Origin of the sequence: Nocardioides marmorisolisilvae, assembly GCF_003725775.1 — a bacterium.
Lineage (GTDB): Bacteria > Actinomycetota > Actinomycetes > Propionibacteriales > Nocardioidaceae > Marmoricola > Marmoricola marmorisolisilvae.
The window spans coordinates 1291566-1345061 of sequence record NZ_RJSG01000002.1 but is presented as its reverse complement, the minus strand read 5'-3'; the positions used below and the strand labels follow the sequence as shown (position 1 = coordinate 1345061).

General features: G+C 69.6%; 63 protein-coding genes and 1 tRNA gene (1 of these 64 cut by a window edge). 38 read left to right on the top strand and 26 right to left on the bottom strand.

Going from position 1 to position 53496, the window contains the following annotated elements:
• The 3 genes in view from EFL95_RS10595 to EFL95_RS10585 are tightly spaced (at most 9 nt apart) and all read right to left on the bottom strand, a layout consistent with a single transcriptional unit that may run on beyond the window.
• Positions 1-273: the start of an ABC transporter permease gene (locus tag EFL95_RS10595; protein WP_246004897.1), read on the bottom strand. Its footprint begins 507 nt before the window's first position; the window shows 273 of its 780 coding nt (coding positions 1-273); it begins with the start codon at positions 271-273; the stop codon falls past the left edge of the window.
• Positions 270-1202, bottom strand: a complete 933-nt coding sequence (locus EFL95_RS10590; protein ID WP_123233928.1) for an ABC transporter ATP-binding protein — start codon at positions 1200-1202, stop codon at positions 270-272. The genes EFL95_RS10595 and EFL95_RS10590 overlap by 4 nt, the downstream gene beginning before the upstream one ends.
• A gap of 9 nt (positions 1203-1211) precedes the next feature.
• Positions 1212-2099 carry a lysylphosphatidylglycerol synthase domain-containing protein gene (locus tag EFL95_RS10585; RefSeq protein WP_123233927.1) on the bottom strand — a complete coding sequence of 296 codons (888 nt, stop codon included), beginning with the start codon at positions 2097-2099 and terminating at the stop codon, positions 1212-1214.
• Between the two features lie 283 nt (positions 2100-2382).
• Between EFL95_RS10585 and EFL95_RS10580 the strand changes: the two genes are divergently transcribed.
• Genes EFL95_RS10580 through EFL95_RS10535 form a run of 10 tightly spaced genes read left to right on the top strand, consistent with a single transcriptional unit; the run spans position 2383 to position 10224 of the window.
• Positions 2383-3000 (top strand): helix-turn-helix transcriptional regulator, encoded by a 618-nt coding sequence (locus tag EFL95_RS10580; RefSeq protein ID WP_246004896.1) that lies wholly within the window; start codon positions 2383-2385, stop codon positions 2998-3000.
• Positions 2997-4415 (top strand): Fe-S cluster assembly protein SufB, encoded by a 1419-nt coding sequence (gene sufB, locus EFL95_RS10575; RefSeq protein ID WP_123233926.1) that lies wholly within the window; start codon positions 2997-2999, stop codon positions 4413-4415. Before EFL95_RS10580 ends, sufB begins: the two co-directional genes overlap by 4 nt.
• The gene (gene sufD / locus EFL95_RS10570; RefSeq protein WP_123233925.1) at positions 4415-5548 is read left to right on the top strand and encodes a Fe-S cluster assembly protein SufD; all 1134 of its coding nucleotides are present in this window, start codon (positions 4415-4417) and stop codon (positions 5546-5548) included. The genes sufB and sufD overlap by 1 nt, the downstream gene beginning before the upstream one ends.
• Complete coding sequence (locus EFL95_RS10565; protein WP_123233924.1) at positions 5548-5862, top strand: non-heme iron oxygenase ferredoxin subunit; 315 nt, start codon at positions 5548-5550, stop codon at positions 5860-5862. The genes sufD and EFL95_RS10565 overlap by 1 nt, the downstream gene beginning before the upstream one ends.
• 1 nt (position 5863) lies before the next feature.
• A complete protein-coding gene (sufC, locus tag EFL95_RS10560; protein WP_123233923.1) occupies positions 5864-6622 on the top strand; it encodes a Fe-S cluster assembly ATPase SufC in 759 nt (252 codons plus the stop codon).
• Positions 6623-6624: 2 nt separating this feature from the next.
• Positions 6625-7866 carry an aminotransferase class V-fold PLP-dependent enzyme gene (locus EFL95_RS10555; RefSeq protein ID WP_123233922.1) on the top strand — a complete coding sequence of 414 codons (1242 nt, stop codon included), beginning with the start codon at positions 6625-6627 and terminating at the stop codon, positions 7864-7866.
• 12 nt (positions 7867-7878) lie between these two features.
• A complete protein-coding gene (sufU, locus tag EFL95_RS10550) occupies positions 7879-8325 on the top strand; it encodes a Fe-S cluster assembly sulfur transfer protein SufU (RefSeq protein ID WP_123233921.1) in 447 nt (148 codons plus the stop codon).
• Positions 8322-8681 carry a metal-sulfur cluster assembly factor gene (locus EFL95_RS10545; RefSeq protein WP_123233920.1) on the top strand — a complete coding sequence of 120 codons (360 nt, stop codon included), beginning with the start codon at positions 8322-8324 and terminating at the stop codon, positions 8679-8681. Before sufU ends, EFL95_RS10545 begins: the two co-directional genes overlap by 4 nt.
• 3 nt (positions 8682-8684) lie before the next feature.
• Positions 8685-9296, top strand: a complete 612-nt coding sequence (locus EFL95_RS10540; RefSeq protein ID WP_123233919.1) for an acVLRF1 family peptidyl-tRNA hydrolase — start codon at positions 8685-8687, stop codon at positions 9294-9296.
• Between the two features lie 22 nt (positions 9297-9318).
• Positions 9319-10224: a phosphotransferase gene (locus tag EFL95_RS10535; protein WP_123233918.1), complete on the top strand. Its 906-nt coding sequence runs from the start codon at positions 9319-9321 to the stop codon at positions 10222-10224.
• Positions 10225-10234: 10 nt separating this feature from the next.
• Here EFL95_RS10535 and cax read toward each other — a convergent pair whose 3' ends face one another.
• The 7 genes from cax to ypfJ are packed head-to-tail and all read right to left on the bottom strand — an operon-like array spanning position 10235 to position 16614.
• Positions 10235-11317 carry a calcium/proton exchanger gene (cax, locus tag EFL95_RS10530; RefSeq protein WP_123233917.1) on the bottom strand — a complete coding sequence of 361 codons (1083 nt, stop codon included), beginning with the start codon at positions 11315-11317 and terminating at the stop codon, positions 10235-10237.
• Positions 11318-11322: 5 nt separating this feature from the next.
• The gene (bioD, locus tag EFL95_RS10525; RefSeq protein ID WP_123233916.1) at positions 11323-12003 is read right to left on the bottom strand and encodes a dethiobiotin synthase; all 681 of its coding nucleotides are present in this window, start codon (positions 12001-12003) and stop codon (positions 11323-11325) included.
• Positions 12000-13124, bottom strand: a complete 1125-nt coding sequence (locus EFL95_RS10520) for an 8-amino-7-oxononanoate synthase (RefSeq protein WP_123233915.1) — start codon at positions 13122-13124, stop codon at positions 12000-12002. Before EFL95_RS10520 ends, bioD begins: the two co-directional genes overlap by 4 nt.
• Positions 13121-14395, bottom strand: a complete 1275-nt coding sequence (locus EFL95_RS10515; protein WP_123233914.1) for an adenosylmethionine--8-amino-7-oxononanoate transaminase — start codon at positions 14393-14395, stop codon at positions 13121-13123. The genes EFL95_RS10520 and EFL95_RS10515 overlap by 4 nt, the downstream gene beginning before the upstream one ends.
• 5 nt (positions 14396-14400) lie before the next feature.
• Positions 14401-14607, bottom strand: coding sequence for a biotin synthase auxiliary protein BsaP (gene bsaP / locus EFL95_RS10510; protein ID WP_123233913.1), 207 nt, complete (start codon positions 14605-14607; stop codon positions 14401-14403).
• On the bottom strand, positions 14607-15644 hold the full coding sequence (bioB, locus tag EFL95_RS10505; protein WP_123233912.1) for a biotin synthase BioB: 1038 nt from the start codon (positions 15642-15644) through the stop codon (positions 14607-14609). The genes bsaP and bioB overlap by 1 nt, the downstream gene beginning before the upstream one ends.
• Positions 15645-15678: 34 nt before the next feature.
• Positions 15679-16614 (bottom strand): KPN_02809 family neutral zinc metallopeptidase, encoded by a 936-nt coding sequence (gene ypfJ / locus EFL95_RS10500; RefSeq protein ID WP_123233911.1) that lies wholly within the window; start codon positions 16612-16614, stop codon positions 15679-15681.
• A 20-nt stretch (positions 16615-16634) separates the two neighbouring features.
• Between ypfJ and abc-f the strand changes: the two genes are divergently transcribed.
• From abc-f to EFL95_RS10480, 4 genes are read left to right on the top strand one after another with little or no spacing between them, the layout of a single operon-like run.
• Positions 16635-18233: a ribosomal protection-like ABC-F family protein gene (abc-f, locus tag EFL95_RS10495; RefSeq protein ID WP_123233910.1), complete on the top strand. Its 1599-nt coding sequence runs from the start codon at positions 16635-16637 to the stop codon at positions 18231-18233.
• Between the two features lie 37 nt (positions 18234-18270).
• Positions 18271-19053, top strand: coding sequence for an enoyl-CoA hydratase/isomerase family protein (locus EFL95_RS10490; protein WP_123233909.1), 783 nt, complete (start codon positions 18271-18273; stop codon positions 19051-19053).
• Between the two features lie 10 nt (positions 19054-19063).
• A complete protein-coding gene (locus EFL95_RS10485) occupies positions 19064-20932 on the top strand; it encodes an ABC transporter ATP-binding protein (RefSeq protein WP_123233908.1) in 1869 nt (622 codons plus the stop codon).
• A 1-nt stretch (position 20933) separates the two neighbouring features.
• A complete protein-coding gene (locus EFL95_RS10480; protein ID WP_123233907.1) occupies positions 20934-21701 on the top strand; it encodes an SDR family oxidoreductase in 768 nt (255 codons plus the stop codon).
• Here the strand turns inward: EFL95_RS10480 and EFL95_RS10475 are convergent.
• Complete coding sequence (locus EFL95_RS10475; RefSeq protein WP_123233906.1) at positions 21642-22427, bottom strand: SURF1 family cytochrome oxidase biogenesis protein; 786 nt, start codon at positions 22425-22427, stop codon at positions 21642-21644. The genes EFL95_RS10480 and EFL95_RS10475 overlap by 60 nt on opposite strands.
• A 32-nt stretch (positions 22428-22459) precedes the next feature.
• Between EFL95_RS10475 and moaA the strand changes: the two genes are divergently transcribed.
• Positions 22460-23458, top strand: coding sequence for a GTP 3',8-cyclase MoaA (moaA, locus tag EFL95_RS10470; RefSeq protein WP_123233905.1), 999 nt, complete (start codon positions 22460-22462; stop codon positions 23456-23458).
• A gap of 3 nt (positions 23459-23461) precedes the next feature.
• On the opposite strand, the gene EFL95_RS10465 is transcribed toward moaA, so the two are convergent.
• Both EFL95_RS10465 and EFL95_RS10460 read right to left on the bottom strand, forming a co-directional pair.
• Positions 23462-23665 carry an acetone carboxylase gene (locus EFL95_RS10465; RefSeq protein WP_123233904.1) on the bottom strand — a complete coding sequence of 68 codons (204 nt, stop codon included), beginning with the start codon at positions 23663-23665 and terminating at the stop codon, positions 23462-23464.
• The gene (locus EFL95_RS10460; RefSeq protein ID WP_123233903.1) at positions 23662-23973 is read right to left on the bottom strand and encodes a DUF3099 domain-containing protein; all 312 of its coding nucleotides are present in this window, start codon (positions 23971-23973) and stop codon (positions 23662-23664) included. Before EFL95_RS10460 ends, EFL95_RS10465 begins: the two co-directional genes overlap by 4 nt.
• Positions 23974-24026: 53 nt before the next feature.
• Here EFL95_RS10460 and EFL95_RS10455 point away from each other — a divergent pair, with 53 nt between their 5' ends.
• The 5 genes from EFL95_RS10455 to EFL95_RS19530 all read left to right on the top strand — a co-directional run bounded on the left by EFL95_RS10455 (position 24027) and on the right by EFL95_RS19530 (position 27793).
• Positions 24027-24239, top strand: coding sequence for a dodecin (locus EFL95_RS10455; RefSeq protein ID WP_123233902.1), 213 nt, complete (start codon positions 24027-24029; stop codon positions 24237-24239).
• Between the two features lie 109 nt (positions 24240-24348).
• Positions 24349-25053 (top strand): 3-oxoacyl-[acyl-carrier-protein] reductase, encoded by a 705-nt coding sequence (fabG, locus tag EFL95_RS10450; RefSeq protein ID WP_123233901.1) that lies wholly within the window; start codon positions 24349-24351, stop codon positions 25051-25053.
• Positions 25053-25844, top strand: coding sequence for an enoyl-ACP reductase FabI (gene fabI / locus EFL95_RS10445; protein ID WP_123233900.1), 792 nt, complete (start codon positions 25053-25055; stop codon positions 25842-25844). Before fabG ends, fabI begins: the two co-directional genes overlap by 1 nt.
• A 24-nt stretch (positions 25845-25868) precedes the next feature.
• On the top strand, positions 25869-27272 hold the full coding sequence (locus EFL95_RS10440) for an MFS transporter (RefSeq protein WP_123233899.1): 1404 nt from the start codon (positions 25869-25871) through the stop codon (positions 27270-27272).
• Positions 27269-27793, top strand: a complete 525-nt coding sequence (locus EFL95_RS19530; RefSeq protein WP_183407126.1) for a SixA phosphatase family protein — start codon at positions 27269-27271, stop codon at positions 27791-27793. Before EFL95_RS10440 ends, EFL95_RS19530 begins: the two co-directional genes overlap by 4 nt.
• Positions 27794-27824: 31 nt before the next feature.
• Here EFL95_RS19530 and serB read toward each other — a convergent pair whose 3' ends face one another.
• A complete protein-coding gene (serB, locus tag EFL95_RS10430; protein WP_123233898.1) occupies positions 27825-29042 on the bottom strand; it encodes a phosphoserine phosphatase SerB in 1218 nt (405 codons plus the stop codon).
• Positions 29039-29770 (bottom strand): hypothetical protein, encoded by a 732-nt coding sequence (locus tag EFL95_RS10425; RefSeq protein ID WP_123233897.1) that lies wholly within the window; start codon positions 29768-29770, stop codon positions 29039-29041. The genes serB and EFL95_RS10425 overlap by 4 nt, the downstream gene beginning before the upstream one ends.
• A 74-nt stretch (positions 29771-29844) precedes the next feature.
• Here EFL95_RS10425 and EFL95_RS10420 point away from each other — a divergent pair, with 74 nt between their 5' ends.
• Genes EFL95_RS10420 through EFL95_RS10400 form a run of 5 tightly spaced genes read left to right on the top strand, consistent with a single transcriptional unit; the run spans position 29845 to position 33781 of the window.
• Positions 29845-30648, top strand: coding sequence for an ABC transporter ATP-binding protein (locus EFL95_RS10420; protein WP_123233896.1), 804 nt, complete (start codon positions 29845-29847; stop codon positions 30646-30648).
• A 9-nt stretch (positions 30649-30657) separates the two neighbouring features.
• Positions 30658-31137, top strand: coding sequence for an NfeD family protein (locus EFL95_RS10415; protein WP_123233895.1), 480 nt, complete (start codon positions 30658-30660; stop codon positions 31135-31137).
• Positions 31137-32243: an SPFH domain-containing protein gene (locus EFL95_RS10410; RefSeq protein WP_123233894.1), complete on the top strand. Its 1107-nt coding sequence runs from the start codon at positions 31137-31139 to the stop codon at positions 32241-32243. Before EFL95_RS10415 ends, EFL95_RS10410 begins: the two co-directional genes overlap by 1 nt.
• Positions 32240-32986, top strand: a complete 747-nt coding sequence (locus EFL95_RS10405; protein WP_123233893.1) for a sulfite exporter TauE/SafE family protein — start codon at positions 32240-32242, stop codon at positions 32984-32986. Before EFL95_RS10410 ends, EFL95_RS10405 begins: the two co-directional genes overlap by 4 nt.
• Before the next feature lie 21 nt (positions 32987-33007).
• Positions 33008-33781 (top strand): sulfite exporter TauE/SafE family protein, encoded by a 774-nt coding sequence (locus EFL95_RS10400; RefSeq protein ID WP_123233892.1) that lies wholly within the window; start codon positions 33008-33010, stop codon positions 33779-33781.
• Between the two features lie 5 nt (positions 33782-33786).
• On the opposite strand, the gene EFL95_RS10395 is transcribed toward EFL95_RS10400, so the two are convergent.
• Genes EFL95_RS10395 through EFL95_RS10380 form a run of 4 tightly spaced genes read right to left on the bottom strand, consistent with a single transcriptional unit; the run spans position 33787 to position 36054 of the window.
• Entirely contained in the window at positions 33787-34197 is a 411-nt protein-coding gene (locus tag EFL95_RS10395; protein ID WP_183407125.1) for an Imm1 family immunity protein, read from the bottom strand.
• 4 nt (positions 34198-34201) lie between these two features.
• Entirely contained in the window at positions 34202-34561 is a 360-nt protein-coding gene (locus EFL95_RS10390; protein WP_123233890.1) for a hypothetical protein, read from the bottom strand.
• A gap of 10 nt (positions 34562-34571) precedes the next feature.
• The gene (locus tag EFL95_RS10385) at positions 34572-35543 is read right to left on the bottom strand and encodes an alpha/beta hydrolase (RefSeq protein ID WP_123233889.1); all 972 of its coding nucleotides are present in this window, start codon (positions 35541-35543) and stop codon (positions 34572-34574) included.
• Positions 35524-36054, bottom strand: a complete 531-nt coding sequence (locus EFL95_RS10380) for a YbhB/YbcL family Raf kinase inhibitor-like protein (protein WP_123233888.1) — start codon at positions 36052-36054, stop codon at positions 35524-35526. Before EFL95_RS10380 ends, EFL95_RS10385 begins: the two co-directional genes overlap by 20 nt.
• Positions 36055-36122: 68 nt before the next feature.
• Here EFL95_RS10380 and cobA point away from each other — a divergent pair, with 68 nt between their 5' ends.
• Together cobA and EFL95_RS10370 are read left to right on the top strand one after the other, a co-directional pair.
• Complete coding sequence (gene cobA, locus EFL95_RS10375; protein ID WP_123233887.1) at positions 36123-37349, top strand: uroporphyrinogen-III C-methyltransferase; 1227 nt, start codon at positions 36123-36125, stop codon at positions 37347-37349.
• Complete coding sequence (locus EFL95_RS10370) at positions 37330-38130, top strand: TrmH family RNA methyltransferase (protein WP_123233886.1); 801 nt, start codon at positions 37330-37332, stop codon at positions 38128-38130. The genes cobA and EFL95_RS10370 overlap by 20 nt, the downstream gene beginning before the upstream one ends.
• A gap of 25 nt (positions 38131-38155) precedes the next feature.
• Here the strand turns inward: EFL95_RS10370 and def are convergent, their stop codons facing one another.
• Positions 38156-38731 (bottom strand): peptide deformylase, encoded by a 576-nt coding sequence (gene def / locus EFL95_RS10365; RefSeq protein ID WP_123233885.1) that lies wholly within the window; start codon positions 38729-38731, stop codon positions 38156-38158.
• Positions 38732-38819: 88 nt separating this feature from the next.
• Between def and EFL95_RS10360 the strand changes: the two genes are divergently transcribed.
• The 6 genes from EFL95_RS10360 (at position 38820) to EFL95_RS10335 (ending at position 44923) form a co-directional block, all read left to right on the top strand.
• Complete coding sequence (locus tag EFL95_RS10360) at positions 38820-40181, top strand: acyl-CoA dehydrogenase family protein (RefSeq protein ID WP_123233884.1); 1362 nt, start codon at positions 38820-38822, stop codon at positions 40179-40181.
• A 27-nt stretch (positions 40182-40208) separates the two neighbouring features.
• Complete coding sequence (locus EFL95_RS10355) at positions 40209-41420, top strand: acyl-CoA dehydrogenase family protein (protein ID WP_123233883.1); 1212 nt, start codon at positions 40209-40211, stop codon at positions 41418-41420.
• A gap of 70 nt (positions 41421-41490) precedes the next feature.
• Positions 41491-42777 carry an adenylate/guanylate cyclase domain-containing protein gene (locus tag EFL95_RS10350; RefSeq protein WP_183407124.1) on the top strand — a complete coding sequence of 429 codons (1287 nt, stop codon included), beginning with the start codon at positions 41491-41493 and terminating at the stop codon, positions 42775-42777.
• A gap of 9 nt (positions 42778-42786) precedes the next feature.
• A complete protein-coding gene (locus EFL95_RS10345) occupies positions 42787-44223 on the top strand; it encodes a GuaB1 family IMP dehydrogenase-related protein (RefSeq protein ID WP_123233881.1) in 1437 nt (478 codons plus the stop codon).
• Positions 44223-44780, top strand: a complete 558-nt coding sequence (locus EFL95_RS10340; protein WP_123233880.1) for a nucleosidase — start codon at positions 44223-44225, stop codon at positions 44778-44780. Before EFL95_RS10345 ends, EFL95_RS10340 begins: the two co-directional genes overlap by 1 nt.
• The gene (locus EFL95_RS10335) at positions 44777-44923 is read left to right on the top strand and encodes a DUF1059 domain-containing protein (protein WP_123233879.1); all 147 of its coding nucleotides are present in this window, start codon (positions 44777-44779) and stop codon (positions 44921-44923) included. Before EFL95_RS10340 ends, EFL95_RS10335 begins: the two co-directional genes overlap by 4 nt.
• A gap of 4 nt (positions 44924-44927) precedes the next feature.
• On the opposite strand, the gene EFL95_RS10330 is transcribed toward EFL95_RS10335, so the two are convergent.
• Complete coding sequence (locus tag EFL95_RS10330) at positions 44928-45794, bottom strand: SDR family oxidoreductase (protein ID WP_123233878.1); 867 nt, start codon at positions 45792-45794, stop codon at positions 44928-44930.
• A 32-nt stretch (positions 45795-45826) separates the two neighbouring features.
• A complete protein-coding gene (locus tag EFL95_RS10325; protein WP_123233877.1) occupies positions 45827-46117 on the bottom strand; it encodes a YiaA/YiaB family inner membrane protein in 291 nt (96 codons plus the stop codon).
• Between the two features lie 166 nt (positions 46118-46283).
• Between EFL95_RS10325 and EFL95_RS10320 the strand changes: the two genes are divergently transcribed.
• Positions 46284-46703, top strand: coding sequence for a hypothetical protein (locus tag EFL95_RS10320; protein WP_123233876.1), 420 nt, complete (start codon positions 46284-46286; stop codon positions 46701-46703).
• Positions 46704-46765: 62 nt separating this feature from the next.
• Here the strand turns inward: EFL95_RS10320 and EFL95_RS10315 are convergent.
• Positions 46766-46853 (bottom strand) — tRNA-Leu (locus EFL95_RS10315).
• Between the two features lie 75 nt (positions 46854-46928).
• Here EFL95_RS10315 and EFL95_RS10310 point away from each other — a divergent pair.
• The 3 genes from EFL95_RS10310 to EFL95_RS10305 are packed head-to-tail and all read left to right on the top strand — an operon-like array spanning position 46929 to position 50327.
• Complete coding sequence (locus tag EFL95_RS10310) at positions 46929-48839, top strand: neutral/alkaline non-lysosomal ceramidase N-terminal domain-containing protein (protein WP_123233875.1); 1911 nt, start codon at positions 46929-46931, stop codon at positions 48837-48839.
• A 55-nt stretch (positions 48840-48894) separates the two neighbouring features.
• Positions 48895-49020 (top strand): hypothetical protein, encoded by a 126-nt coding sequence (locus EFL95_RS20045; RefSeq protein ID WP_281272203.1) that lies wholly within the window; start codon positions 48895-48897, stop codon positions 49018-49020.
• The gene (locus EFL95_RS10305) at positions 49017-50327 is read left to right on the top strand and encodes a M20/M25/M40 family metallo-hydrolase (RefSeq protein WP_123233874.1); all 1311 of its coding nucleotides are present in this window, start codon (positions 49017-49019) and stop codon (positions 50325-50327) included. Before EFL95_RS20045 ends, EFL95_RS10305 begins: the two co-directional genes overlap by 4 nt.
• Here EFL95_RS10305 and EFL95_RS10300 read toward each other — a convergent pair.
• The gene (locus EFL95_RS10300; RefSeq protein WP_342773197.1) at positions 50324-50578 is read right to left on the bottom strand and encodes a DUF5703 family protein; all 255 of its coding nucleotides are present in this window, start codon (positions 50576-50578) and stop codon (positions 50324-50326) included. The two genes, EFL95_RS10305 and EFL95_RS10300, sit on opposite strands and share 4 nt — an antisense overlap.
• Positions 50575-51549, bottom strand: a complete 975-nt coding sequence (locus EFL95_RS10295; RefSeq protein ID WP_123233873.1) for an aldo/keto reductase — start codon at positions 51547-51549, stop codon at positions 50575-50577. Before EFL95_RS10295 ends, EFL95_RS10300 begins: the two co-directional genes overlap by 4 nt.
• A 95-nt stretch (positions 51550-51644) precedes the next feature.
• Here EFL95_RS10295 and EFL95_RS10290 point away from each other — a divergent pair, with 95 nt between their 5' ends.
• Positions 51645-52475, top strand: coding sequence for an undecaprenyl-diphosphate phosphatase (locus EFL95_RS10290; protein ID WP_123233872.1), 831 nt, complete (start codon positions 51645-51647; stop codon positions 52473-52475).
• On the opposite strand, the gene EFL95_RS10285 is transcribed toward EFL95_RS10290, so the two are convergent.
• Positions 52472-53452, bottom strand: coding sequence for a magnesium and cobalt transport protein CorA (locus EFL95_RS10285; protein WP_123233871.1), 981 nt, complete (start codon positions 53450-53452; stop codon positions 52472-52474). The genes EFL95_RS10290 and EFL95_RS10285 overlap by 4 nt on opposite strands.
• Positions 53453-53496: the final 44 nt, after the last annotated feature.

The window sequence follows — 53496 nt, the reverse complement described above, 5'->3', positions numbered from 1 at the left end:
CGCGATGGCGAGCGAGGTGAACGCGGTCGACATCACCGCCAGGGCGAGGACACCCGGGGTCAGCGCGTCGATCGGCTTCTGCGGGAGCCCGAAGTCGAACCCCTCGTGCTTGGCCGCCTGGACGCCGCCGATGAGCACGATCACCGGGATCACCACGGCCAGCAGCAGCTGCTCGCCGTTGCGGAGCATCAACCGGGCTTCCATGCTCGCCTGGGCAGCGACCTGCCGGAGCAGGGGCGCGCCTCCGGGCATCGGGGTGAAGGTGCCGCTCACGGCTTCAGCTCCCGTCCGGTGAGCTCGAGGAAGACATCCTCGAGGTTGCGCTGGCCCAGGTTGAGCGACTCCGGGAGCACGCCCTGCTCCTCGCACCAGCGACCGACGGTGGCCAGCGTGGTGTGGTCGGCCGGTCCGGTGACCAGGAGGCTGACCTCGTTGATCGGGGTGACCTCGACGCCGTCACCGAGGGCGGCCTGCAGGCTGGCGGGTGCGCCGTCCGGGAACGGCTTGGTGACGACCAGCCGGATCGTCGCGGTGCCACCCCGGGTCAGCTCGAGCGGCGAACCGCTGGCGATCATCCGGCCGTGGTCGATGATGTGGATCTGGTCGGCGAGGCGCTCGGCCTCGTCCATGTAGTGGGTCGTGAGGACGACGGTGACACCGTCGTCGCGCAGCTCGGTGAGCAGCTCCCAGGTGGTGCGCCGCGCCAGCGGGTCCATCCCGGCGGTCGGTTCGTCGACGAAGACCACCTCGGGCCGGCCGACGACGGCCATCGCGAGACCCAGGCGCTGCTGCTGGCCCCCGGAGAGGCGGCGGTACGGCGTCCGGCCGCAGTCGCCGAGGCCGACGCGCTCGGCCAGCATGTCGACGTCCAGCGGGTTCGCGTGCAGCGTGGCGATGTGGCGCAGCATCTCCATCGCCCGCACCCCGGACCAGGCGCCGGAGCCCTGGAGCATCACGCCGATGCGCGGGAGCAGCGCGCGGTGGTCGGCGACCGGGTCGAGCCCGAGCACCCGGACGGTGCCCGCCTGCGGCTTCCGGTAGCCCTCGCAGGTCTCCAGCGTGGTGGTCTTGCCGGCGCCGTTCGGGCCGAGGACCGCGGTGATGGTGCCGCGCTCGACGCGGAGATCGAGGCCGTCGACGGCCACCTTGTCGCCGTACCGCATCACGAGGCCGGCGACCTCGACTGCGGGGGACGAAGGCACCCGCGGATTCTAGAGGGCAGGGACTGAGAGGCTGCTGAGGGCCTTGGTTTGACGGCGCAGCAGGATCAGGCTGATCCCACCCAGAGCCAGGGCCGGCAGCCAGGCCAGTGCGGCCTTGAGGGTGACCGCGGCGGTGGCGGCGAGCCACGGGACGCCGAGAGCGGCCAGGGCCACGACCAGGGCGGCCTCGCGCGGGCTCGCGCCGTTCGGACCGGGCACCGCTCCGGCGAGCTGGCTGGCCCCGAAGGCACCGAAGATCGCCCAGAGCGAGAGCGAGTGGCCGGTCGCGGCGATGGCGCCGAGGAGCAGGCCGGCGATCGAGACCTGGAAGACCGCGGAGATGACGAAGCCGACGGCGAGCGCCTTCATGCTCGGCAACGGGCCGCTGGGCAGCAGGCTCGGCCGGTACTGGCGGGCGAGCAGGGCGCCGACGACCAGGACGACGCCGACAGCCAGCGCGACGATCACCAGCGGGCTGTCCAGGTCGGTCGCGGCGAAGGCGAGGAAGACGGTCAGGCCGACGGCCCCGACGAGCCGGTCCAGGCCGACTGAGAGGACGGCGTCGCCGCGGCCCAGGCCGGCCTTGGTCAGGCGCCGCATCCGCCAGACGTCTGCTCCGACGTGGCCCGGGGTGGCGAGTCCGAGCAGCTCGGCCTCGGCGTAGGCGCGCAGGTGCCACAGGTTGCTCTGGCGGCCGTCCGGACCGGGCGGCGTCAGCAGCCGCCAGCGCAGCGGGCAGAGCAGGTACTTGGCCAGCACCCAGGGGACCATCGCGATGAGCAGCGGCCAGGGGCTGACGTGGGGGAGGCGGGGCACCGTCAACACGGGCACGACCAGAGCCAGCACCGTGCCGAGCACCAGCAGCACCCGTGAGTGCAGCACCTTGTGCAGCGTCATTCCACCCTCCCCGCCTCGGGTGTTCCATCGGCCGTTCTCGGTTCGACTGAAGGGAATCAGGTGCCGGAAAACGACCCGGCGAACTGCCGGGGAGTGTTGGTTGACCCTTGGTTGAAGAAGGGACGGTGCAGGTGCGCGAACGTGACGCGGAACACAGCGGAAGATCGGGGCATGTGAGTTAGGGGAGCCTTATTTGAAACCTTGAATTCATTAACGGCACACTGGTGTTGTGGAAATCGACCAGAGCCTGACCGCAGGGTCAGATGCGCCGACGCGTGAGCGCGTGGCTCGGTCGATCCTGGAGAACGGCGCCTCGACCGCCGCGGCCCTCGGTGAGCGCCTGGCGCTGACCCCGGCCGCCGTGCGTCGTCACCTGGACCACCTGCTCGCCGATGGCGCGATCGAGGTGCGCGAGCCGCGTGCCACCGTCCGTGGTCGCGGGCGTCCCGCGAAGCTGTTCATCCTCACCGAGAACGGTCGTGACCAGTTCGACCAGCAGTACGACGACCTGGCCGTCCAGGCGCTGCGGTTCCTGGCCGAGACCGGGGGCGAGGACGCCGTGAAGCTGTTCGCCGAGCGGCGGGCCGGCTTCATCGAGGAGCGCTTCGCCGATGTCGCCGCCGCCAACCCGGAGCTGTCGCCCGCCGAGGTGCTGGCGGCCATCTTCACCGGCGAGGGCTACGCCGCCTCGGTCACCCGGCTGCCCGTGGTCGGAGACCAGCTGTGCCAGCAGCACTGCCCCGTGTCCCACGTGGCCCACGAGTTCCCGCAGCTGTGCGAGGCCGAGACGGAAGCGATCAGTCGCGTTCTCGGTTCACACGTGCAGAGGCTTGCCACCATCGCCCACGGCGACGGTGTGTGTACGACGTGCATCCCCAACCAGGAAAGGTCGATCGGATGACCTCCATCGAAGATCTGAACCCCGAGCTGAAGGAGATCGGCCGCTACGACTTCGGCTGGGCCGACTCCGACGAGGCCGGTGCCGCTGCCACCCGCGGCCTGAACGAGGCCGTCGTGCGCGACATCTCCGCGAAGAAGAGCGAGCCGCAGTGGATGCTCGACCTGCGCCTGAAGGGCCTCAAGCTCTTCGGCCGCAAGCCTATGCCGGTCTGGGGCGCGGAGCTCGACGGGATCGACTTCGACAACATCAAGTACTTCGTGCGCTCCTCGGAGAAGCAGGCCGCCTCGTGGGAGGACCTGCCCGAGGACATCAAGAACACCTACGACAAGCTCGGCATCCCGGAGGCGGAGAAGCAGCGCCTGGTCGCCGGTGTCGCCGCCCAGTACGAGTCCGAGGTCGTCTACCACTCGATCCGTGAGGACCTCGAGGAGCAGGGCGTCATCTTCGTCGACACCGACACCGCCCTGAAGGAGCACGAGGAGCTCTTCAAGGAGTACTTCACGACCGTCATCCCGGTCGGCGACAACAAGTTCTCCGCGCTGAACACCGCGACCTGGTCGGGCGGCTCGTTCATCTACGTGCCGAAGGGCGTGCACGTCGACATCCCGCTGCAGGCCTACTTCCGCATCAACACCGAGAACATGGGCCAGTTCGAGCGGACGCTGATCATCGTCGACGAGGACGCCTACGTGCACTACGTCGAGGGTTGCACCGCGCCGATCTACTCCAGCGACTCGCTGCACTCCGCGGTCGTCGAGATCATCGTGAAGAAGGGCGGCCGCTGCCGCTACACGACCATCCAGAACTGGTCGAACAACGTCTACAACCTGGTGACCAAGCGCGCCGTCTGCGAGGCCGGCGCGACCATGGAGTGGGTCGACGGCAACATCGGCTCCAAGGTCACCATGAAGTACCCGGCCATCTACCTGATGGGCGAGCACGCCAAGGGCGAGACCCTCTCGATCGCGTTCGCCGGCGAGGGCCAGCACCAGGACGCCGGCGCCAAGATGGTGCACGCCGCCCCGAACACCTCGTCCTCGATCCTGAGCAAGTCGGTGGCGCGCGGCGGTGGCCGTACGTCGTACCGGGGCCTGATCCAGGTCAACGAGGGCGCGCACGGCTCCAAGAGCAACGTGCTCTGCGACGCGCTGCTGGTCGACCAGATCAGCCGCTCGGACACCTACCCGTACGTCGACATCCGCGAGGACGACGTCTCGATGGGTCACGAGGCCAGCGTCTCGAAGGTCTCCGAGGACCAGCTGTTCTACCTGATGTCGCGTGGCATGGAGCAGGACGAGGCGATGGCCATGATCGTCCGCGGCTTCGTCGAGCCGATCGCGAAGGAGCTCCCGATGGAGTACGCGCTCGAGCTCAACCGCCTCATCGAGCTCCAGATGGAAGGGGCCGTCGGCTGATGGGTCTCGATGTTTCCTCCCACCTGCACCCGGTGGGCTCGTTCGACCTGGCCGACCACCCGGTCCCGACCGGGATGGAGGAGATCTGGCGCTTCACCCCGCTCAAGCGGCTGCGCGGTCTGCACGACTCCGCCCCGTTCGCGGACGGCGCCGTGGTGCTCAAGTCCGAGGCCGCTCCGGGCGTCGTCGTGGAGCACCTGGCCGCTGACGCGGTCGTGCGCGGCACCTCCGGGCTCGTCCCGACCGACCGGGTCTCGGCCCGGGCCTGGGAGGCCGCCACCGGGGTGACCCTGGTGCGCGTGCCCGCCGAGGCCGTCGTCGAGGCGACCACGGTCCTGCGGCACGTGGGTACCGGCGCGGACACCGCCGGCGCGGCCCACACCGTGATCGTGGCGGAGAAGTTCTCCAAGGCCACCGTGGTCCTCGACTTCGAGGGCACCGCGGTGCTCGCCGACAACATCGAGATCGTGCTCGAGGACGGCGCCGAGCTGACCGTCGTCTCGCTGCAGGACTGGGCCGACGACGCCGTGCACCACTCGACCCAGCACGCCAAGATCGGCCGGGACGCGACGCTCAAGCACGTCTCGGTCTCGTTCGGCGGTGACGTGGTCCGCCACGACGCGACCGCCGAGTACGACGGTCCGGGCGGCTCGGTGGAGATGCTCGGCATGTACTTCGCCGACGAGGGTCAGCACATCGAGCACCGGCTGTTCGTCGACCACACCGCCCCCAAGACCCGGAGCAACGTCGTCTACAAGGGCGCGCTGCAGGGCGAGGGTGCGCACGCGGTCTGGATCGGCAACGTGCTGATCCGCAAGGTCGCCGAGGGCATCGAGACCTACGAGGAGAACCGCAACCTCATCCTCACCGACGGCTGCCAGGCCGACTCGGTCCCCAACCTGGAGATCGAGACCGGCGAGATCGAGGGCGCCGGGCACGCCTCTGCCACCGGTCGCTTCGACGACAACCAGCTGTTCTACCTGCGCTCGCGCGGCATCGAGGAGGCCGAGGCCCGCCGTCTGGTGGTGCACGGCTTCTTCAACGACCTGATCGGCAAGATCGGCGTCGAGTCGCTGGAGGACAAGCTGCGGGAGACCGTCGAGGCCGAGCTCGCGAAGAATGTGCTCCGCTGATGGCGTTCGTCCGCGCCTGCTCCGTCGCTGAGGTACCCGCCGGCTCCGCCGTGCGGGTCGAGGTGGACGGGCTCGACGTGGCCATCGTGCGCGACGGCGACGACTTCTACGCCATCGAGGATGAGTGCAGCCACGCGGCTGTCGCGCTGTCCGAGGGCGACGTGGAGGGCTGCGAGATCGAGTGCTGGATGCACGGCTCGCGCTTCGACCTCCGCACCGGCAAGCCGCTCGGCCCGCCGGCCACCGAACCCGTTCCTGTTTTCCCGGTGCAGATCGCCGGTGACGACGTACTTGTTGATCTAGGAGAGAACTGACATGGCAACGCTGGAGATCAAGGACCTGCACGTCTCGGTCGAGACCGAGGACGGTCCCAAGGAGATCCTCAAGGGCGTCAACCTGACCATCAAGGACGGCGAGACGCACGCCATCATGGGGCCGAACGGCTCCGGCAAGTCCACGCTGGCCTACACGATCAGCGGGCACCCGAAGTACACCGTGACCAGTGGCTCGATCACCCTCGACGGCGTCGACGTGCTCGAGATGTCGGTCGACGAGCGCGCCCGGGCTGGTCTCTTCCTGGCGATGCAGTACCCGGTCGAGGTGCCGGGGGTGTCGGTGTCGAACTTCCTGCGGACCGCCAAGACGGCGATCGACGGCGAGGCGCCGAAGCTGCGCACCTGGGTCAAGGACGTCAACGCGGCCATGGACCGGGTGAAGATGGACACCGCCTTCGCCAGCCGCAACGTGAACGAGGGCTTCTCCGGTGGTGAGAAGAAGCGCCACGAGATCGTCCAGCTCGAGCTGCTGGACCCGAAGGTCGCCGTCCTCGACGAGACCGACTCGGGCCTCGACATCGACGCGCTGAAGATCGTCTCCGAGGGCGTGAACCGGTTCAAGGAGAACGGTGACAAGGGTGTTCTGCTGATCACCCACTACACCCGGATCCTGCGCTACATCACCCCGGACTTCGTGCACGTGTTCGTCAACGGCCAGGTCGCCGAGGAGGGCGGCCCGGAGCTGGCCGACGAGCTCGAGGCGAACGGCTACGACAAGTACGTCTCGGCGGCGGTCTGATCATGTCCGCCGGCGCGCTGCTGCCCGACCTGGAGGTCATCCGCAAGGATTTCCCGATCCTCGAGCGCACGCTCGAGGGTGGGTTCCCCCTGGTCTACCTGGACAGCGCCAACACCTCGCAGAAGCCGCAGGTGGTCATCGACGCGATGGTCGACCACCTCGAGCGCCACAACGCGAACATCGCCCGGGCGATGCACCAGCTCGGTGCCGAGTCCACGGAGGCGTTCGAGGGTGCGCGCGACAAGGTCGCGACGTTCCTGAACGCGCCGTCGCGCGACGAGGTGATCTTCACCAAGAACGCCTCCGAGGCGCTGAACCTGGTCGCGCGGACGTTCCCCCTCGGTCCGGGGGACCGGGTCGTCATCACCGAGATGGAGCACCACTCCAACATCGTCCCGTGGCAGCTCGCCTGCGAGCGGTCCGGTGCTTCGCTGGACTGGTTCGGGATCGCCGAGGACGGGACGCTCGACCTCTCCCGGATCGACGAGCTGCTCTCGCCGGGCACGAAGGTCGTCGCGCTGACCTGGGTCTCGAACATGCTCGGCACGATCAACCCGGTCGCCGAGATCGCCCGCCGGGCGCACGAGATCGGCGCCGTGGTGGTGCTGGACGCCTCCCAGGCCGCTCCGCACCTGCCGGTCGACGTGCAGGCCGTGGACGCCGACTTCGTGGCGTTCACCGGGCACAAGGTGACCGGCCCGACCGGCATCGGCGTGCTGTGGGGCCGCACCGAGCTGCTCAACGCACTGCCGCCGTTCCTCGGGGGCGGCGAGATGATCGCGACCGTGTCGATGGAGAAGTCCACCTGGGCGCCGATCCCGCACAAGTTCGAGGCCGGCACGCCGCCGATCGTCGAGGCCGTCGGTCTGGGCGCGGCGATCGACTACATCTCGCACGTCGGCCTGGACGCGATCCACGCGCACGAGGTCGCGATCACCGCGCACCTGCTGGACGGCTTGGCGTCGGTGTCCGGGGTGCGGGTGCTGGGCCCGCTCGATGCTGCGCATCGAGGTGGGGCCGTCTCGTTCGAGCTGGCGGGCGTGCACCCGCACGACGTGGCGCAGCTGCTCGACTCCCGCGGTATCGCCGTACGGGCCGGGCACCACTGCGCGAAGCCCGCCCACAAGCGGTTCGGGGTGCAGTCCTCGACCCGCGCCTCGTCCTATCTGTACACGACGCCGGCGGAGATCGACGCTCTGATCGACGGCCTCGAGTACACCAAGAACTACTTCAAGGTCGGGTGACGTTAGACAGTCATGGACCTCGACGCCCTGTACCAGGAGATCATCCTGGACCACTACCGGAACCCGCACCACGCGGGCCTTCGCGACCCCTTCGAGTCCGAGGTGCACCACGTCAACCCGACCTGCGGTGACGAGGTGACCCTGCGCGTGCACCTCAACGAGGACGGCACCGTCGGCGACGTCTCGTACGACGCCGAGGGCTGCTCGATCAGCCAGGCGTCGGCCTCGGTGATGACCGACCTGGTCATCGGACGGCCGCTGTCCGAGGCGCTGGACACCCACGCCGCGTTCCTCGAGCTGATGCAGGGCAAGGGGCAGGTGGAGCCCGACGAGGACGTCCTCGAGGACGGGATCGCGTTCGCCGGTGTGGCGAAGTTCCCGGCCCGCGTGAAGTGCGCACTGTTGTCGTGGATGGCGTTCAAGGACGCGGCCGTGCAAGCCCAAGGAGAACCCGCATGACCGATCACTCTGATCTCCCCGACGTGGACCTCGGCGGTGGGACCGCGACCGCGACCGAGGACGACGTCCTCGAGGCGATGAAGGACGTCGTCGACCCCGAGCTCGGCATCAACGTGGTCGACCTCGGTCTGGTCTACGGCGTGAACCTGGACCAGGAGTCCAACGTCGTGCTCGACATGACGCTCACCTCGGCCGCCTGCCCGTTGACCGACGTGATCCAGGACCAGACCAACACCGCCCTCGAGGGTCTGGTCGGCGACGTGACGATCAACTGGGTCTGGATGCCGCCGTGGGGCCCGGACAAGATCACCGACGACGGCCGCGAGCAGCTGCGGGCCCTCGGCTTCAACGTCTGACCCGTGACCAGCGTCCTGGTGCCGCCGAGTCGGGTGGCCCGTTGGCTCCAGAACTTCGAGGCCCGGCACGGGGCCGCGGACCTGTCGATCTTCCGCCACTCGCTCGTCGGGACCGCGCCGGACGGTTCCTCGTTCCTGGCGTCGCTGCCGTTCTCGCTCGCGTACGCCGGACCGGCGACCGCGGAAGCATTCGCTGAGGCCTGCGTCCCGCCGGCCGACTGGGGGATCCTGCTCGTCCGCAAGGGCGGCTTCGCGGTCGCACGGATGCACGGTGCCGCAATGGCCGACTCCAAGACCGGTCAGCGGCACGTGCAGGGACGGACCAAGGCCGGAGGCCAGAGCCAGCAGCGGTTCGCACGCCGTCGCGAGAACCAGGCGAGGGCGGCGTTCGAGGCTGCCGCCGACCACGCGGCCCGACTGATCGCCGACGCGCCGGCGGTCGTGGTGGGTGGAGATGCCGTCGCGGTCGACTCCGTGCTCGCCGATGCCCGCCTGCGCGGGCTTGCCGGGCGGGTCGTGGGTGACTTCCTCACGGTGCCGGATCCGCGACGCGGGGTCCTGGAAGACGCGGTTCTGGACGCCGGTTCTGTCACGATGAGCGTCATCAACGTCTGACCTTCCGCGATCGGAGCCGAGCATGTGGCAGCCCGACCCCGCGTGGACCGCGCTGCCCGCAGGCGGTGGCCCCGCGACCGTCGGTGTCTGGCGGGGCGAGCACGAGGGCACGGCCGCGATCGTCAAGCGGCTGCGTCGACCGGGTCCGGACGAGACCCTGCTCGAGGACCGCACCCACGCCGGGTACTGGCGCCGCGAGGCTGAGGTCGCGCTGCACCCCGAGGTCGTGGACGGCCCGGGCTTGGTGCCGCCGCGCTACCTGCGCGTGGAGGAGGACACCGACGGCGTCACCGTCTGGGCCACCGAGGTCGTGGCCGAACCGCCGCCTTCGCTGTTCGTGGCCCGGGCGCTGGGCCGTTTCGCCGGGGAGTCGGTGACACCGCCGGCCTGGGCGGCGCGGCGGACCTTGACCGACCGTCTGGGTTTCGCCGAGGCACGGGGCGGGTGGCCGACGCTCGGCCGGACGACGCTGGCCGACGTCGCGGACACCTTGTGGTCGCGCCGCGGCTCCTGGCTGGCGCGGCGCGACGAGGGTCCGGCCGGACGGCTGCACGGGGACGCCGTTCCGGCGAACTTCGTGGCCGGTCGTGGCGAGGACGTCGTCGCGGTGGACTGGCAGGGCTTCGGCTTCGGCCCGATCGGGACCGACCTCGGCTACTACGCCCTGTCGGCGCGGGAGGACTTCGAGGTCCTGCTCGACGCCTACCTGGGTGGGATCGCGGAGTCCGGAGCCTCGCTCGACAAGGACGCGGTGCGGACGGCGGCCAGCGTGATGGCGGTCTACACGGTGTTCAGCCGGGCGGAGTGGGCCTTGTCCCGGGTCGCGCCCGGTGAGGGCGCCCTGGCCGGCAAGTTCAAGCATCCCTCGGTCGCACCCCACCTGCGGGCGCTGCAGCGGCAGGCGCCGCAGATCGAGGCGCTCCTGTAGCTGCTGCGGACTAGCCCCACCAGAAGCTGGTCGCGATGATCCCGTAGAGCGCGATCAGGGTCGCACCCTCGAGCCACGTCGACTCGCCGTCCTGGGCGATCGCCGCGGCCAGGATCACCGAGAGCATCAGCGAGACCACCAGCATCGGTCCGAAGACCAGGGTCAGCGACGCGAGACCGAAGATCTGGCTGATCAGGACCAGGGCCGGGGCGAGCACCAGCGCGATCTGGATCGGGCTGTTGAGGATCACCGAGAAGGCGTACTCGGACTGACCGCGGGCGGCGAGCTGGACGCCGACCACGTTCTCGACCGCGTTGCCGGCGATCGCGACGATCACCAGACCGGCGAACACCGGTGAGATGTTCAGGGTGTCCATCGCCGGCTCCAGTGCCTTCACGAACCAGTCGGAGACGAAGGCGGCGAGGGCGCCCGCCACCGCCAGCATGGTGATCGCCAGCCAGACCGGCCAGCGCGGCGGTTCGGTCTCGACGACCTCGGTCGAGTCCGGGTCGCGGCGCAGGGAGAACGGGAGCGAGAGCGCGAAGAGGGCCAGCAGGATGATGGACACGATCACCGAGAAGGCCACCTCGTGCGATCCGGCCGGGCTGTGCACCTCGTGCGCGATGGACGGGATCGCCATCGCGGTCACCGAGAGCAGCATCAGCACGCTGATCGTGCGGGCGCGCTCCGAGCCGAGCTTCTGGGTGCCGTGCTTGAGGCCGCCGACGAGGAAGGCGAGGCCGAGCACGAGCAGCAAGTTGGCCAGGATCGACCCGATCAGCGCTGCCCGGACCACATCGACCAGGCCGGACTTGAGGGCGAAGATGCAGATGAACAGCTCCGGCAGGTTGCCGAGGGCTGACTGGAGCACCCCGGTCGCTCCCGGTCCGAACCGATCGCCGAGCTGCTCGACGCTGCGGCCGACCAGGCTGGCCAGCAGGCACACGGCCGCAGCGCTGACCAGGAAGCTGACCACCGAGTTCCAGTTGCCGTAGTGGGCGATGCCGGCCAGGACGCAGAGCCCGGCGCCACCGCCGATGACAACCAGGTCCGAACGGATGAAAGTCTGCCCCGAGGTCTGCTCCACGCTCATGGCGGTCAGTCTGGCAGGGTCAGCCACTCCGGTGCTGCAGCGGCGAAGGTCGGCCCGTCGAGAGCACCGACTCCTGCCGGGATGCGGCCGAGGAGCGGCACCCCGGTGATCAGCGGAAGGTCGAGCAGGTTCTGCTCGGCGGCCAGGTCGGGCTGCTCGGGCCAGGACCCGATGAGCACACCGAGAACGGTGAGCGAGCGGTGCTGGATCGCTTGCACGGTCAGGACGCTGTGGTTCAGGGTGCCGAGCCCGGCGCGGGCGACGACGACGAACCCGACCTCGGTGCCGGCGTGGGCCACGGTCTGCGCGAGGTCGAGGAGGTTCCAGGCCTCACCGACGGGCACGAGGACGCCGCCGGCGCCCTCGACCAGCACGTCGTGGCTCTCGGCGGCGGTCAGGATCGCGTCACGCTGGTCCGCCAGGCCGGGCAACGTCGCACCCTCCAGCCGTGCGGCCGTGTCCGGGGCGAGCGGCGCCTTCAGGCGCACCCCTTCGTGCCCGGCGACGTTTCCGGCCAGCCGCCTGACCTCGTCGAGGTCACCTGCGTCGACCGACTCGACCCCGGTCTGCGCGGGCTTGATGACGTACGGGCTGCGGCCCTCGGCGAGCAGGGCGACGGCCAGGGCTGCTGTGGCCACCGTCTTGCCGACCTCGGTGTCGGTGCCGGTCACGAACCAGACCGTCATCGGCCCAACAGCTCTCGCAGCACCTTGGTCGCCGTGGACACTTCCTCGTCGGACAGGTGCGCGTGCGCCGTCAGCCGCAGCCGGGAGATGCCGTCGGGCGTCGACGGCGGTCGGAAGCACCCGATCCGCAGCCCGTGCTCCGCGGCGGCGTCCACCGCGGCCACCGCCTCGAGCGGGCCGGGCATCGGGACGGCCAGCACGGCGCCCTCCGGAGCGGGCACCCCGCACGCGTCGGCCAGCCGGCCCGCGACCGCACGCACCTGGCTGGCGCATTCGGGCTCCATGGCGAGCACGGTCAGGGCCTCGTTCGCGGCCGCGGTCGCCGCCGGTGCGAGCCCGGTGTCGTAGATGAACGGTCGGGCGGTGTTGACCAGGTGCTCACGCACGGCCGGTACGGCGAGCACCGCACCGCCCTGGGAGCCCAGCGACTTGCTGAGGGTCAGGGTCGCGATCACGTGCTCGGCACCGGCGAGACCAGCCTGGTGCAGCAGCCCGCGTCCGCCGTCGCCGCAGACACCGAGCGCGTGCGCCTCGTCGGCGACGAGGAGGGCGTCGTGCCGCTCGCAGGCCGAGGCGAGCTCGGCCACCGGGGCGGCGTCCCCGAGGACGCTGTAGATGGTCTCGATCAGCACGAGCGCGCGTGCCTCGGTGCGCTGGCTCAGGGCGTCCTCGACCGCCTGGACGTCGTTGTGCGGAACGACCTGCACTCGACCTCGGGAGAGCCGGCAGGCGTCGATCATCGAGGCGTGCACGTGGGCGTCGCTGACGATCAAGGTGTCCGCGTCGGCGAGAGCCGCCACCACCGAGAGGTTGGCGTGGTACCCGGTCGAGAAGACCAGTGCCGACGGGAACCCGGTGAACCCGGCGAGCGCGGCCTCGAGGAGCTCGTGGACGGCCAGGGTGCCGGTGACCAGGCGGGAGGCTCCGGCGCCGGCGCCGAACTCGCGCGCCGCGACCGCCGCCGCGTCGACGACCCGCGGGTCGCGGGACAGGCCGAGGTAGTCGTTGCCGGCCAGGTCGATCATCGGACCGCCGACGTCGCTCGGGAACACGCGTCGTACGAGGCCGGCTTCCTCGCGGGCAGCGGCCCGTTCGGCGAGCCAGTCGGAGTACGAGCTCATCCGTGCACCTCCTCGACCGCGCCGACCATGGCCTTGGTGATGGTCTCGACGTCCTCGGGAGAGCTGATGAAGGGCGGCATCGTGTAGACGAGGTTGCGGAACGGACGCACCCAGACCCCGCGGTCGAGCGCGGCCGTGGTGATCGCCGGTACGTCGACGGGGGAGTCGAGCTCGAGCACCCCGACGGCGCCGAGCACCCGGACGTCGACGATCGAGCGCAGGTCGTGGGCCGCGGTCAGGCCGCTGGTCAGGCCACTGCTGATCTCCTTGACCCGGGCCTCCACGTCGTAGGAGGCGAGCAGGTCCAGGTTCGCCGAAGCGACCGCACAGGCCAGCGGGTTGGCCATGAAGGTAGGCCCGTGCATCATCGCGCCGGCCGGGCTGGCGTCGACCCGGGCCGCGATCTCGGCAGAGGTGATCACGGCGGCCAGGGTGAGGTAGCCCCCGGTCAGGGCTTTCCCCACGCAGAGGATGTCCGGGGTGACCTCGCAAGCGTCTCCCGCCCAGCGGGTGCCGGTCCGGTAGAAGCCGGTGGCGATCTCGTCGAAGATCACCAGCGCGCCGTGCTGCCGGGCGAGGTCCGCGAGGAGGCGGACCGCCGCCGGGTCGTAGACGTGCATGCCACCCGCTCCCTGGAGCAGCGGCTCGATGATGACGGCGGCCAGCTCGTCGGCGTGCTGCTCGAACAGGGTCGTGGTCGCCTCGGCCCAGGCGTCGAGCGGCTCACCGATGGCCGGCGGGCGCTCCGCGAAGACGTGCTCGACCAGCAGGCCGGCGTACATGGAGTGCATGCCGCCCTCGGGGTCGGTGACTCCCATCGGCGAGAAGGTGTCACCGTGGTAGCCGCCGCGGATGGTGAAGAACTTGGTCCGGGTCAGCCCGCCGGCGGCGTGCGCCTGCCAGGCCATCTTCATCGCGACCTCGACCGAGACCGAGCCGGAGTCGGCGAAGAACACCTTGTCGAGACCGTCGGGGGCCAGGTCGACGAGGCGCCGGCCGAGCTCGATCGCCGGGGCGTGGGTCAGGCCGCCGAACATGACGTGGCTCATCGCATCCAGCTGCGCGCGGGCCGCCGCGTCGAGCTCCGGGACGCCGTACCCGTGGATCGCGCACCACCAGGAGCTCATCGCGTCGACCACCTCGCGCTCGGCCCCGGCGACGTCCAGGGTCAGCCGGGTGCCGCTGGCGCGCGAGACCGGGTAGACGATCCCCGGCGCCGTCATCGAGGAGTACGGGTGCCAGAGGTGGTCGCGGTCGAAGTCAGTGTCCATGGTGCCTACGGGTTCGAGGTCTCCCCGTGCTCGACGCACTTGGCCGTCCACGAGGTCGGCGACACCTGGACCTGCATCCGGCGCCCGCACTGCGAGCAGTAGCGCGGCGGTTCCATCCGCAGGTTCTCGGCGCACCCGTCGTGGCTGGATTCTTCACCGGGTTCGGTGCGCGGCCGACCGCAGTAGCCGCAGTACAGGTGCAGCTTGGTCATCACAGGCTGCTGCTGAGCGCCTTGATCGGCATCTTCAGGTCGTCGAGCAGGGCCAGGTCCTCCTTCGGGTCCCGGCCCAGCGTGGTCAGGTAGTTGCCGACGATGACGGCGTTGATGCCACCGAGCAGGCCGTCGCGGGTGCCGAGGTCACCGAGGGTGAGCTCCCGGCCGCCGGCGTACCGGAGGATCGTGCGGGGGAGCGCCAGGCGGAACGCGGCGATGGTGCGCAGCGCCTCGGTGGACTCCATCAGCGGCAGGTCGCCGAACGGCGTCCCGGGACGCGGGTTCAGGAAGTTCAGCGGCACCTCGTCCGGCTGCAGCTCACCGAGCTGGGCAGCGAGCTCGGCGCGCTGCTCGACGGTCTCGCCCATGCCGACCAGGCAGCCGCAGCACAGCTCCATGCCGGACTCGCGGACCATCAGGCAAGTGTCCCAGCGCTCCTCCCAGGAGTGCGTGGTGACGACCTGCGGGAAGAAGCTGCGCGCGGCCTCGAGGTTGTGGTTGTAGCGGTGGATGCCCATGTCGACCAGGTCGTCGACCTGCTCCTGGGACAGCATCCCGAGCGAGGCGGCGACCTCGATGTCGACGGCCTCCTTGATCGCCTTCACGCCCTCGCGCATCTGGGTCATCAGACGCTCGTCGGGTCCGCGGACGGCGGCGACGATGCAGAACTCCGAGGCGCCGGTGGCCGCGGTCTGCTCGGCAGCCTTGACCAGCTCGGGGATGTTCAGCCAGACAGAGCGCACCGGGGAGGTGAACTGGCCGGACTGGGAGCAGAAGTGGCAGTCCTCGGGACAGCCGCCGGTCTTGATCGACACGATGCCCTCGACCTCGACCTCGGGGCCGCACCACTTCATCCGGACCTCGTGGGCCAGGGCGAGCAGGTCGGTCAGGGCGGCGTCGGAGGTCCGCATCACCCGCAGGATCTGGGTCTCGTCCAGCGGTACGCCGCGCTCGAGCACCTGCTCACGCGCGATGGCCAGGATGTCCCGGTCCTCGGCGGTCGTCCCGGTTGCTTCCTCGGCGGCGGTGGACATGGGTCTCCTCGTGACTACAGGGGGACGTCCAGGCTCAGAGCGCCCCGGGGGCGAAGGTGTCGCAGGCCTCCAGGGACCCTTCCTTCAGACCTGTATTGAACCAGTGCTCCCGTTGGGCCGCTGACCCGTGGGTCCACTGTTCAGGATTGACCTTCCCGCCGGACTCCTTCTGGATCCGGTCGTCGCCGACCGACTGGGCGGCGTTGATGGCCCGGGAGATGTCGTCGGGGGTCAGGTCGCTGATGATCATCTGACCCAGCGCGTCGGTGGTCTTCTGCGCGTCCTTGGCCCACATCCCGCCCAGGCAGTCGGCCATCAGCTCGGCCTTGACCGAGTCGCTCCGGGGTCCCTGCTGGGTCCGCATCTGGCCGAGGATGCCGAGCTGGTCCTCGATGTGGTGGCCGTACTCGTGGGCGAGCACGTAGCCGAGAGCGAACGGACCGCCCTCGGCGCCGAGCTGGCCGGTGAGCATGTCGTCCATGAAGTCCAGGTCGATGTAGACCCGCTGGTCGTTGGGGCAGTAGAACGGGCCCATCGCGGAGACCGCGCGCCCGCAGCCCGAGCTCGTCGAGCCCCGGAACTTCACGGTCTTGATGTCGACGTACTGGGTGCCCTGCTGGTCCGGCAGCGTCTGGGCCCAGTAGTTCTGGATCGAGTTGGTGAGCAGGTCGATCGCGCAGGCCTGGTCGCGGTTCGCGTCCTCACCGGTCTGGCAGTGATCGCTCACGGTGCTCGAGGTCCCGTCGCTGCCGTCGGTCAGCGGGGACAGCGGGCTGTTGCCGCCGATCGCCTGGATGACGATGTAGATGATCACCACGACGACGGTGCCGAGGCCGACGCGGCCGCCTCCGCCGCTCGGGATCGGGATGCGCATCCCGCTGCCGCCGAGACCTCCGCCGAAGCCTCCGCCGCCACCGCTGCGGTTCTCGACCTGGCCGGTGTCGATGCGGGCCTTCGGGTTGAAACGCATGTCCGTACACTAGTGCTCCCGTGATCACCGCCCACAGCCTCGAAGTCCGTGCGGGCGCCCGTCTCCTGATGCAGGACGTGTCCTTCAGGATCGCCACCGGAGACCGGGTCGGGCTGGTCGGGCGCAACGGCGCCGGGAAGACCACGCTGACCAAGATCCTCGCCGGCGAGGGCCAACCGGCCGCCGGTTCGGTGACGAACTCCGGCACCCTCGGCTACCTGCCGCAGGACCCGCGCACCGGTGACCCCGAGGTGCTCGCCCGCGACCGGATCCTCTCCGTGCGCGGCCTCGACGCCGCAGTGGCTCGGCTGCGCCAGGCGGAGGAGCAGATGGCCTCGGAGGACCCGCAGGTCCGGGACGAGGGCATGAAGCGGTACGAGAAGGCTGATGCCGCCTTCCACGCCGCGGGTGGCTACTCCGCCGAAGCCGAGGCAGCGCAGATCGCCGCGGGGCTGGGCATCGAGGAGCGCATCCTCGGCCAACAGCTCAAGACCCTCTCCGGCGGTCAGCGACGTCGCGTCGAGCTGGCCCGGATCATATTCTCCGGGGCGGACATCCTGCTGCTCGACGAGCCGACCAACCACCTCGACGCCGACTCGATCGTGTGGCTGCGCAACTTCCTGGCGACCTTCAGCGGCGGGCTCGTCGTGATCAGCCACGACGTCGAGCTGCTCGAGGCCGTGGTCAACAAGGTGCTCTACCTCGACGCCAACCGCGCCGAGGTCGACCTCTACAACATGACCTGGAAGAACTACCTCCAGCAGCGCGAGAACGACGAGCACCGGCGGAAGAAGGAGCGCGCGAGCGCGGAGAAGACCGCCGAGACGCTGATGGCGCAGGCGAACAAGATGCGCGCCAAGGCGAGCAAGGCCAAGGCCGCGCAGTCGATGATCAAGCGCGCCGAGAAGATGATGGACGGCCTGGAGAGCGTCCGGGCCGCCGACAAGGTCGCCAAGATCAAGTTCCCCGAGCCGGCTCCCTGCGGGAAGACGCCCCTGATGGGCGAGGGCCTCTCGAAGTCCTACGGGTCCCTGGAGGTCTTCACCGACGTCGACCTGGCCGTGGACAAGGGGTCCCGGGTGGTCATCCTCGGGCTCAACGGTGCCGGCAAGACGACGATGCTGCGGATCATGGCGGGGGTGGACCAGCCCGACACCGGGACCATCGTTCCCGGCCACGGCCTGAAGATCGGCTACTACGCCCAGGAGCACGAGACCCTGGACACCTCACGCACGGTCCTGGAGAACATGCGGACCTCGGCGCCGCAGCTGACCGACGCGGAGACCCGGACCGTCCTGGGTTCCTTCCTGTTCAGCGGCGACGACGCCACCAAGTCGGCGGGCGTGCTGTCGGGCGGTGAGAAGACCCGGCTGGCGCTGGCGATCCTGGTGGTCTCCTCGGCCAACGTGCTGCTCCTCGACGAGCCGACCAACAACCTGGACCCCGCCTCGCGCGAGGAGGTGCTGGCAGCGATCCGCAGCTACCAGGGCGCGATCATCCTGGTCACGCACGACGAGGGCGCCGTCCAGGCGCTCGAGCCGGACCGGGTGCTGCTGCTCCCGGACGGCGACGAGGATCTCTGGTCCGAGGACTACCTCGACCTGATCTCGCTCGCCTGACCGGATGGCTGTCAGGGCCCTGAAATAGGCTTCAGGCATGGATCAAGCACTCCTCGAGCAGGGCGGCGTCGTCGTCGCCCAGGACGGCGCCGTTCTCACCGTCACGATGAACCGTCCGGAGATTCGCAACGCGATGCGGCCCTCGACCTGGGCAGCCTTCGCCGCCATCGGCGCCTCGATCGGCGAGGACGTCCGTGTGGTCGTCGTCCGCGGTGCCGGGGAGTCGTTCTGCGCCGGGCTCGACAAGCGGGTCCTGATGGGCGGCGGCATCGAGGGAGAGGCCCCGGTCGCCGACCTGTTCGGGATGGCCCAGGAGGACTTCGACCAGACGATCGCGACCTTCCAGGAGGGGTTCCTCTGGTTGCGCGACCCTCGGTTCATCAGCATCGCCGCGGTCCAGGGCTACGCGGTCGGCGGCGGGTTCCAGCTCGCCCTGGCCTGCGACCTGCGGATCGCGACCGACGGCGCCCAGTTCAGCATGCGGGAGCCGGCCCTCGGGATCATCCCGGACGTCACCGGCACCAAGCACCTGGTCGAGTGCGTGGGCTACTCGCGGGCGCTGGAGCTGACCGCGTCGGCACGCAACGTGGACGCGACCGAGGCGTTCGCGATGGGCCTGGTCAACCGGGTCGTGCCCGAGGCCGGGCTGGACGCCGCCGTCGCCGAGACGGTCACCGCCATGACCACGCACCCGGCCGGAGCCGTGCGCGGCACCAAGCGGGTGCTGCTCGGGGCGACCGAGCGCACCTTCGACGAGCAGCGCGCCTGGGAACGGGCCGTCCAGTTCGACCGCTTCCGCGAGATCGCCAGCGGCAACTAGTGGTGTCCCGATGAGTGCGATGAGCCCGATGATGGCGGCGATGCGTGCGATGCGCGCGGACCCGTCCGTCGTCGACCAGAAGCTGACGCGGCGGACGTTGCGCCGCGTCGTCGGCTTCTCCACGCCGCACCGCCGGCTCATCCTCGCGTTCCTGTTCTTCGTCGTCCTCGACGCGGCGCTCGTCGTGGTCACCCCGCTCCTGGTCAAGCACCTGCTCGACGACGGCATCGTCGCCCGCGACGGCAGCGTCGTCACCTGGGTCGCGCTGGCGATGGTCGGCGTGGCCCTGTTCGACGCCGTGCTCGGGGTCGCGTCCGGCTACCTGTCCTCGCGGATCGGGGAGAACCTGATCTTCGACCTCCGCACCCAGGTCTTCGGCCACGTGCAGCGGATGTCGTTGGCGTTCTTCACCCGGACCCAGACCGGAGCACTGGTTTCGCGCCTCAACAACGACGTCATCGGCGCCCAGCGCGCCTTCACCTCGACGCTGTCGAGCACCGTCGCCAACACGATCTCGGTGCTGGTCGTGGGGGTGGCCATGGTGGCCCTGTCCTGGCAGATCACCCTGGCCTGCCTGGCGCTGTTCCCGCTGCTGCTGATCGCCTCGCGCTGGGTCGGTCGCCAGCTGTCCGGGCTGACCCGCCAGCAGATGAACGGCAACGCCGACCTCGGCAACCTGATGACCGAGCGCTTCAACGTCGGCGGAGCCCTGCTGCTCAAGCTCTTCGGTCGCCGCGAGGACGAGGACACCCGGTACGCCGAGAGGGCCGGCGTCGTCCGCGACCTCGGCGTGCGGATCGCGCTGGTGACCCGGGTGTTCGCTGCCACGATGATGCTGATCCCGGCGCTGGCCACGGCGTTGGTGTGGGGGATCGGCGGGCACCTGGTGATCGACTCGACGCTGACGATCGGCACCCTCACCGCACTCGCGACGCTGCTGCTGCGGCTGCTCGGACCGCTCCAGGGGCTCTCCAACGTCCGCGTCGACGTGATGACCGCGCTGGTCAGCTTCGACCGGGTCTTCGAGGTGCTCGATCTGCCGTCGACGGTCCAGGAGAAGCCGGACGCCGTCGTGCTGCCCGCGGGGTCCTCGCGCCTGGAGTTCGACGACGTCGACTTCACCTACCCGCGCGCCGACGAGGTCTCGCTGGCCAGCCTGGAGACCGTGGCGCGCGCCGAGAGCCGCGACCACGTCCAGGTCCTGCACGGCGTCACCTTCACCGCCGAGCCGGGCCAGATGGTGGCCCTGGTCGGTCCGTCGGGTGCCGGAAAGACCACCATCACCCACCTGGTGGCCCGGCTCTACGACGCGACGTCCGGCACCGTGAAGGTCGGCGGGTACGACGTACGGGACCTGACCCTGCAGTCGCTGGAGGACGCCGTCGGCTACGTCACCCAGGACGCGCACATGTTCCACGACACCATCCGGGAGAACCTGCGCTACGCCCGGCCGGCCGTCACCGACGAGGAGATCTGGACGGCCCTCGACGCCGCCCAGATCGGCGTGCTGGTCCGGTCCCTCCCGGACGGCCTGGACACGGTGGTCGGGGACCGCGGGTACCGGCTCTCCGGAGGCGAGCGCCAGCGGCTGGCGATCGCCCGGCTGCTGCTCAAGGCTCCGCCGGTGGTCGTGCTCGACGAGGCCACCGCCCACCTGGACTCGGAGTCGGAGCAGGCGGTGCAGCACGCGCTCGACAAGGCTCTCGAGGGCCGGACGTCGCTGGTGATCGCGCACCGACTCTCCACGATCCTCAACGCCGACGTGATCCTTGTCGTCGAGGACGGCCGGATCACCCAGCAGGGCAGCCACGAGGCACTCCTCGCGCAGGGCGGCACCTATGCCGTGCTCTACGCCACCCAGTTCGCGCAGGCGGTGTGAGATGAGCCCGAGAACAAGCACAGGCGTCGAGGGCAAGGTCTTCCTGGTCACCGGGGGCACCGGAGGCCTGGGACTCGCCACCGCCGAGCAGCTGGTTGCTGACGGAGCTCGCGTCGTCGTCAGCGGGCGATCCTCCGCACGGGTCGACGCAGCCGTCGCCTCGCTGGGTGGGAAAGCGGTTGGGATCGTTGCCGACAACGGTGACCCGGAATCGGCGGCTCGGCTGGTCGCAGCGGCTGTGGAGGGGTTCGGCCGGCTCGACGGAGCGTTGATCTCGGTCGGCGGTCCGCCCACCGGCACGGTGATGGGCACCGAGGACGAGACCTGGCGCAGCGCCTTCGACTCGGTCTTCGTCGGCTCGGTGCGCATCGCGCGGGCCGTGGCCGACGCCATCGAAGGCCACGGGTCGATCGCGTTCGTGCTCTCCAGCTCGGTGCGTGCGCCGCTGGCGAACCTCGCGGTCTCGAACGGACTGCGTCCCGGTCTGGCGATGGTGGCCAAGACCCTGGCCGACGAGCTCGGACCGCGCGGCATCCGGGTCAACGGACTGCTGCCCGGTCGGATCGGTACCGATCGCGTGGCCGAGCTGGACGCCGCCACCGGCGATGCGGCTGCGGCCAAGGACGCGGCCGTGGCGGGGATCCCGCTGAGTCGCTACGGCGAGCCGGCCGAGTTCGGCCAGGCCGCGGCGTTCCTGCTCAGCGAGCGGTCATCCTTCGTCACCGGGGTCATGCTCCCCGTCGACGGTGGCATGCTGCGCGCGCTCTGAGTCCTCCTGGGCCCGTCGCCACTCGTCGTAAGCCAGGTAGCCGAACCCGAACACCGCCAGGAAGCCGAAGAACCACCACTGCAGCCCGTAGAAGAAGTGCGGACCTTCGCTGGTGTCGTCGGGGAGCTCGGTCGCACCCAACGCCGTGGCCGGGCTCGGGCTCTCGGTCTCGACGTCGAGGAAGCCACCGAACAGCGGGTACGGCACGACCTTGGCGGCGGTCTGCGACGAGATGGCCCGGGTCGCGAGGTCGTTGACCTGGCTGGCCCGGCCGGAGCCGTCCTTGCGGATCCAGCCGATGACCGTGACGTCGCCCGGCGTGACCGCGGGCAGCTTCGGACGCTCGGCGCCGCTGTTCTCGGTCTTCATCCAGCCGCGGTCGACCAGGACCGCGGGACCGTCCGCGGTCACCAGCGGCGTGACGATGTCCACGCCTGGTCCGCCGTCGCGGGTCTGGTACTTGAGCACGATGGTGTGGGCGTCGTCCCAGGTGCCGTGCACGATGACCTTGCGCCACTCGTCGTCGGAGCTGGGGGCCTTGCCGACGGTGAGCAGGTCGGTCAGCGGAACCGGAGGCTGGTCGAGGTTGCGCTTCAGCAGGCTGTTCTCGGACTTGCGCTCGTCCAGGCGGTGGAACTGCCACTGGCCCAGGAGCGTCGCACCCCACGCCATGAGACCGACGGTCAGGGCGAAGAGCACCCAGCGGCGGGAGAACAGGAACCTCACTGGCACGAGGGTAGCCGCCCTAGGATGGAGCGATGACAGCGCTACGACTCGCGGACACCCACGGACGGGTGGCGACGGACCTGCGCGTCTCGTTGACCGACCGGTGCAACTTGCGCTGCAGCTACTGCATGCCCGCCGACGGCCTGGACTGGATGCCCCACGAGGACACCCTGACCGACGACGAGGTGGTCCGGCTGATCACCGTCGGGGTCGAGCGGCTCGGCATCCGCGAGGTCCGGTTCACCGGCGGAGAGCCGCTGCTGCGGCGCGGTCTGGCCGACATCGTCCGGCGTACCAAGGACCTGGTGCCGTCCCCGGACGTCTCGCTGACCACCAACGCGCTCGGACTCGAACGGGTCGCACCGGCGTTGCGCGACGCGGGCCTGGACCGGGTCAACGTCAGCCTGGACACCCTGCGTCCGGCTGACTTCGCCACCATCACCCGCCGCGACCGGTTGCACGACGTGATCGCCGGCGTCGAGGCAGCTGCCGCCGCCGGGCTCGCCCCGATCAAGATCAACGCCGTACTGCTCCGCGGCATCAACGACGACCAGGCGCCCGAGCTGCTGGCCTGGTGCCTGGAGCGCGGCTACCAGCTGCGCTTCATCGAGCAGATGCCCCTGGACGCCCAGCACGACTGGCACCGGGACGCGATGGTCACCGCCGAGGAGATCCTGGAGTCCCTGGAGCGGGAGTTCGTGCTCACGGCAACCGGGGAGCCGCGCGGTAGTGCTCCGGCCGAGGAGTTCCTCGTGGACGGCGGACCGGCGACGGTGGGGGTGATCGCCTCGGTCACCCGTCCGTTCTGCGGCGACTGCGACCGGGTCCGGCTGACCGCCGACGGTCAGGTCCGCGACTGCCTGTTCGCGCGCACCGAGTCGGACCTGCGCACGCCGTTGCGCGAGGGGGCCAGCGACGAGGAGCTCGCCGAGCGCTGGGTCACGGCGATGCGGGGCAAGCGGGCCGGCCACGGGATCGACGACCCGACGTTCCTGCAGCCCGACCGACCGATGTCCGCGATCGGCGGATAGATCTCAGCCCCGGTGGGGCTCGACGTCCTTCAGGAAGCCGCGCGCACCGAGGAAGTCCGACAGCGAGGCCTTGTGGTCCTCGCACGCGAGCCAGGTCTTGCGGCGGTCGGGGGTGTGCAGCTTCGGGTTGTTCCAGAGCAGGTCCCACTGCGCGGGCGACGTGCAGCCCTTGGCCGAGCAGATCGGCTGCTCGAGGTCGACGCTCATTCGAGCTCCTTGTAGTGCTGGTCAGGGTCGAAACCGGGGCCGTCGACATCCTCGGGCAGCCGGGGCGAGGCGGCGTTCGCGACCACCACGGCGACGAACGGCAGCGCGAACGAGGCGATGATCAGCAACCAGGCGAGCCAGTGCAACCCGTTGGTGTAGCTCACGACGGCTCCGACGAAGCAGACCGTGCGGACGGCCATCGAGAGCAGGTACCGGCGCTGGCGCTCGGCCACGTCCTCGGAGAGGTTGACGGGCGCGTCGGTGATCCGGACGACGTCCTGATCCGCATCCTTCTTCCGCGACCGCATCCCTCGATCGTACGTCGGTGCCGGTCGGCTCCCATGCGTGGCATCCTTGGCCCATGTCGAATCGCACCTACCGAGTCACCGAGATCGTCGGAACCTCTCCCGAGGGGATCGACCAGGCCGTCCGCAACGGCATCGAGCGCGCGTCCAAGACGCTGCGCCACGTCGACTGGTTCGAGATCACCCAGGTGCGCGGCCAGGTCAAGGACGGTGCCGTCGAGCACTTCCAGGTGGGCATCAAGGTCGGCTTCCGCCTCGAGGACGACTGACCCTGCTTTTGTAGGGTTTATCCAAGCCTTTCGCGCGATGCTTGTGCGTTGCGTGCCTGCGGCAACTTTCGTTTGGAGGTAGCCGACAGTCGGCGGTTACCGTCGGAGCATGAGCAGATCTGTCCTCGTGACCGGCGGCAACCGTGGCATCGGCCGCGCCATCGCGGAAGCGTTCCTGAAGAACGGTGACAACGTCGCCGTGACCAGCCGCTCCGGCGAGGCCCCCGACGGTGCCTTCGCGGTCGCCTGCGAGATGACCGACCCGGCCTCGGTCGAGGCCGCGTTCGCCGCGGTCGAGGAGCACCAGGGCGCGGTGGAGGTGCTCGTCGCGAACGCGGGCATCACCCGCGACACCCTGGTGCTGCGGATGTCCGAGGAGGACTGGGGCGAGGTCATCGACACCAACCTCACCGGGTCGTTCCGCGTCGCCAAGCGCGCGGCCAAGGGCATGCTGCGGCTCAAGCGCGGGCGGATCATCTTCATCTCCAGCGTGGTCGGGCTGCTCGGCTCGCCCGGCCAGGTCAACTACGCCGCGTCCAAGGCCGGACTGGTCGGCATGGCCCGCTCGCTGGCGCGCGAGCTCGGTAGCCGGTCGATCACCGCGAACGTCGTGGCTCCGGGCTTCATCGAGACCGACATGACCGCCGTGCTCCCCGAGGAGCAGCAGGCGGCCTACAAGGAGCAGATCCCGCTGGGCCGGATGGGCTCGGCCGAGGAGGTCGCCGACGCGGTCCTCTGGCTGGCGGCGGAGAACGCGGGTTACGTCACCGGGGCCGTGATCCCGGTCGACGGCGGACTGGGAATGGGGCACTGATGGTTTCGACAGGCTCAACCAGCCAGATCTTGGCAGGCAAGCGCATCCTCGTGGCCGGGGTCACGATGGACACCTCGATCGGCTTCGCGGTGGCCAAGGTCGCGCAGGAGCAGGGCGCGACCGTGCTGATCTCCAACTTCGGCCGGGCACTGAACATCACCAAGCGCATCGCCGGTCGTCTCCCGGCCGAGGCTCCGGTCCTCGAGCTGGACGTGACCGACCCCGAGCACCTCGACCGACTGCCGAGCCTGGTGCGCGAGCACGTCGACGGGCTGGACGGCGTGGTGCACTCGATCGCCTACGGCAACCCGGAGACGTTGCTGGGTGGCAAGTTCCTCGGTGGACCGTGGCCGGACGTGGCCCAGGCGGTGCAGGTCTCGGCGTACTCGCTGGCGTCGCTGTCCGAGGCGTGCCTGCCGTTGATGGGCCGGGGCGGCTCGATCGTCGGGATGACCTTCGACGCCTCGGTCGCCTGGCCGGCGTACGACTGGATGGGCGTGGCCAAGGCCGGGCTCGAGTCGACGTCGCGCTACCTGGCGCGCGATCTCGGCGCCGACGGGATCCGGGTCAACCTGGTCAGCGCCGGACCGCTGAAGACGCTGGCTGCCAAGGCGATCCCGGGCTTCGAGGACATCGAGGCCGGCTGGGGGACCCGCGCGCCCCTCGGCTGGGACAACGTGGACCTGGACCCGACCGCCAAGGCCGTGGTCGCGCTGCTCTCGGACTTCTTCCCGGCCACCACGGGTGAGATCGTTCACGTCGACGGCGGCTACCACGCCATGGGCGCCTGAGCTCCGTCCCTGTACCGTGCAGAGGTGACCGATGAGGCCGACCTGCTCGACGTGAACTCGGCTCGTGGGCGCTGGACCCTGGCGACGGTGATCATCGGCTCCGGGATCGCGCTGCTGGACGGAACGGTCGTCAACATCGCCGTCCGGACCATCGGGGACGACCTCGGCGCCGGCCTGTCCCAGGTGCAGTGGGTGCTCAACGGCTACCTGTTGGCCCTGGCCTCGTTGATCCTGGTCGGCAGCTCGCTGGGCGACCGCCACGGCCGCAAGCGGGTCTACCTGGTCGGGGTCGGGGCCTTCGGGGTTGCGAGCATCATGTGCGCGTTCGCACAGACCCCTGAACAGCTCATCGGCTTCCGGGTGCTCCAGGGGATCGCCGGTGCATTGCTGACGCCCGGAGCGCTGGCCCTGATCCAGGCGAGCTTCCGCCACGAGGACCGTCCGGCGGCGATCGGGCGCTGGGCCGGGGTGACCGGCGTGGCCGCCGCGATCGGGCCGTTCGTGGGTGGCTTCCTGGTCGAGCACGCCGGCTGGCGCTGGATCTTCGCGATCAACATCCCGCTCTGCATCGCAGTGATCGTCCTCAGCCGCCACGTCCCGGAGTCGCGCGACGAGGACGAGCGGGCGCCGTTCGACATCGTGGGAGCCGTGCTCGGCACGGCATCCCTGGGGCTGATCACCTACCTGCTGACCTCCTGGCGCGACCTGCCCGGGTGGCTGATCGCCGTCGGAACGCTGGTGGCGCTGCTGGCCGGGACCGCCTTCGTGCTGGCCGAACGGCGACCGGGTGCGATGGCGCCGGTCGAGCTTTTCGCCTCCAGGGTCTTCACTGCAGCGAACCTGATGACCTTCCTCGTCTACGGCGCTCTCGGAGCTGTCCTGTTCCTCCTGGTCCTCCAGCTCCAGGTCACCTCGGGCTACTCGGCGCTGCAGGCCGGTCTGGCGACGCTGCCGATCACGATCGTGATGCTGACCTTCTCCTCGCGGGCTGCCGTCCTCGCCGCCCGCACCGGACCGCGGTTCCCGATGAGCATCGGCCCGATGTTCTGCGCGGCCGGCGTGCTGCTGCTCTCGTTCATCGGCCGCGACGCCATCTACCTGGTCGACGTCTTCCCCGGGATGGTGCTGTTCGCGGTCGGGTTGACGACGCTGGTCTCGCCCCTGACCACGGCGGTCCTCGCCGCTGCTCCCGACCGGCACGCCGGGGTGGCGTCCGGGATCAACAACGCGGTCGCCCGCGCGGGTTCGCTGCTCGCTGTCGCCGCGCTGCCGGCGGTGGTGGGGCTGTCCGGGGAGGACTACCAACGGGCCTCGGTGCTGACCGCCGGGTTCCGGCACGGACAGTGGCTGTGCGCCGCACTGCTGATCGGCGGAGGTCTGGTTTCCTGGTACGGGCTGCGGGCAACTGCTGAGACACTGGAGCCGTGACGCAACCAGCACGCCAGCTCATCATCCTGCGGCACGCGAAGGCGGAGCCGTTCGCGTCGAGCGACCACGAGCGCGTGCTGACCGACAAGGGTCACCGCGACGCCGAGGACGCGGGCGACTGGGCACGTGAGGCCGGACTGCGCCCCGACTACGCGGTGGTCTCCTCGGCCGCGCGGACGCGCGGGACCTGGGCCTCCTTCTCGGCGGGAGCCGAGCTCGAGCTGGAGCCGGTCTTCGACCGGAGCCTGTACGGCGCTGGCACCGACGGTGCGCTGGAGATCATCAACGCCGCGCCCGAGGATGCCGAAACCGTGCTGCTGATCGGGCACAACCCGACGATGGCCTACCTGGTGCACCTGCTCGACGACGGCGGAGCAGATGCCGAGCTGTTCGCCCGGGTCAGTGCCGGGTACCCGACCTCGGCGATGGCTGTGCTCGACGTGCCGTGCGCGTGGTCGGACCTCGATGTCGGTGGGGCGCGGATCAGCGCCTTCCACGTCGGTCGCGGTCGCGCTGGTTGAGCCTGTCGAAACCCGGTGAGGCCCTTCAGTCCTAGGGGAGTGGTGGAGCCGGGGTGACGATGCCGGCCGCTGCGTCGGCCGCCTCGATCTCCTCGCGGCTGATCCCGAGCAGGTACATCACCGTGTCCAGGTAGGGCACGTTGACCGCGGTGTGCGCGGCCGCCTGGACCAGAGGCTTCGCGTTGAAGGCGATGCCGAGCCCGGCGGCACTCAGCATGTCGAGGTCGTTGGCCCCGTCGCCGATGGCGATGGTCGCGGCCTCGGACACGCCCGCCTCGGCAGCGAAGCGGCGCAGCGCCTTGGCCTTGCCTGCCCGGTCGACGACCTCGCCGATGACCTTGCCGGTGAGCTTGCCGTCGACGATCTCGAGCTCGTTGGCGGCGGCGAAGTCGATGCCGAGGTCGGCGGCGAGCCGGTCGGTGATCTGGGAGAACCCGCCGGAGACGATCGCGAACCGGTAGCCCAGCCGCTTGAGCGTCCGCACCGTGGTGCGGGCGCCGGGGGAGAGCACCAGCTCGTCGTAGACCCGGTCGAGGGCCGCGGCATCGAGACCCTCCAGCAGCGCCACCCGGGCCGCCAGGCTCTCGCCGAAGTCGAGCTCGCCGCGCATCGCCAGGTCGGTGACCCGAGCGACCTCCTCCTCGCACCCGGCGTGGGCGGCGAGCATCTCGATGACCTCACCCTGGATCAGGGTCGAGTCCACGTCCATGACGATCAGGCGCATGCCGCGGCGCAGCAGGTCGGCGGACTGGACGGCGACGTCGACGCCCTGCCGCGCGGCCTCCTCGGCCAGGATCGCGCGGAGCTTCTCCGGCTCCGCACCCGAGACGTGCAGGTCGATCGCGGTGACCGGGTAGCGCGCCATCCGCTCGATGCGGTCGATGTTGGCGCCGATGTCGGCGATCCGGCCGGCGATCGCAGCGACCGCCTTGGAGCTCAACGGGGTGCCCAGCACCGTGACGTGGCTGCGGCCTTCGGGACGGGCGCGGTTGTCGCCGGCGCCTCGCTCGATCTCGAGGCTCATGTCGAGGTCGTCGGCGACCTTCTCCACCGCGTCGCGCAGCGCTTTCCAGTCCCGCGGTGAGCTCACCAGCAGACCGAGGATGAGGCGACCCCGCAGCACGATCTGCTCGATGTCGAGGACCTCGACGCCGAAGCGGGCCAGGGTCTCGAACACGGTCGAGGTGACACCCGGGCGGTCCTTGCCGGTCAGGGTGATCAGGACAGTGGCTTCTACTCCGTCGTTCATGTCGCTCCGAGGCTAGCGGAGCAGAGCGCCACGATCGCGCGACGTGCGGCCGCGTCGAGATCCGTGAGACACCCTGCCCGCGCCGCCATCTCGTGGCTGCTGAGCGCACCGCCCTCGTCGGCCCGGGCGAGCTCGACGATCTCGGCGCAGAGCGCCGCACGTTCGAGGGTCTCGATCGCGGAGTTCGGCGTACCGGGCGGGAGCGGGAGTCCGGGTCGCTGGGCGAGGTTCAGCATCAGGTCCGGGATCTCCGGTTGCCAGCTCGCGACGTCGAGACGGACCAGCTCGGCGGTCGCCGTCAGCAGCACCTGTCGCAGTGTGCGGGAGGCCTCGCCCGGGTCGAGCAGGTGCGGCACCTCGACCGGGGAGCAGTGCCAGAGGACCGTGCGGGCGTCCTCGGTGGGCACCAGCCCGTACGCCGCCCCGAGGCCGACCACGATGACCGCCTCGCCGGCGTCCAGTGCTTGGGCGTTGAATGCCGGCGGACCGGCGAGCCCGAGCGGGTCTCCGGCAGCCGGGAGGGCCAGCCGCAGCGACGGCTCGCGCAAGGTGCTGATCGCGGCCGGCAGGTGGGCGAGCTCGAAGGGTTCGGGGCGCCCGGGCCAGTCGACGACGAGGTGCTGCGGGTCTTCACCGCGAACGGCGACGGCCGCGTCGTCCGGACCGACCGATCCCCGCAGGCACGCGCCGGTCCAGAGCGTCAGGAACGCGCTGCGAGGGAGAGCCACGCGAGCAGGGTAGTCAGGCTAGGGTTGGCGACCGTAGGGGGCCAGGAAGATCGCAGGGCCGACCAGAGGGATGAATGAGCACCGTTCTCGAGCTCGCCGACGTGAGTGTCCGTCGGGGCCAGGCGACCCTGCTCGATGCCGTCAGCTGGACCGTCAACGAGGGTGACCGCTGGGTCGTGCTCGGAGCGAACGGCGCCGGCAAGACCACGTTGGTGCAGCTCTGCTCGGCCCAGGTGCACCCCAGCGCGGGACGCGTCGGCATCCTCGGCGAGGTGCTCGGGGCGGTCGACGTCTTCGAGCTGCGACCCCGCATCGGGTACACCAGCGCCGCCGTTGCCGAGCGGATCCCGCGTGACGAGCTGGTCCGCGACGTCGTCGTCTCCGCGTCGTACGGGATCGTCGGCCGCTGGCGCGAGCACTACGACGAGCTCGACCACCAGCGTGCGCGTGACCTGCTCGTCGAGGTGGGCGCCGGCAAGCTGCTGGACCGGACCTTCGGAACCTTGAGCGAGGGCGAGCGCAAAAGGGTGCAGATCGCCCGGGCGCTGATGGCCGACCCGGAGCTGCTGATCCTCGACGAGCCGGCTGCCGGCCTCGACCTCGGGGGTCGGGAGGACCTGGTCTCCACGATGAGCGTCCTGGCCAACGACTCGCTCGCTCCGGCGATCGTGCTGGTCTCCCACCACGTGGAGGAGGTGCCGCCCGGGTTCACCCACGTGCTGATGCTGCGCGAGGGCCGGGTGGTGGCCGCCGGGCCGCTGGACGTGACCATGAACGCGGAGAACCTGTCGGCGACGTTCGGGATGTCGTTGCAGCTGACCGTCGAGGACGGCCGGTACGCCGCCAGACGACGGACGAGCCGACACCTGGGTGGCTAGAGTTTCGTCATGGACTGGATCCGGGACCACGCGTCCGAGACCTGGCTGATCGCCGCTCTGGCTCTTGTCGTGCTCGAGCTGGCCAGCACCGACCTGATCCTCATCATGCTCGCCGCCGGAGCGTTCGCCGGAATGGTGGTCGCCATCGCCGGTGGGAGCTTCCTCGTCGCGATGCTCGTCGCCCTCGGCGTCTCCGTCGCGCTCATGTGGTTCGTGCGCCCCTCGCTGGTGCACCGGCTGCACGCCGGCCCGACTCTCGCGGTCGGTGCCGAGGCGCTCATCGGCAAGCGCGCGCACGTCCTGGAGACCATCTCCCACACCTCGCCGGGCCGGGTGAAGATCGGCGGCGACGTCTGGACCGCCCAGCCCTACGACGAGGACGACCAGATCGAAGCCGGCGCGACGGTCGACGTCGTGTCGATCAAGGGCGCCACCGCCTACGTGCTTCGGGTGCAGTCGCCCCAAGGTTCGACGACAGAAACGAGTTGATGATGTTCCTGCTGGTTCTTTTCGGGGTCCTGGCGCTCATCGCCATCCTGGTCCTCGCCAAGACGATCCGGATCGTCCCGCAGGCGCGGGCGGGCATCGTCGAGCGGTTCGGCAAGTACCGGGCCACGCTCTCGCCGGGCCTGAACATGGTGACCCCGTTCATCGACCGGGTGCGCTACGTCATCGACATGCGCGAGCAGGTCGTGAGCTTCCCGCCGGCACCGGTGATCACCGAGGACAACCTCGTCCTCGGCATCGACACGGTCATCTACTTCCAGGTCACCGACCCGGTCGCCGCGACGTACGAGATCGCCAACTACATCTCGGCGATCGAGCAGCTGACGATGACCACCCTGCGCAACGTGGTCGGCGGCATGACGCTGGAGCAGTCGCTCACCTCGCGCGAGGAGATCAACCGCGGCCTCTCCGCGGTCCTGGACGAGGCGACCGGGCGTTGGGGTGTGCGCGTCGGGCGCGTTGAGATCAAGAGCATCGACCCGCCGCCGTCCATCAAGGACGCGATGGAGAAGCAGATGCGCGCCGACCGTGACAAGCGCGCGCTGATCCTGACCGCCGAGGGTGAGCGGCAGTCCGCGATCCTCACCGCCGAGGGCAACAAGCAGTCCGCGATCCTGAACGCCGAGGGCTACCGCGAGTCGCTGATCCTCAACGCCCAGGGTGAGCGGGAGGCAGCGATCCTCAAGGCCCAAGGTGAAGGACAGGCGATCCTGACGGTCTTCCAGTCGATCCACGACGGGGCCCCGGACCAGGCGCTGCTGGCCTACCAGTACCTGCAGATGCTGCCGAAGATCGCCGACGGCCAGGCCAACAAGCTCTGGGTCATCCCGTCCGAGATCACCAAGGCGCTCGAGGGTCTCGGCTCAGCGATCCACGAGGTCGGCGGCATCCCGCTCAAGACCGAGGGCGTCAAGCACCGCGTCGACATGGGCTCGTCCGAGCCGCTCGAAGCCGGAGGCAGCGGAGCGCTCGCGAGTGCCGAGGAGAGCGTGCAGCAGGCGCTCCGCGAGGCGCAGGCAGCGGCTCCGGCCGACATCCCGCCGACCGAGCCGCCCGCACCCCCGGCGCAGGAGCCTCCCACGCAGTGAGCCTGTGGGAGGGCATCGCGATCCTCCTCTCGGGAGTTGGAGCCGGAACGATCAACACCGTGGTGGGGTCGGGAACGTTGATCACGTTCCCGACCCTGCTGGCGTTCGGGCTCTCCCCGGTCACCGCGAACGTCTCGAACACGATCGGCCTGGCGCCCGGATCGTTCTCGGGGGCCTGGGGCTACCGGGCCGAGCTGCGCGGCCGCGGCGCCCGGCTGCTCCGGTTGGGCACCGCGTCGCTGGTGGGCGGGATCATCGGCGCCGTCCTGCTGCTGGTGCTGCCCTCGGACGCGTTCGACGCGATCGTGCCCGCGCTGATCGTGCTGGCACTGGTCCTCGTCATCGCCGGACCCCGGATCAACCGTTGGCTGGCCCGGCGTTCCCCGGACGTCGGGGAACGAGGCTTCGTCTGGCCCGCGGTCGCCGGAGCGGGCGTGTACGGCGGTTACTTCGGGGCCGCCCAGGGTGTCCTGCTCATGGCCATCCTCGGGATCGGCATCGACGACGACCTGCAGACCCACAACGCCACCAAGAACTTCCTCGCCGGGATCGTCAACGGAATCGCCGCTGTGGTTTTCGTGGCGGTCGCCGACGTGGACTGGAAGGTCGTGCCGCTGATCGCGGTCGGATCGGTGACCGGCGCGCAGCTCGGCGCCAGGTTCGGGCGCAAACTCTCGCCCCACGTGCTGCGCGCCGTGATCGTGGTCGTCGGCCTCGCGGCCCTGGCGTCGTTCATCTGGTGACCCATTGACATACTCCGGGGCGTGACGACCGACCTCTCGCTGCTGCAGGAGTCCGTCGTCCTCCTCTCCGGCATCGCGGCCGGCACGATCAACACGGTTGTCGGCTCGGGAACCCTCATCACGTTCCCGACGCTGCTGGCGTTCGGGGTGCCGCCGGTGACCGCGAACGTCTCGAACACGCTCGGCCTGGTCCCGGGCTCGGTCTCCGGAGCGATCGGCTACCGCGAGCACCTGGCTGGCCAGAAGGCGCGGATCCTGCGGTTGGTCGGCTCGACGGTGATCGGCTCCGCGATCGGGGCGACCCTTCTCCTGGTGCTGCCGTCCTCGGCGTTCAAGGCGATCGTGCCGGTGCTGATCCTGCTTGGGCTGACCCTGGTCGTCCTCGGACCTCGGCTCTCCGCAGCAGCCGCGGCGCGTTCAGCAGCGGCCGGGCAGGACACCACCCCGGACGCTGGATGGGTGCCGCCGGCGGTCCTCGGAGCCGGGATCTACGGCGGCTACTTCGGCGCTGCGCAGGGCGTGATCGTCCTCGGCATCTTCGGCGCCGGTGTGCACGAGCCGCTCCAGCGCCAGAACGCCGTGAAGAACGTGGTCGTGGCCTCGTCCAACACGCTCGCCGCGGTCATCTTCATCTTCTCGGGACACATGGACTGGCTGATCGTCGCGCTGTTGGCCGTCGGTGCGGCGCTCGGCGGTCAGATCGGCGCCCGGATCGGTCAGCGACTGCCCGCGCCCGTGCTGCGGGCGTTCATCGTCGTGGTTGGTCTGACCGCGCTGGTCACGTTCCTGACCTGAGCCGGTCAGTCCGGAACGAACCGCACTCCCGCTGGCTCTGGGGTTCCGGTCTCGAGATAGGCGCGGACGCACTCCAGGCCGTTCTCGATCGGGACGAGAGCTTCTCCCGGGGCTTCGCTCCAGTTCCCGAAGTACCCGAACACCAAGAAGTCCAGGGGCGCGCCTCCCTCGGACGAGTACGCAACTTCCAAGGGGTCGATCCAGCTCAGGAACGCATGGCTTTCGTTCCAGGCGAAGCTCAGGCTCGAACCGTTCGGATGCTGGAGCACGACCGCCGGGTTCCCCATCTCGCTGACGTGCTCTGAGGCAACGTCGAGGAAACGGCGAAACTCATCGAGGGTGCGGATCCGTGTCTCGACCGCGGTGGTGTCGAGGCGGCCGAACGATGCACGGACCGAAGGCCCGCTGGACTGCACGGTGCTACTTGCCGGTGGCCAGCGCGATCCCGCCGGCGATGACGGCACCGATAGCCGGAGCGGTCAGACCGACCCCGACCGAGTTGCTGACCGCTCCGCTGCGGGTGGCCTCGATCCCGGCGAAGGCGTCCGCGCCGTCGACGAAGATCCCGAGCGCTACCAGCTTGCGGCGGGCAGCGCCCTTGGCGACCAGCGTCACTGCGCCCAAAGCGATCTCGCGCGAGGCGAACATGCGCGTCATGTACGGCAGCTGCGGGTTGTTCGCGCCGTCGAGGCGGAACAGCTTGCTGGCGAGGTCGGGGGAGGCGAGGGCGCCGACGCCGATGGCGATGCGACCCAGGGCGAGACCGGTGACGGGATTCATGGAGAGGACGTTAGCCATCGACGTAGGCCGAGAGGAAGGTAGCCATCTCCTCGAAGACCACCTTGCGCACTGCCGGACGCGACAGTGTGACGTCGTGCAGGGCGCCGTCGATCTGCGCGAGGGTGACGTGCCGACCCAGCAGGGGAGCGCGCCGCCGGATCTGCTCGACGTCCAGCACGATGTCGGTGCTGTGGACGACCGGGTCGATGACCGAGGTCGGTTTGCCGGTCCGGCTGGAGGACAGCACCAGGATCGGGGACTGGACCTCGATGCCGGCAGCGACCCTGAGCTGGCCCTCGCGAATGGCTCGGATCCAGCCGGCGTACACGGGCCAGGACTGCAGCGGCTTCCAGTCCAGGTTGAAGTCCCACTCGCCCTCGTGGTCGCGGTGGATGCTGCGCGCGTAGAAGCCGCTGACCTTGCGCGGGATCTGCTGCAGCGGTCGTCGTACGCCGAGGCGCTGGATCGCCGGCATCGCCACGTTGCGCACGACGGCGTCGCCCTGCATGTCGAGCCACGGAGCGTTCAGCACCATCCCGTTGATCCGCAGGTTCCGCTCGGCTGCCCACAACGGCACCGTCAGCCCGCCGGTGGAGTGCGCTGACAGCACGATGTGGCGGTAGTTGGCGCTGATCGCCTCGAAAGCCTGGTCGAGCTCCTCGTAGTAGGTGCTCAGGCTGTCGACGTAGTTCGGCGTCTGGTGCGGTCGCAGGGACCGGCCGTACTTGCGCAGGTCCAGGGCGTAGAAGTCGTAGCCGCGGTTGCACCAGAAGTCGGCGGCCGCGGTCTGGAAGAAGTAGTCGGCGAACCCGTGCACGTGCAGGACGGCCTTGCCGGTGGACGGCCCATCTGCGGGGCGGTGGACTAGGGTGGCAACGACCTCGCCCTCGAAGTCGGGCTTGAGCTGCAGGGTCCTGGCGACGTACGGCGCCCCAAGGATGTCCTGGGGCCCTGAGTCCGCCTCAGTGTGCGTAGGTGCCATGGACGATCGCGCGGCCGGCGGTCTTGAACGCGAGGTTGAAGCTGACCACGGCGGGCGTGGCATCCGAGTCGACCCCGAGCGTCGGGTGGTTCACCGCGTGCACCACGAAGTAGTAGCGGTGCACCTGGTCACCCTGCGGGGGAGCAGCGCCCATGAACGCCTTCTGGTTCGCGTCGTTGCGGCACATGAACGCACCGGCCGGAAGGCTTGCGCCGCCCTCTGCGCCAGCGCCGGCCTCCAAGGACGTGACATCGGCGGGGACGTCGACGAGCACCCAGTGCCAGAAGCCCGAGGGCGTCGGCGCGTCCGGGTCGAAGCAGGTGATCGTGTAGCTCTGGGTCCCCTCCGGGGCACCGCTCCAGGAGAGCTGCGGCGAGGTGTTGCCCCCGTCGGCCACCTGGTCGTCCTTCAACGGCTGGCCGTCGGTGACATCAGCGCTGGTCACCGTGAACGACGGGACCTGCGGAAGCAGCGGGTACGGATCGGGGCTGACGGGGCGCTCGATGCTCATGCTTCGACCCTAGTCCGCTGGGTGAACCCAGGTCACGCGTCACGGCCCCGGTTCAGGAGAATGGACTCGTGACCGACTTTCCGACGTACCCCTCCGGACTCCGGCTCGCAGGCCGCAAGGTCGTCGTGGTCGGCGGTGGTCACGTCGCGCAGCGTCGGATCCCCGGCCTGATCGCGGCCGGCGCGGACGTGCACGTCGTCTCGCCGGAGGTCACCCCGGCGATCGAGGGCCTGGTCGGGTCGGGTGAGATCACCTGGATCCAGCGTGACTTCGAGGACGGTGACCTCACCGGAGCCTGGTACGTCATCGCGGCCACGGCGGACGCCGAGGTCAATGCCCGGGTGACCGAGGTCTCCGAATCCCTGCACACCTTCTGCGTGCGCTCCGACGACGCCCACGCGAGCAGCGCCTGGACCCCCGCGGTCGGTCGGCACGGGGCCGTCACTGTCGCGGTCCTGGGCGACCGGCGCGAGTACCGGGACTCCCGGCGCACGGCGGCCGTGCGGGACAAGATCCTCGAGGGTCTGCAGTCCGGCGAGCTGGACACCGGTACGTCGAAGCCGGCACCGGGTGTCGTCCTCATCGGCGGCGGGCCGGGCGACCCGAACCTGATCACCGTGGCCGGGCGCAAGGCGCTGATGGAGGCCGATGTCGTGGTCGCCGACCGCCTCGCGCCGCGCGAGCTTCTCGGCGACCTGAGCCCGGACGTGGAGCTCGTCGACGTGGCCAAGCTCCCACGCGGACGCTCCGCGCAGCAGGAAGAGATCAACCGGATCATCGTCGAGCGTGCGCTCGCCGGGAAGCGTGTCGCCCGCTACAAGGGCGGCGACAACTTCGTCTTCGGCCGCGGCTACGAGGAGATCATCGCCTGCCAGGCGGCCGGTGTGCCCGTCACCGTGATCCCCGGGATCAGCAGCCCGATCGCCGTCCCGGGTATCGCCGGGATCCCGGTCACCCACCGCGGAGTCACCCACGAGTTCACGGTGATCTCCGGCCACCTGCCGCCCGGGCATCCCGAGTCGCTGGTCGAGTGGGAAGGCGTCGCCAAGCTGCGCGGCACCGTTGTCCTCATGATGGGCGTCGAGAACGCTCCGGCCATCGCTGCGACCTTGGTCGAGAAGGGTCGTGATGCCTCCACCCCGGTCGCGGTCGTCTGCGACGGCACGATGCCGACCGAGCGGACCGTACTCTCGACCCTCGGCTCGCTGGCCGAGGACCTGGTCAAGCACCAGGTGAACCCGCCGGCGATCATCGTCATCGGCGAGGTGGTCAGGGTTGCTCACCCCGATCTCTGATCCTTCAGACGCCCGCCTGGCGGACTACCGCGACCTGCGGGACGTCCAGCTGCGCGAGCACCTGGAGATCGAGAACGGGCTGTTCCTGGCCGAGGGGGAGAAGGTCGTACGCCGGGCCGTCGAGGCCGGTTTCACCCCCCGGTCGTTCCTGATGGCCGAGAAGTGGATCGACGGGCTCGCCGAGGTCTTCGGTGAGGCTCCGGTCTACGTCGTCGACGAATCTGTGTCCGAGGAACTGACGGGCTTCCACGTGCACCGAGGTGCGCTCGCGGCCTTCGAGCGCAAGCCGCTGCCCTCGCTCGACGAGGTGCTCGACGGTGCCCGCTCCGTGCTCGTGCTCGAGGACGTCGTCGACCACACGAACGTCGGTGCCGTGTTCCGCAGCGCCGCGGCGATGGATTTCGACGCGATTCTGCTCGCTCCGCGCTGCGCGGACCCGCTCTACCGGCGCGCGATCAAGGTCGGGATGGGGGCCGTGTTCTCGATGCGGTGGACCCGGTTGCCGGACTGGCACTCGGCCCTGCCGGACCTGTCCGCCCGAGGATTCAACACCGTGGCGTTGACTCTCGCTCCCGACGCCGTGCCGATCGAGGAGGCCGTGGCCGGCGTCGATCGGCTCGCGCTCGTGCTCGGCTCCGAAGGGCGCGGGCTGTCGGCGCGCTGGGAGCAGGCGGCTGACCAGCGAGCCATCATCCCGATGGCGGCCGGAATCGACTCGCTGAACGTCGCTGCCGCTTCTGCCGTGGCCTGTTACGTCGCCGCCCGCCGAACGGGCGCTTAGTGCCGGCGAGCGACCGCTAACCGGGCTACTCGGCGGGCCAGGAGAGCGGGTAGGAGTCCATCTCGGCTTCCATCTGCTTCTGCAGCTTCTTGCGCAGACGCGAGGAGAGCCGGTCGCCGAAGACCATGCCGGTGGTGTGGTCGGTCTCGTGCTGGAGGCAGCGCGCCAGCAGGCCGGTGCCGCTGAACTCCACGGGCTCGCCGTGGATGTCCAGGCCGGTCACCCGGGCGTAGTCGGGGCGGGCGCAGGCGACGAACGCACCAGGGTAGGACAGGCAGCCCTCGTCGTCGTCGTCGAGCTTGCGGTCGCGGCCCTCGGGCAGGTGCAGGACTGGGTTGCAGACGACGCCCTGGTGGCTGACGTCGTCGTCATCGGGGCAGTCGAAGACGAAGACGGCCAGGTCCTCGCCGATCTGGCAGGCAGCCAGTCCGACGCCGTCCGCGGCGTACATCGTGGCGACCATGTCGGCCACCAGGGAGTGCAGGTTCGCGTCGAACGTGGTCACCGGGCGCGCCGGTCGGTGCATCACCGCCTCGCCCCAGCGGGTGATCGGACGGATAGTTCCGCCCGCTGGGAGGACGGTCGGTTCTGCGTCGGACATGCGGTCGAGGATAGGGGTCGCGACACGGTGACCTGCGCCACGGCCCCGGGTGTAGCAATACGTGTAACTCCGAGTTACAGTTTCCGGCATGGCAAACCCCGTGAAGAGCGTGCTGGCCGCTGGCGGCAAGCACGGACTCAGTGAGAACGAGAGACGTGATCCGATCGGCCTGGCCGTCATTGCGCTGAACAAGCTCGCGCAGAGTGACGTCCTGGACCGGCTGAAGATCCGCAAGACCAGCGAGCAGACGGTCTTCCGGGTGACCAGCGCAGGGTTCAAGACCGCGAGTGCCGCTGGCCGCGCGTTCGCACGCGCCGGGGGAGCCGGTGGCGGAAAGCGCGTCCCGTCCGCGAAGAACACCGGTCTGTTCGACCTGACCCCGGGTGAGGACGAGCAGATGCTCGTCGACGTGGTCACCGAGTTCGCCACCGAGGTCGTGCGCCCGGCTGCCGCGGAGGCCAACGAGGCCTGCGCCGCCCCCGAGGACCTGCTCAAGGCGTCGCTGGAGATCGGCCTGCCGATCCTCGGCGTCTCCGAGGAGCTGGGCGGCATCGCCGCCGAGCGGTCTGCCGTCGCCGGCGTCCTGGTCCACGAGGCGCTCTCGCAGGGCGACATGGGCCTGGCCGTCGCCTCGCTCGCGTCCGGCGCGGTCGCCACCGCCCTCTCGCTGTACGGCTCCGACGCGCAGCAGTCGACCTACCTCCCGGCGTTCGCCGGTGACGAGGTCCCGGCCGCTGCCCTGGTGCTCGCCGAGCCGACGGCTCTGTTCGACCCGCTGACGCCCTCGACCCAGGCGACCCGATCGGGCAACGGTTTCGTGCTCAACGGGGAGAAGTCCGGTGTCGTGCGCGGTGCCGAGGCCGAGCTGTTCATCATCGGCGCCGAGCTCGACGGCAAGCCGCAGCTGTTCCTCGTCGAGTCCTCGACGCCGGGCATCACCGTCGTCTCGGACCCCTCGATGGGTGTGCGCGCGGCCGGTCTGACCCGCCTCGTGCTCAAGGACGTCGCGCTGGAGGATGTCGCGCTGTTCGGCGACGCAGCCACCTACCGCGAGGTCGTGCAGAACTCCCGCCTCGCCTGGTGCGCGCTCGCGATCGGCACCGGCCAGGCAGTGCTCGACTACGTGACCCCGTACGTCAAGGAGCGCAGCGCCTTCGGTGAGCCGATCGCGCACCGCCAGTCGGTGGCCTTCATGGTCGCGAACATCGCGATCGAGCTGCAGGGCATGCGCCTGCTGACCTACAAGGCGGCCAGCCGTGTCGCCCAGGGCAAGGACGCCTCGCGCGAGATCGCCCTGGCCCGCCGGATCTGTGCCGAGCGCGGCATGGGCATCGGCAACGACGGCGTGCAGCTGCTCGGTGGCCACGGCTTCGTCAAGGAGCACCCGGTCGAGCGGTGGTACCGCGACCTGCGAGCCATCGGCCTCATGGAAGGAGCGGTCCTCGTCTGACCTCGGGTCAGCGAAGGAGACACGATCATGATCAATCTGGAAACCCCCAAGAAGATCCGCCCGCTCATCGACCAGGCCCACCAGGTCGCGATGAACATGCTGCGGCCGATCTCCCGCAAGTACGACCAGGCCGAGCACGAGTACCCGGTCGAGCTGGACATGCTGGCCGCGATGATCGACGGCCTGGCCGACTCCGGTGCCTCCGAGGGCGCCGGCGCGACCGGCGTCCGTCGTGACGACAAGCCGGTCGAGGCGGGCAACAAGAACGGCGCCAACCTGGCTTCGGTGCTCTCCATCATGGAGATGTGCTGGGGCGACGTCGGACTGACGCTCTCGATGCCCCGCCAGGGCCTGGGCAACTCCGCCATCGCCTCGGTCGCCAACGACGAGCAGCTCAAGAAGTTCGAGGGCACCTGGGCCGCGATGGCGATCACCGAGCCGTCCTTCGGATCGGACTCGGCCGCCATCACGACCACCGCGGTCAAGGACGGCGACGAGTACATCCTCAACGGCGAGAAGATCTTCGTGACCGCCGGTGACCGGGCCGACTCCGTGGTCGTCTGGGCGACGCTCGACAAGAGCCTCGGCCGCGCCGCGATCAAGTCGTTCGTGGTCCAGAAGGGCACCGAGGGCATGCGGGTGGAGCGGCTCGAGCACAAGCTCGGCATCCGCGCCTCCGACACCGCGGTGATCATCTTCGACAACTGCCGGGTCCCCGCGGAGAACATCCTCGGCAACGAGGAGATCGACGTGAAGGAGGGCTTCGCCGGCGCGATGGCCACCTTCGACAACACCCGTCCGCTGGTCGCGGCGATGGCCGTGGGTTGTGCCCGCGCCTCGCTCGACCTGACCCGCGACGTCCTCAAGAACGCCGGGATCGAGATCGACTACGACAAGCCGGCGTACAGCCAGTCGGCTGCCGCGGCGACGTTCCTCCAGCTCGAGGCGGACTGGGAGGCGGCGTACCTGCTGACCCTGCAGTCGGCGTGGATGGCGGACAACCGCCAGCCCAACTCGATGGAGGCCTCGATGGCCAAGGCCAAGGCCGGGCGGATGGGCAGCGACGTCACCCTGCGGTGCATCGAGCTCGCCGGCACGCTCGGCTTCTCCGAGACCGACCTGCTGGAGAAGTGGGGTCGCGACTCCAAGATCCTCGACATCTTCGAGGGCACCCAGCAGATCCAGCAGCTGATCGTGGCCCGCCGCATCCTCGGCCTGTCGTCAGCCGAGCTGAAGTAACCGGAACGACACCCTGCGCAGGGTCCCGACCTACTGGTCGGGGCCCTGCTGCGTCGCTAGCGTCATGTTCGTGACCCTGGTCGAACGGTTCATCGAGATCGATGGCGGGCCTACCTACCGGAAGGTGGCGTGGGTGTCTGTCGCCGGAGGTCTCGGCGCCATCGCGATGGTGCCGCCGACGCACGTGGCTGCGACCCGTTCCGGGGTCGTCGACGTGAGCTTGAACGACCGGTTCTACCTCTTCTTCGCAGCAGCATTCGTCGTGGTCGGCGTGCTTACCCGGCTGCCGGCACGTCGAGGAACCGACGGGCGTTGGACCATGGTTCTGATCGTCCTTAGCTACGGCGCCGCGGCGGGGTACCTGAACTACCAGCTCGGCATCTGGTCGACTCCCTTTGCAGCCGGGTACGCGCTGTACCCACTCTTCGTCGCGCTACTCTTCGGCGTCCGGGCGGGCGTTTTCGCGACCTGCTACGCGCTGGGGCTGGTCTGCGTGATCGGTGTTCTCCAAACCCTCGACGTTCTCGACTACGCGCCGGGTCTCAACGATGGTCGGGTCGCTGCCCAGGACTCGGTCGCCTGGGCGATCTGCATCCTCGTACCTCTCCTGCTCACCTTCACGATCACCGTGGCGATCAGCCTGCTCACGATCGCAGCGCGGCGGCTGCAGGATGAACACCTTGCTGAGGCCAACGCCCAGCTCGAGCGCAGCGGGCAGCTGATCCGTCGGTTCGTCCCCTCGCAGCTGGCCGACCAGATCATCGCGGGGACGGACGTCGAGGAGTTCCGTCCGGCCCGCACCAAGCTCACCGTCTTCTTCTCTGACCTGGTTGGGTTCACCGACGTCTCCGAGGAGCTCGAGCCCGAGGACCTGGCGCGCGTCCTCAACGAGTACTTCTCCGAGATGCTGGCGATCGCCCACCGACACGGCGGGACCGTCGACGAGATCTCCGGCGACGCGATCCTGGTCTTCTTCGGCGCCCCGGTGGCGACCAGCGATCGCGATCATGCTCTCCGTGCAGTGCGGATGGCGGTGGAGATGCAGGTGGCGGTGTCGCGACTCAACGACGCCTGGCGCAAGGCCGGGATCACAGAATCGCTCGCGGTCCGGATGGGGATCAACACCGGGGTGGTGACGATCGGCAACTTCGGTTCGACCGACCGGATGAAGTACGCGGTCCTTGGCAAGCACGTGAACCTCGCAGCGCGGATCCAGACGACCTGCGAGCCCGGGAAGGTGCTGATCAGCCACGCGACCTGGCTGCTGGTGAACGAGGAGATCGACTGCGTCCCGAAGGGCGAGGGCCAGTTCAAGGGGATCACCCGCCCGGTCGCGACGTACGAGGTGTCCGGCTAGATTTCTGGGGTGCGTTTCCTCAACGACTCCAAGCCTGGGCACGACCTGACCTACGACGACGTGTTCATGGTGCCGCGTCGGTCGTCGGTCTCCTCGCGCTACGACGTCGACCTGGCGAGCAACGACGGCTCCGGTACGACGATCCCGCTCGTGGTCGCGAACATGACCGCGGTCTCCGGTCGGCGGATGGCCGAGACGATGGCCCGCCGTGGCGGCCTGGCCGTGCTCCCGCAGGACATCCCGCTCGACGTGGTGGCCGACGTGGTGCGCTGGATCAAGGAACGGCACCCGGTCTTCGAGACGCCGATCACCCTGGCGCCGCACGAGACCGTCAGCGACGCGCTGGCGCTGCTGCCCAAGCGCGCCCACCGGGCTGCGGTCGTGGTCGAGGACGGCAAACCGGTCGGCATCATCACCGAGGCTGACTGCACCGGCGTGGACCGGTTCACGCAGCTCGAGCAGGTGATGACGACCGACATCGTCAGCCTGACCGACGACCTCGACCCGCGGGCGGCGTTCGACGTGCTCGCCAGTACGCGGCACCGGCTGGCGCCGGTGGTGGACTCCTCGGGAGCCCTGGTCGGCCTGCTCACGCGGATCGGGGCGTTGCGCTCCACGATCTACGGCCCGGCGGTGGATGCCCAGGGCCGGCTCCGGATCGCAGCAGCGATCGGGGTGAACGGCGACGTCGCGGCCAAGACCGAGCGCCTGGTCGAGATGGGTGTGGACACGCTCGTGGTCGACACGGCGCACGGCCACCAGGACCGGATGCTCGACGCCCTGAAGGCGGTGCGCAGCGTCGGTCACGACGTGCCGGTCGTCGCGGGCAACGTGGTCGCGGCCGAGGGCGTCCACGACCTGGTCGACGCCGGCGCCGACATCATCAAGGTCGGTGTCGGGCCGGGTGCGATGTGCACCACCCGGATGATGACGGGCGTGGGGCGCCCCCAGTTCAGCGCGGTGCTGGAGTGTGTCGAGGCCGCGCGCGAGCACGGCAAGCACGTCTGGGCCGACGGGGGAGTCCGCCACCCGCGCGACGTGGCGCTCGCGCTGGCCGCGGGTGCCTCGCAGGTGATGATCGGGTCCTGGTTCGCCGGGACCTACGAGTCGCCCGGTGACCTGCAGCGCAGTGCCGACGGCCGCGCCTACAAGGAGAGCTTCGGGATGGCCTCGGCCCGCGCTGTCGCGAACCGGACTGCCTCCGACGACGCGTTCGAGCGCGCCCGCAAGGGCCTGTACGAGGAGGGCATCTCGTCCTCGCGGATGTTCCTGGACCCGGCTCGTCCCGGCGTCGAGGACCTGATCGACGAGATCTGCTCCGGGGTTCGCTCGGCAGCGACCTACGCCGGTGCGCACGACCTGGCGGAGTTCGCCGGACGTGCGGTCGTCGGCATCCAGTCCGCTGCCGGGTACGCCGAGGGCCGACCACTGCCCGGAGGCTGGTGATGGCCTTCCTGGTCATCTCGGCAACCAAGGCCGAGGCGGCGTACGTGCCTGCCGGCGTACCGGTCGTCGTCACCGGCATGGGCAAGGCCTCCGCCGCGATCGAGACCACCCGTGCCCTGCTGTCCTACGGGGACACCACTGAGCTGACCGTGCTGAACATCGGTACCGCCGGTGCGCTCCAGGACGGTCACACCGGGTTGTTCCGGCCGGACGTGGTGATCAACCACGACCTGAGCGCCGACGCGATCCGGGCGCTCGGCTACGACCCACAGGAGCGGCTCGACCTCGGCAACGGCGACGGCACCGTGCTGGCTTCCGGCGACGTCTTCGTCACCGACCCGGCGGTGCGGGCCGCGCTGGCGGAGGTCGCTGACCTGGTCGACATGGAGGCCTACGGCGTGGTGCTGGCGTGCCAGCGTCTCAGCGTCCCGGTGGAGCTGGCCAAGCACGTCTCTGACAACGCTGACGAGAGCGCGTTCGACTGGCCGACGCTGGTCGACGCGAGCGCCCGGGTGCTCGGGGGATGGGTGGCCGAGCGGCTAGGCTCACCGGCATGAAGACCCGTCTGAACTGCCCGTGCGGGGAGTACATCACTGCGACCAACGAGGACGAGCTGGTCGAGCTCGTCCAGGCCCACCTCGCGGCCGAGCACCCCGGTCGCGAGTACGACCGGGAGTCGATCCTGTTCATGGCCTCCTAGGAGGTCACACCTTGTTGCGGGCGCTCGAGGAGCGTCCGAGCCGGCGCACTTCCTCGTCCATCTGGGGGAGCAGGGTCGGTACCCGCTTCAGGGTCGTCCGGTCGCCGATCGAGGATGCGATCAGGTTGCGCCGAGCCCTGATCATGCCGACCCAGCTCGGGCAGTAGACCCGGCGCTTGCGGGTCTCGATGCCCTTCACGAACGCCTTCACGCAGGCCTCGACGGACGTGGTCTTGTTGAGCGGCGTCGGCAGACCCTCGATCAGCTGGCCGAAGGACTTCAGGTCGGACTTCGCGTCCTGGACCAGCGGCGTGTCGATCCACGACATGTGCGCGACGCCGACGTCGACGCCCTGGTGGTGCACCTCGAGCCGCAGTGCGTTGGCGAAGTGCTCCACGCCTGCCTTGCTGGCGTTGTAGGGGGCGAGGCCCGGAGCGGGTGCGAACGCAGCCAGCGAGGACACCACCAGGATGTAGCCCTTGCGCTCGATGAGCGAGGGGAGCGCTGCTCGCACGGTGTGGAAGACCCCGTTGATGTTGATGTCGATGAGGCGCCGGAACGCGGCGGGGTCGACGTTCTGGACCGACCCGTACGTCGCGATGCCGGCGTTGGCCAGCGCGACGTCGATGCCACCGAACTTCGCGACCCCGGCAGCGACGGCGGCCTCCATCGACGGCAGATCGGTCACGTCGGCGACGATCCCGAGGGCAGCCTCCGACCCGAGCTCGGCGGCCAGCTTGTCCAGCGGTTCCTGGTCGACATCGGTGAGGATCACCTTGCCGCCAGCGGCGACGATGGCTTGCGCAGTTGCGGCCCCGATGCCGCGCGCGCCTCCGGTGATCAGGACGACTTTGTTCGTGAGGCTCGGCATCCGGCCAATCTAGTGGCCGGATGCCGCCCGGGTCACGGGTGCGTCTTGGTCAGGTCGTGCTCGGCGAGCACCTTGTCGAAGCGGGCCTGGTCGAGACGCGAGATGACGTACTTGTCGTCCTGGGCGTCCCGGACGACTTTGGCCAGGGTGAAGGAGGAGGAGACCAGGAACAGGGTGGTCATGGCCAGGAAAGCGCGGACCCACGGGTCGACCGGCAGGTAGAGCAGGGCGAAGAGGAGTCCGAGCAGGGAGACGGCGAACGAGACGCCGGCTTGGGCGAAGAAGGCGGGGGTGTTCTTGGAAGGTGCAGGTGTGTTCGGCATGCCTCAAAGGTGCCGTCCGGAGGTACCTCACCGAATCCGTACGGGTACTCATTCGAACTAGGTGTTCGCACCCCACACGGGGACGAGCGGTCTAGGCAATCTGTACTCACGAGTTCCGAAAGCGGACGATGAAGGAGCACGCATCGCCAACCTCTCGGGAGTTCCCATGCCGAACTCGTTCCGCATCGTCCGTTTTGCAACTGCGCTCTCCGCCGTTGTCGCCTTGGCTGGTTTCACGCCGCCTGCCCAGGCTGACCCGCTCAACGCCGTGCAGACCATCACGGTGACCAAGGCACCGTCGCCTCTACTGGCACTGTTCACGGGATCCGCAACCATGAGCGCGCGGGTCACGAGCACTCAGACGGGCGAGCCCGTCTCTGGTGTTCAGATCTGGTTCGGCTCCGGCGGCCTTGATTTCGCGAACCTGTGCACCGGGGTCACCAACGCGGCTGGTGTGGTCTCCTGCTCGACCAACGGCACGTACTACTTCAAGCAGGTGAAGACCACTCGCGTCCTTGCGGCCTTCAACGCGATGCTGCTTCGCGACGCGACCAGCTTGGGGCAGAAGAAGGTCCCGGCGCTGTGACAGGACGTGCAGGACGAACAAGGCCCCGGATCTGCGTTTCCGCAGGTCAGGGGCCTAATTCTTGGTGTCCGAGGGGGGACTTGAACCCCCACGTCCGTTAAAGGACACTAGCACCTCAAGCTAGCGCGTCTGCCATTCCGCCACTCGGACGAGCGCGCGCAACCATAGCAAAGCGGAGCCCTCTGTACCGAATCGGGGCACCCTGTCGCGCACTAGGGTGCGGCCATGGATTACTGGCCCGGTGCCGACCTCGAGGGTGGCCGCTTCCGGATGTCGTTCCCGGCGTTCGACGAGCCGACCCTGCCGGACGTCGGCGATCTGCTCGCGGGGGCAGCCGAGGTCGACATCACCCCTCCGCCCGGGATGCCGAAGGCGGGGCACTCGCGCAACGCCCACGACGGCACCGGGTTCCGCACGCGCATCAAGGCGCGCGTGGTCCACCTGCGCACCGGACAGACGTCGGTGGCACTGATCGCACTCGATCTGTTGGCCGGCTCCGCGTTCGTCCAGCACGCGCTCGCTGCCGAGCTCGCCGACCTCGACGTTCCGCTGTCCGGGCTGTTCCTCGCGGCCACGCACACCCACGCCGGCCCGGGCCAGTACAGCGGAAGCGCGTTCTACAACGACTGGGCCTCGAACCGACGGGGCTTCGACCCGGCGTACACCCGGTTCCTGGTCGACCAGCTCGCTGCCGCGGTGCGCGAGGCCGTGAGCACCCGTCGGCCGGCACGGGCGGCGATCGGCTGCGCCGAGGTGTTCGGACTGACCCGGAACCGCTCGCTGGGTGCCTTCGTGCGCAATGCGGACCTGACCGACCGCCGCGTCGAGGACCAGCGCAAGTACGTCGCCATCGATCCGCGCCTCCACCTGCTCCGCGTCGACGTCGCCGAGGGGCCGCTGGCAGCCTTCAACTGGTTCTCGATCCACGGCACCGGGGTCAGCCACCACGACCACTCCTACAACGCCGATGTCTGGGCCTACCTGAACGGCGAGCTGGCGACCAGGGTCGAGGCCGCCACCGGGCGACGTCCGGTCAGCGGAGCCGTGGTGGCCTCGCACGGCGACATGACCCCGGCGGTGAAGCCGGGGATGCTGGTCTACCCGGAGGCCGAGCGCGTCGGCCGCGGGATCGGCGCGGCGGCCGCCGAGCTGCACGCCACCCTCGAGGGCGCGCTTTCGGCAGAGATGCCGGTCGCGGCCACGCTCCGTCAGCTGGACCTGACCGAAGATCCGGTCGTGGACGGGATCCACCTGGAGTCGCCCCGGATCGGCTGGGCGAAGACCGCTGGTGCCGGTGAGAACACCACGCCCGTGCTGCACCTGTTTCCTCCGTTCAAGGCCGGCTTCCCGAAGAAGCCCCGCGGGCCGCACCGCGAGAAGCGGATCGCCGGCACCGAGCTGGGCCACAGCCGGCTCGTCGGACGGCCCGAGGAGTTCCCGACGGTGATCCCGATCCACCTCCTCCGGCTCGGTCACGCCGCCGTGGTGGGGCTTCCGTTCGAGACCACGGTGGAGGCGGGCCGGCGGATCGGCAGCGCGGTGCAGTCCTCGGGCCTGGACGTGCGGACGGCGTTCGTGTCCTCGCTGGTCAACGACCACACGGACTACCTGACCACCCCCGAGGAGTACGCCGCTCAGTACTACGAAGGCGCCTCGGTGCTGTTCGGGCCCCGGCAGCAGGAATGGGTCGCAGGTCAGGCCCGGCGGCTCGCCGACGACCTGGCTGCCGGGGTCGCTTCGGTGCCGCGGGCGCGCACGTTCGACTTCGGGGTGCACCGCTACCTGGCCGAACCGACCGGGGTCTCCGCCTCGCGCCTGTTCGGGGGTGTGCGTTTCGTCGAGGCGACGCCGACCGAGGATGCGTTCTGGGAGCAGACCTGGACCGACGTCGCGCCGGGGGATCTCACCTGGCACGAACCGCTGGTCCGGGTCGAGGCTGAGAGTGCCGGAGCCTGGCACCCGGTCGCCGACGACAACGGGTGGCACGTCGAGGTCACCTACCTGGGGCGTAAGGCAGGACGGCACTCGTACGTCACTCGCTGGTACGCCCCGCCGCTCGGTCGTCCCGAACGGCACCGGTTCGTGCTGCTGGCCAACGCCGGGCAGCCGGAGCTGGCAGGTCCAGCCTTCGACTGACGCATAGGTCCGGGCGGATCGGGCAACGGAGAGGGCGAAGAACGGAGCCTGATCGATGCACAAGACCAACCTGGCCGGCGACTTCCACGCGATCGATGCCGGTTCTCCCGCGCTGATCCCGATGCTGTGGGGCCTGCGCCTCGCTCTCGGGCACTGGGTCTGGGGCAAGATGGACTCATGACCGATGCCCCCACCGGCTACGACCCCGCTGCCGAGGTCGTCGAGATCTGCAGCGACCTGATCGGGATCGACACCACCAACTTCGGGGACAGCTCAGGGCCGGGGGAGCGCAAGGCGGCCGAGCACGTCGCTGCGCTGCTCGACGAGGTCGGCATCGAGATGCAGGTCTTCGAGTCCGAACCGGGCCGCACGTCCCTGGTCGGGCGCTGGGGCGGAGACGTGGGCGACCCGATCCTGCTGCACGGCCACCTGGACGTCGTACCGGCGGCTGCCGCTGACTGGCAGGTCGACCCGTTCTCCGGCGAGGTCAAGGACGGCATGGTGTGGGGCCGCGGCGCGGTCGACATGAAGGACTTCGACGCGATGCTGCTCTCGTGCATCCGTGCCCGGGCGCGCGCCGGGCAGGTGCCACAGCGTCCGTTCGTGCTCTGCTTCACCGCCGACGAGGAGGCCGGCGGCCCGCTCGGCGCGGGATTCCTGGCCCGTGAGCACCGCGACCTTCTCGACGACTGCACCTTCGCGGTCGGCGAGGTCGGGGGATTCAGCACCACGGTGCGCGGTCGTCGGCTGTACCTGATCCAGGCCGCCGAGAAGGGCATGGCCTGGACCCGGATGACGGCGCGTGGTCGTGCCGGTCACGGCTCGATGGTCAACAAGGACAACGCCGTCACCTCGCTGGCGGCCGCGGTCGCCCGGATCGGCACCCACACCTGGCCGGTCCGGCTGACCCCGACGATGGAGGTGCTGCTCGCCTCGGTCGCCGAGCTCGCGGGCACCGAGGCGACGCCGGAGAACGCCGAGTCGCTGATCGAGGAGTTCGGTTCGGCCGCACGGATGCTGGGCGCGGTCATCCGCAACACCACGAACCCGACGATGCTGGACGCCGGCTACAAGGTGAACGTGATCCCGACCGAGGCCAGCGCCCGGATCGACGGCCGGTTCCTTCCCGGCTACGAGGACGAGTTCTGGGACACCCTGGCCCAGCTCGCCGGACCTGACATCGAGCTCACCCGCGAGACCGCGATGCCGGCCACCGAGACCGGTTTCGACGGCGAGGTGGTCGACGCCATGACGGCCGCGATCCTGGCCGAGGACCCGGATGCCCTGGTGGCGCCGTACCTGATGAGCGGCGGCACCGACGCCAAGTACTGGACCGAGATCGGGATGCGGTCCTTCGGCTTCGCACCGCTCCGCCTGCCCGAGGACCTCGACTTCACCGCGCTGTTCCACGGCGTCGACGAGCGCGTCCCGGTGGACTCGCTCGAGTTCGGCGCCCGGGTCTTCGACCGGTTCCTGGGTGCCGTCTAGGCCCAGGAGAAGTACAGCTGCGTCTGCCGAATGATCTTCCGGCGCAGCGTGACCCGGCGGTTGCCGTCGGGCCCGATCCGTAGCCGGTCGACCTCCCAGCCTCCGGACTCGGCACGCTGCACGAGCAGCCGGGTGACGAAGTTGCGGGACTCGTCGCGGTGGATGAACACCTGGTCGTACTCGTACTCGACGCCCGGGCGCAGGGCCCGTCGTTGCGCCTTCGGGCGCGGGCTCTGCTGGGCGGTGCTCACTGCTCCGCCTGGCCCGGCTCGGCGTCGCTGCGGGAGACGTCGTCCAGCGCTTCGATGATCTCGTTCGGCAACTCGCACTCCTCCACGGTGAGAGACCCTTTGAGCTGTTCCGCCGTCCGGGCGCCGATGATCGGTGCTGTCACACCTGGACGGTCACGCACCCAGGCCAGGGACACCTCCAGTGGTGTCCAACCCAGGCCTTCGCCGGCACGGGCGACGGCCTCGACCACGCGCTGGCTGCGCTCGGTGAGGTGGCGCCCGACGAACGAGGCGAAGTGCGGGGAGGCGGCGCGGGAGTCCGCCGGCGTACCGGTGCGGTACTTGCCGGTGAGAACCCCGCGGCCAAGTGGGGACCACGGCAGGATCCCCATGCCGAGCGCCTGCGCGGCCGGGATGACCTCGGTCTCCACGGCCCGGCTCAGCAGCGAGTACTCGACCTGGTTGGAGGCCAGCACGGCCCGCCCGGGCACGGCACGCTGCCAGGTCGCTGCCTGGGCGGACTGCCAGCCGGTGTAGTTCGAGATCCCGACGTAGCTGGCGCGACCGGTCGAGACGGCGTAGTCCAGCGCGCTCAGGGTCTCCTCGAGCGGTGCGTCGTCGACCCAGGTGTGCACCTGCCACAGGTCGACGTGGTCGACCTTGAGGCGCTTGAGCGAGGCGTCGAGGGAACTGATCAGGAAGCCCCGGGACGCGTTGGTCTCGCGCTCGCCGCGAAGGCGGCTGATCCCGGCCTTGGTCGCCAGAACGATCTCGTCGCGCTTGACGACGTCGCCGATCAGCGAACCGATGACGCGCTCGGAGTCGCCGTTGGCATAACCGGCAGCAGTGTCCAGCAGCGTTCCACCGGCCTCGACGAACGACGCGAGCTGGTCGCGGGCCTCGTGCTCGTCGGTGTCGCGGCCCCAGGTCATCGTGCCCAGTCCGAGTCGGGAGACCTTCAGACCGGTGCTACCGAGGTACCGCTGCTGCATGGCGCACAGATTAGCCAGCGCATCCGCGCCGACACGGTCGGCTCGCCGGTGGCGGTCAGGTGAGAGTCAGGTTCCTGCGCGTAGGCTCGCGGCCTGTGGATCCCTTCAGCTACTTCGACGCCGTCGTCCTCGGAATCGTCGAAGGACTCACCGAATTCCTGCCGGTCTCCAGCACCGGCCACCTCACGATCGCTGAGAAGATCCTGGGCAAGCAGGTCGACTCCGACGCGGTCACGGCGTTCACTGCTGTGATCCAGATGGGAGCGATCGCCGCGGTCCTCCTGTACTTCTGGAGCGACATCTGGCGCATCGCGAAGGCCTGGACTGCCGGGCTGGTCAAGCCCGAGTACCGGGGGACCGCCGATCACCGGATGGGCTGGTACATCATCGTCGGATCCATCCCGATCGCTGTCGTCGGCTTCGCGGCCAAGGACTTCATCAAGGGCGACCTGCGTTCGCTCTGGGTGGTGGCCGCGGCGTTGATCGCCTGGAGCGCCGTGATGATCTACGCGGAGAAGCAAGGCCGGCAGGATCGCGGCGAGGACGCTCTCACGCTGCGCGACGCACTGGTGATGGGCCTGGTGCAGTGCATCGCTCTGGTCCCCGGGGTCTCGCGCTCGGGTGCCACCATCTCCGCAGGCCTGATCCAGGGCCTGGACCGGGTCGCTGCGACGCGGATGGCGTTCTTCCTCGGGATCCCGGCGCTGACGGCTGCCGGCCTGTACGAGCTGAAGGACGTGTCCGGGATCGGCGTGGGTCCGACGATCGTCGGCACGGCGGTGGCCTTCGTGGTCGCCTACGTCTCGGTCGCCTGGTTGCTGAAGTTCGTGGCCCACCACAGCATCGGCAAGTTCGTGCCGTACCGGGTCGGTCTGGGCGTCGTGCTGCTGGTGCTGCTGGCGACGAACGTGATGTCCGCGACCTAGAGCCAGCCGGAGCGGCGGGCGATGATCCAGATGGCCAGCGAGCTCGCAGCCATCATCAGGAGCGACATCGGATAGCCCAGGTGCCAGGCCAGCTCAGGCATGTGGGTGAAGTTCATGCCATAGATTCCGGCGACCAGCGTCGGAGCGGCAACCAGACCGACCGCCGCGGAGATCTTGCGCATGTCGTCGTTCTGCTGGATCGAGATCTGCGCCAGGTGGGCCTGGAAGGCCGCCGTCAGCAACGTCTCGAGGTCCTCCATCGTCTCCGCAACCCGGTTGAGGTGGTCGGCGACGTCGCGGAAGTACGGCGCTGCATCGGAGTCGACGCCGCGGACGGCGCCGGTGGCGAAGCGGTTCACCGGGTCCCGCAGCGGCTGCACGGCCCGGCGCATCTCGGCCAGCTCGCGCTTGAGGACGTAGATACGCGCGGAGTCGTTGGTGCGCTCGGTCCCGAAGACCGAGGCCTCGACCTCGTCGACGTCGATGACGAGCTCCTTGGCGACGTCCTCGTAGGCATCGACCACCTGGTCGCACACCGCGTACACGACGGCTGAGGGACCGTGGGCCAGCACGTTCTGCATGCCCTCCAGTGCCAGCCGCGCGTCGTGCAGACCGCCGCCGGAACCGTGCCGGACGGTGACCACGAAGTTCTCGCCGATGAACATGTTGATCTCGCCGGTCTCGACGGCGTCGTTCTCGTCGACGTACCAGAGCGTCTTCAGCGAGAGGAACAGCGATTCCTCGTACCGCTCGAGCTTGGGTCGCTGGTGCGCGAGCAGCGCGTCCTCGACCGCGAGGGGGTGCAGGTCGTAGAGGTGCGCGACCGTCTCCAGCTCGTGCTTGGTCGGCTCGTGCAGGCCGACCCAGACGAAGTCGCCCTCGTCGGTGGCCCGGCTCCGCACCCCGGTGAGATCCGAGGTGGCCGTCCCGCAGTCGACGCGCACGCCTTGGCGGTAGAGAGCGTTGTCGACGATCACGGCCCCAGGTTAGAACCCGTGCCGGTGCAGCACCCGTAGGCTCT

What these genes read in the sequence shown, in the direction of transcription:
- EFL95_RS10565 (WP_123233924.1), top strand. Translation starts at nt 5,548, where the DNA reads ATGGCGTTCGTCCGCGCCTGCTCCGTCGCTGAGGTACCCGCCGGCTCC.
- EFL95_RS10415 (WP_123233895.1), top strand. Translation starts at nt 30,658, where the DNA reads ATGGACTGGATCCGGGACCACGCGTCCGAGACCTGGCTGATCGCCGCT.
- EFL95_RS10555 (WP_123233922.1), top strand. Translation starts at nt 6,625, where the DNA reads ATGTCCGCCGGCGCGCTGCTGCCCGACCTGGAGGTCATCCGCAAGGAT.
- sufD (WP_123233925.1), top strand. Translation starts at nt 4,415, where the DNA reads ATGGGTCTCGATGTTTCCTCCCACCTGCACCCGGTGGGCTCGTTCGAC.
- EFL95_RS10335 (WP_123233879.1), top strand. Translation starts at nt 44,777, where the DNA reads ATGAAGACCCGTCTGAACTGCCCGTGCGGGGAGTACATCACTGCGACC.
- sufB (WP_123233926.1), top strand. Translation starts at nt 2,997, where the DNA reads ATGACCTCCATCGAAGATCTGAACCCCGAGCTGAAGGAGATCGGCCGC.
- EFL95_RS10390 (WP_123233890.1), bottom strand. Translation starts at nt 34,561, where the DNA reads ATGAATCCCGTCACCGGTCTCGCCCTGGGTCGCATCGCCATCGGCGTC.
- sufC (WP_123233923.1), top strand. Translation starts at nt 5,864, where the DNA reads ATGGCAACGCTGGAGATCAAGGACCTGCACGTCTCGGTCGAGACCGAG.
- def (WP_123233885.1), bottom strand. Translation starts at nt 38,731, where the DNA reads ATGTCCGACGCAGAACCGACCGTCCTCCCAGCGGGCGGAACTATCCGT.
- EFL95_RS10460 (WP_123233903.1), bottom strand. Translation starts at nt 23,973, where the DNA reads ATGCGGTCGCGGAAGAAGGATGCGGATCAGGACGTCGTCCGGATCACC.
- fabG (WP_123233901.1), top strand. Translation starts at nt 24,349, where the DNA reads ATGAGCAGATCTGTCCTCGTGACCGGCGGCAACCGTGGCATCGGCCGC.
- moaA (WP_123233905.1), top strand. Translation starts at nt 22,460, where the DNA reads ATGACAGCGCTACGACTCGCGGACACCCACGGACGGGTGGCGACGGAC.
- bsaP (WP_123233913.1), bottom strand. Translation starts at nt 14,607, where the DNA reads ATGACCAAGCTGCACCTGTACTGCGGCTACTGCGGTCGGCCGCGCACC.
- EFL95_RS10485 (WP_123233908.1), top strand. Translation starts at nt 19,064, where the DNA reads ATGAGTGCGATGAGCCCGATGATGGCGGCGATGCGTGCGATGCGCGCG.
- EFL95_RS10545 (WP_123233920.1), top strand. Translation starts at nt 8,322, where the DNA reads ATGACCGATCACTCTGATCTCCCCGACGTGGACCTCGGCGGTGGGACC.
- EFL95_RS10325 (WP_123233877.1), bottom strand. Translation starts at nt 46,117, where the DNA reads ATGCCGAACACACCTGCACCTTCCAAGAACACCCCCGCCTTCTTCGCC.
- EFL95_RS10480 (WP_123233907.1), top strand. Translation starts at nt 20,934, where the DNA reads ATGAGCCCGAGAACAAGCACAGGCGTCGAGGGCAAGGTCTTCCTGGTC.
- EFL95_RS10380 (WP_123233888.1), bottom strand. Translation starts at nt 36,054, where the DNA reads ATGAGCATCGAGCGCCCCGTCAGCCCCGATCCGTACCCGCTGCTTCCG.
- EFL95_RS10535 (WP_123233918.1), top strand. Translation starts at nt 9,319, where the DNA reads ATGTGGCAGCCCGACCCCGCGTGGACCGCGCTGCCCGCAGGCGGTGGC.
- EFL95_RS10520 (WP_123233915.1), bottom strand. Translation starts at nt 13,124, where the DNA reads ATGAGCTCGTACTCCGACTGGCTCGCCGAACGGGCCGCTGCCCGCGAG.
- EFL95_RS10320 (WP_123233876.1), top strand. Translation starts at nt 46,284, where the DNA reads ATGCCGAACTCGTTCCGCATCGTCCGTTTTGCAACTGCGCTCTCCGCC.
- EFL95_RS10330 (WP_123233878.1), bottom strand. Translation starts at nt 45,794, where the DNA reads ATGCCGAGCCTCACGAACAAAGTCGTCCTGATCACCGGAGGCGCGCGC.
- EFL95_RS10360 (WP_123233884.1), top strand. Translation starts at nt 38,820, where the DNA reads ATGGCAAACCCCGTGAAGAGCGTGCTGGCCGCTGGCGGCAAGCACGGA.
- EFL95_RS10585 (WP_123233927.1), bottom strand. Translation starts at nt 2,099, where the DNA reads ATGACGCTGCACAAGGTGCTGCACTCACGGGTGCTGCTGGTGCTCGGC.
- bioD (WP_123233916.1), bottom strand. Translation starts at nt 12,003, where the DNA reads ATGACGGTCTGGTTCGTGACCGGCACCGACACCGAGGTCGGCAAGACG.
- EFL95_RS10355 (WP_123233883.1), top strand. Translation starts at nt 40,209, where the DNA reads ATGATCAATCTGGAAACCCCCAAGAAGATCCGCCCGCTCATCGACCAG.
- EFL95_RS10340 (WP_123233880.1), top strand. Translation starts at nt 44,223, where the DNA reads ATGGCCTTCCTGGTCATCTCGGCAACCAAGGCCGAGGCGGCGTACGTG.
- bioB (WP_123233912.1), bottom strand. Translation starts at nt 15,644, where the DNA reads ATGTCCACCGCCGCCGAGGAAGCAACCGGGACGACCGCCGAGGACCGG.
- EFL95_RS10305 (WP_123233874.1), top strand. Translation starts at nt 49,017, where the DNA reads ATGACCGATGCCCCCACCGGCTACGACCCCGCTGCCGAGGTCGTCGAG.
- EFL95_RS10465 (WP_123233904.1), bottom strand. Translation starts at nt 23,665, where the DNA reads ATGAGCGTCGACCTCGAGCAGCCGATCTGCTCGGCCAAGGGCTGCACG.
- EFL95_RS10455 (WP_123233902.1), top strand. Translation starts at nt 24,027, where the DNA reads ATGTCGAATCGCACCTACCGAGTCACCGAGATCGTCGGAACCTCTCCC.
- EFL95_RS20045 (WP_281272203.1), top strand. Translation starts at nt 48,895, where the DNA reads ATGCACAAGACCAACCTGGCCGGCGACTTCCACGCGATCGATGCCGGT.
- fabI (WP_123233900.1), top strand. Translation starts at nt 25,053, where the DNA reads ATGGTTTCGACAGGCTCAACCAGCCAGATCTTGGCAGGCAAGCGCATC.
- sufU (WP_123233921.1), top strand. Translation starts at nt 7,879, where the DNA reads ATGGACCTCGACGCCCTGTACCAGGAGATCATCCTGGACCACTACCGG.
- ypfJ (WP_123233911.1), bottom strand. Translation starts at nt 16,614, where the DNA reads ATGCGTTTCAACCCGAAGGCCCGCATCGACACCGGCCAGGTCGAGAAC.
- serB (WP_123233898.1), bottom strand. Translation starts at nt 29,042, where the DNA reads ATGAACGACGGAGTAGAAGCCACTGTCCTGATCACCCTGACCGGCAAG.
- EFL95_RS10385 (WP_123233889.1), bottom strand. Translation starts at nt 35,543, where the DNA reads ATGGCACCTACGCACACTGAGGCGGACTCAGGGCCCCAGGACATCCTT.
- EFL95_RS10310 (WP_123233875.1), top strand. Translation starts at nt 46,929, where the DNA reads ATGGATTACTGGCCCGGTGCCGACCTCGAGGGTGGCCGCTTCCGGATG.
- EFL95_RS10410 (WP_123233894.1), top strand. Translation starts at nt 31,137, where the DNA reads ATGATGTTCCTGCTGGTTCTTTTCGGGGTCCTGGCGCTCATCGCCATC.
- EFL95_RS10490 (WP_123233909.1), top strand. Translation starts at nt 18,271, where the DNA reads ATGGATCAAGCACTCCTCGAGCAGGGCGGCGTCGTCGTCGCCCAGGAC.
- EFL95_RS10515 (WP_123233914.1), bottom strand. Translation starts at nt 14,395, where the DNA reads ATGGACACTGACTTCGACCGCGACCACCTCTGGCACCCGTACTCCTCG.
- EFL95_RS10420 (WP_123233896.1), top strand. Translation starts at nt 29,845, where the DNA reads ATGAGCACCGTTCTCGAGCTCGCCGACGTGAGTGTCCGTCGGGGCCAG.
- cax (WP_123233917.1), bottom strand. Translation starts at nt 11,317, where the DNA reads ATGAGCGTGGAGCAGACCTCGGGGCAGACTTTCATCCGTTCGGACCTG.
- EFL95_RS10295 (WP_123233873.1), bottom strand. Translation starts at nt 51,549, where the DNA reads ATGCAGCAGCGGTACCTCGGTAGCACCGGTCTGAAGGTCTCCCGACTC.